Here is a 57,671-nt window from a genome sequence, read left to right on the forward strand (position 1 = left end):
CCGTCAGGATCCCACCACGCAGGGTCACGGCTCCCGGGGCAGTCGACGACGCCGAACTACCGTCGATCTGTGTCTGCGCGATGGTGCGGATGGTGCCGAGCTTGGAGTAGCCGACGTTCCCGGGGCAGGTGGTGTAGCCGACATCCCGGTGCCCCAGGATCCGGGGCATCGAGATGGTGGATCCGGCCTGGTAGCGCTCAGTGGTCCACACGTGCAGGCCCGCACGGCCGTTGGCGTCCGCGATGCCGGCACGCTTGAGGAACCATCCGGCCATCCTTCCCACCGAGCTCAGCTGGGCATCCGAGGGGCTGACGCTGCTGTAGTCACCCATCATGGACAGGCCCATGGTGCCGGTGTTGACGCCACGGGCGTGCGCCCCGACGCTCATCTCACCGGCGGGAGCAGCCACAGAGCCGGAGCGTCCTTCGAAGACGGTGCCGTACTTGTCGATGAGGAAGTTGTAGCCGATGTCGCCCCAGTCGAGGGTGACCGCGTGGTAGTAGTAGATGCCCCGCACGATGGAGGCGGACTGCCCGGCGGAGTAGTTGTTGGTACCGGCAGTGTGGTGGACGACGACGTGGCCGGCGCTCTCGTAGTCGGGGTCCCAGCTCATGTAGGAGGCGTTGGCGCCCCACTCGGCGCGGGTGGTGACCGGCACCGGCAGCCCGTTGGCAGTCGTCCCAGCCGGCACAGCAGCCGGAACTGAGACCGGCACAGTGCTCGGGGACAGACCCGTCGTGGTCGACACCGCAGACGTGGTGAGCGGCGTCGTCAGCTCCGGAGCCGACGGAACAGCCGACCCACCGATACTCCCCGACGTCCCGGCCCGACCGGTTCCGGGCTGCCAGGCGGCTGCCTCCTCGACGACCGGTGTCGGCGCGGCCTCGGTGGTCGAGACGTCACCCGAGTCCAGGACCTCCTCGCCCTGGGGCTGGGAGGGGACGAGGACGAGCTTGAGCCCAGCGGGCAGGGAGCTCCCGACGACGGAGGCCTGGACGGCGTCAGCCCCACCGGTGACGAACTCACCGGTGCCGGCGGTCTCACGGTCGTCGCGACCGGAGTCAGCCGCCTCATTGAGGTACCAGGGAGACCAGGTGCCGTTCTCACGAACGCGCAGGTAGATGCGCACGCCCTCGGGAAGGTCCGCGCCGCCGGCCCAGGTGAAGCCCGCAACGAGGAAGCGGTCGACCTGAAGCGGATCAGTCAGGAGGACGGCGTCGGCCTGCGGGTCGGTCGCAGCGGGCAGGACGGAGGGGACCCGGCCGCCGATCGCCAGTGCCGGGAGCGCCGAGACGCCGTTGCCGCCACCCGAAACACTAGCTCCCTTGGCCGACGGCGTCGACGCCCCCGAACCGTGCGGGGCGTCGTCAGTGGTACCCGCCCCAGCGTCAGGGCGGACGTCATTACTGGCACCCTTCCCAGCATCAGGCCGGGCGTCATCGAGACCCGACTGGGCGATATCGGTGGCCTGACCGCCGGAGGTAGTCAGGTCGAGGATCTGCACCGGGGCGGGACTGTCGGCCTGGCCGGCGGAGCCGGCACCATGACCGGAGCTGCTGCCCGAGCCACCAGGATCACCGACCTCAGGTGCGGCAACGGCCACGGGGACCAGGCCGGACAGAAGGAGCGGGGCCAGAGCGGCCAGCCCGACAGCACGGTAAACGGTGCGGACACGAGGACGAGGGACTTTCATGGGGTTCCTTTGGAGGTGACTGCCAGCCGGCGCCGATCGAGCCTCACCACCGCAGCCGCCGACGCCGATCCCTCGGGTGGCGATATTTAATTTCTGAATAGTTTCCGAGAGATTAATGATAGTTTACTGATAAAAACGGAGACGTCTGACATCAGGTCTTGCTCGCAGCCAGCCGGACCGCGACACGGACCTCATCTTTTCTTGATAGATCAAGGTTCTTCCGAGGCGTTGATGCAACCGTTGCAATCTGATTTCGCCACCGCGGACGAATTGTGCGGCGGGATGCCAACAAAGGACCGATGGGACCGACCCGGGCTCTCGTGGGCTCGAGCGAGCTCCTGTGGCATGATGGCGTCGGCCATGACGGGCGCTCAGCGCCCGCAGTTCCCACATATCGGAGCGAGTTCTATGCACGTCCTCATCACCGGAGGCGCCGGCTTCATCGGCGCCAACTTCGTCCACCAGACCCTGGTGCGTCACCCGGACGCCACCGTCACCGTCCTGGACAAGCTCACCTACGCCGGGAACAAGGGCTCGCTGGCCGACCTGGATGACCGTGTCACGCTGGTCGTCGGGGACATCGCCGACGCCGACGTCGTCGACCCGCTCGTGGCCGAGGCCGACGTCGTCGTCCACTTCGCGGCCGAGTCCCACAACGACAACTCGCTGCGAGACCCCTCCCCCTTCATCCAGACCAACCTCGTAGGCACCTTCACCCTCCTGGAGGCGGCGCGGCGCCACAAGACGCGCTTCCACCACATCTCCACCGACGAGGTCTACGGAGACCTGGAGCTGGACGACCCGGCCAAGTTCGAGCCGATGACTCCCTACAACCCCTCCTCCCCCTACTCCTCGTCCAAGGCCGGCTCCGACCTGCTCGTGCGCGCCTGGGTGCGCTCCTTCGATGTGGAGGCCACGATCTCCAACTGCTCGAACAACTACGGGCCTTACCAGCACATCGAGAAGTTCATCCCGCGCCAGATCACCAACCTCATCGATGGCGTGCGCCCCAAGCTCTACGGCGCCGGCGAGAACGTACGCGACTGGATCCACGTCCTGGACCACAACGACGCCGTGTGGGACATCATCGAGAAGGGCCGCATCGGCGAGACCTACCTCATCGGCGCCGACGGCGAGAAGAACAACAAGGAGGTCGTCGAGCTGATCCTGGAGCTCATGGGCTACGCGCCCGACGACTACGAGCACGTCGCCGACCGTCCCGGCCACGACATGCGCTACGCCATCGACAACTCCAAGCTGGTCGAGGAGCTCGGCTGGGCACCGAAGTTCACCGACTTCCGCTCCGGCCTGCAGGCCACCATCGACTGGTACCGGGACAACGAGGCCTGGTGGCGCCCGCTCAAGGCCGAGGTCGAGGCCAAGTACGCCGCCCAGGGGCAGTAACCGGGCAGCCTCGTCGCCCGACGGCTCATGATGTGTGGGGTCCCTTGCAGGGACCCCGCACTCGTCTCCGACGCCAGCCCCGGAGCGCGGCCCGGATCGTCAGGCAGGCCTCTACGGACGCGAGACGGCCGGGTAGGCGAGGTAGGACAGGCGGGCGGCGTTGGCCCGCGAGTGCCGCAGCCCCGCCTGGATGACCCCTAGCATCATCCACAGGAAACCCAGCGTCACCAGTCCAACGCTCAGGAAGAAGGTGGGGAAGCGGGGAACGTTGCCGAACTCCAGGAAGTGCCCGACGACCGGGACGCCCAGGACGAAGGCGACGACCCAGGTGAGGAACCCCAGGGTGCCGTAGAAGAGGATAGGGCGCTCATCGCGCACAAGACGAGCAATGAGCCCCAGGATCTTGAATCCATCGGAGAAGGTGTTGAGCTTGGACTCCGTGCCGGCGGCGCGCTCCTTGAAGCCGACCGGCACCTCGACCTGGGGCACGCGAAGGGTGGCGGCATGAACCGTCAGCTCGGTCTCGATCTCGAACTCCCGGCTCATGGCGGGGAAGGACTTGACGAACCGGCGCGAGAAGACGCGGTAGCCGGAGAGCATATCGGTGACGTGGGTCCCGAAGACCCGGGACGTCAGGCGGTTGAAGGCCTTGTTACCGGCCTCGTGGCCGGGGCGGTAGGAGCTCTTCTCCTGCACGTCACGGCGAACGCCCAGGACATGGTCGTAGGGCCCCTCCAGGAGGGCCGCGATCATGTCGGGCAGGGCGGCGGCGTCATAGGTGTCATCGCCGTCGATCATGACGTAGATATCGGCCTCGACATCGGCGAAGGCCCGACGGACCACGTTGCCCTTGCCCTTGCGCTCCTCACGGCGAACGATGGCACCGGCGGCGGCCGCGACCTCGGCGGTGCGGTCGGTTGAGCAGTTGTCATAGACGAAGACGCGCATCGTGGGAACGGCCGCCAGGAGGTCGGCGACGACCTTTGCGATCGCGCCCTCCTCGTTGTGGCACGGGACGATCGCTGCGATATCGAGCTTGGAGAGATCCACCTGGTTCCAATCAGGACGAGTGCTGAGTAGGGGCTATTCTAGCGGCACCCGCTGCGAGCCCGGCGATCGTGTGAATGATGCCGGCGCTGAGGCGCTTTCCCATGTGCCCCCGGACTGGAGATCAACGCCCGTGCCACTGTGCCTACCGCCCCTGTTTCGCTCCGCCTCCCGATCCGACCGGTCCGAGGACCTGAAGGAGGGGGGAAACCGTCGTCTGCGGCGTCGGGCAGCGGCCTCGGCTCTCTTCGCGACGGCCTTCACAGCGGTGGACGCCGCCTCACAAGTGGTGGGGCGGGTACAACGGGCCACCGGCCTGCTCCAGGAGGGCTCCCTCAACCCGGTGCGTCTCCTGGTGGCGCTGGTTCTCAGCGGCGCCGCGTGCTGGGGGCTCCTGGCGCTGGTGGATCTGGCCGCGCGGCGCAGGGGCCGCGATTCGCAGGAGGCCGGCGCGCAGCCCGGGGCGGGGTGGAGGGACCGTCGTCGGCTGGCACTGCTGGCGTTCCTGATTCCGCTGATCTGTTGGTCCCTCCTGTACGCACACCTGTGGCCGATGGCCTCGATGAACGACACGGCCTGGATCCTGAGGGATCCGATCGGGGCGGGGGCCCAGCACCCGATCACCTACGGGCTTTCGATCGGGGTCCTGTTCCGTCTGGGACGCCTGGTCGGGGGCGACCTGACCGGTGTCGTGCTGCTGTCGGTGGGGCAGATGCTGCTGTGGGCGGCCTGCGTGAGTGGCGTCGCGGTCTTCCTGGATCGCAAGGGAGCCTCGCACCGAGTGACCGGGCTTCTCATCGCCTACTGCGCGCTCATGCCGCTGGTGGCCGACTACTCCTTCGCCGTGGTCAAGGACGCGGCCTTCTCCCTGTTCACCACCCTGCTCATCCCGGTGCTGCTGGTGGTGCGCGCCAGCGCCGGGCAGGTGCTGCTGAGCAGGCGCGGCATCGCGGTGGTGGTGGCGGCACCGGCGGGGTTCGCACTCATGCGCAACAACGCCCTGCCGGTGGTTCTGGTGATCCTGGCGCTGATAGTGTGGTGGTCGCGAGCGCACCTGCGCCGAGCGCTGGTGGTCAGCGCCGTCACCCTGGTCATCATCGTCGTTCCCACGGCTGCGACGGCACAGTCCCAGCACGCCAAGGAGGCCCTGGGGATCCCACTGCAGATGATCGGCTACACACTGGTCCACGATGCCGACTGCCTGCCACCGGCAAGCCGGCAGGTCTTCGACAACGTCCTGGAGCCCGAGGTCTGGAAGCAGGTCTACCGACCCGCCAGCGTCGACCCGACCAAGGACTCTCCGACCTTCAACAACACCTACCTCGACACGCACCGCGGCCAGTTCCTCTCCGCGTGGGGGCGGGCCCTGGTGGCGTGCCCCCGTCCCTTCGTCACAGGATTCCTCGTGCATACCGCCAACCTGTGGCGCTTCGACGCCGACCCGATCAGCACCGATGGTCAGTCCCGCTTCATCTCGGCGGTCTCGAACTACCCGGCCGGCCGGGACCAGCTGATTCGGGACTACGCCAACGCCGGCGTCGTCAACCACTCGCTCCTGCCGCAGCCGGTGCAGCCGGTGGCAGGCACCGCCGTGCGGGTCATGGAGGCCACGCCGGGTCCAGGAACCTGGATGTGGGTGATGGCACTGAGCGTGGTCGGGTTCATCTACGCCGGGCGGCGAGAGTGGGTGGCGATTTACGCACCCGTGATCCTGCTGTGGGCGACGCTCCTGATCGCGGCGCCCACCGTCACACCGTTCCGCTACATGGTGCCCGTCATCATGGTGGTGCCGATCGGCCTCGCCGTCCTGCTGGGCACCGACCGAGCCACCTGGGAGCCGGCACGGTTGAACAGTGCGCGTTCCCGCAAGAGTCCCAGTCCTGAATCCGTGTGAGGAGAACCCCGTGATCCGTATCATCGCCACGTTCCGTGTCCGTTCCGACGCCGTCAAGGAGTTCCGCGCACTTGCCGGCGAGCTCGTGGAGGGCTCACGGGCCGAGGACGGCAATCTCGCCTACGACCTGTGCGTGGCCAGGGACGACGCCGCCTCTTTCGTCGTGCTCGAGACCTGGCGCGACGACGCCGCGATCGAGGCCCACAACGCCTCAGCGCACTTCACCACCCTCGTGCCTCGGATGGTCGACCTCTGCGCCGAGCCGGCGTCAGTGGTCCAGTACACCGAGGCCTGAACGCAGAACGCCTGGGCCCGTCAGTCGCAGGCGGTGATGCGCCACAAGGAGGCGCTGCCCTCGGAGTCGACGAGCTCGAGCCCCTCGCTGGGAACCTGGGTCAGACGCGAGTCCCAACGCAGGGGGGCGGCACCTGTCACGGAGCCGGAGGCCGTGGCGCCCGAGCTGCTGTAGAAGTAGCGCACGCCCAGCCGGTTGAGGAGTGTGCAGGTCTGGGAGCCCTTCTGCCCCAGGGTGGGCCAGGCAGAGGCGAGGGCGGCCCCCGGGGTTCCCGGTGCAGTCTTGTCACGCGTCGGGTAGACGACGTGGAGACCGCCCAGGGACCACAGGTGGGCGGCCCCTCTCGATGGCGCTCCGAGGACGACCGCGTCGTCGGGCAGCTCGCTCCGCGAGCGCCGAATGAGCGCGATGGAGTCCTTGGTCAGCAGGGTCCCGTACTGGATGCGCTGCGGGTCGTAGACGGAGGCGGCGAGGTTGCGCTCCAGGGGGGTCCTCGCCGCCACCGGCAGGAGCACGAGCGCTACCAGCATGGCGGCCACCGCCCGCTCCGGCCGCACCACGCCGACCCGTGAGGCCGCCCGGTGCAGCACCTCCCACAGTCGTCGTCCGGGCTTCCCGGCACCTGCCTGCACCAGGAGGACGAACGCAGGCAGGATGGCGAGCGGGAGGATCCGGGCCTTCTGGAGGTACCAGGGAGCTCCGAGCTGACGGCCGGCCCACTGGGGTCCTCCCACCAGGACCAGGAGGAGCAGCGCCAGCAGCCACATGATGAGCCAAGGGCGCTGATCTCGCCGCGAGCGTGCCGACCATGCGGCTGCCAGGGTGAGCAGGCCGATCACGATGCCGATGGGCACGGTGGCCCCCGGGACCGCCCCGTACATCGGCAGGTCGATGATCGCCTGCCCCAGGGTTGCCACGGCACCGGCCACTCCCCCGGCAGGACGCCGGTAGCCCAGGACGGAGGCCAGGGAGCCGCGCATGAACCAGGTCCCCGCAGCCAGGACCAGCATGGCGGCGACCGCCACCGCTGCAAGGAGGGCTCGACCGCCCCGTCTGGTGGCGCTGCGACGCCACAGGGAGACGACGGCATCGGCCAGGAAGGGCGGGGTCAGGACGGCGAGGTTGAACAGGCCGGTGCCGTGCGCGGCCACCACGCCGCCGGCCGCGGCCAGGGCGAGGAGGACCAGCACCAGGCGGAGGCGCCGTGAGGCGGTTCCCCGACGCAGCAGGTCGTAGAGCACGAGGACGCCGGGAAGCCCCAGAACGCTCAGGGCGTAGGGCCACACTGCCAGGGACGTCATAGGAAGCAGCGGAAACCCCACCACTGCAGCACTGAGCGCGAGCACCGCAGCGACCGCGCAGGTCTGCTGTCGCCGGCGGGCTCCTTCCGCCTCCGGCTCCCAGGGGGTGTCAAGCCCGGCCGCTCGGGCGAGCAGCCCCAGCAGGCTCAGCGGCCAGGCCACCGCGGTCAGGGCCAGGACCCCCGCGGTGCTGACCGGGACCGGACCGCCCGGCGCCAGAGCCAGAGCCCCGTGCCAGACGGTGGGGTAGTAGACGGCGCGACCGGAGTAGAGGGCGGAGAGTCCCCCCAGCATTGAGGCGTTGCCCCCCTCGCGGATGGCCGCCACCGCGTTGAGGTGGAAGGTGGCGTCGAAGGCCTGGGCGGGGTAGGCGGGTCCGGGAAGGACGGACAGAATCGCCCCTGCCGGCACGACGACGGCCACGATCAGACCACCGGCCAGGATCGTCCGCTCGGCCCAGCCCTGCGGCGCCGTTCGTCGCGCACGCTCCGGCGGTGAGCCGGCGATCAGGCGCGCCATCAGTGCCGAGACGGCCGTCAGGGCAGCGATGACCGCCCACCCCCAGGGGCGCCAGGGCAGCGCAAGGGCGTGGGCGAGAATCTCCGCCGCCCCGATGTTCGCCGAGCCGAGCGCGGGTGCCACAGCCAGCGACGGCAGCGCTCCCAGGTGCGCCGAGCGCCCCACGATCCAGCCGGGCACCAGCAGCAGACCGGCCACGACGAGCGTGGCAGCCGCCAGGGTCCAGCCGGAGTCGCCGACCATCCCCGCTGCCGCGCTCGCGCTCATCCCTGCTGCCGACCTCGGGGCGCCCCTGGGCTACTCGCCTCCGCCGATGGTCAGGCGGGGCACACCGGTCCACTTGGCGGCGTCGGTGGCGCGGCGTCCGTCCAGGAGGAGGCGCAGCCCGGGCAGGTCGGCAGCGGTGAGCTCGCGGTACTCGGGGTGGTCGGCCTGGACGATGGCGACGTCGACCTGCTCCCCCAGGTGGTAGGGGTCCCAGCCGAAGCCGGCCAGCTCGTCGTCGGTGTACATGGGGTCGTGGACGAGGACCTCGGCACCGGCCTCGCGCAGGGCCTCAACCGTGGGGAAGACGCCGGAGAAGGCGGTCTCCTTGACCTTGCCACGGTAGGAGGCGCCCAGCACGACGACGCGCAGGCCCTTCAGCGAGCCGAGGACCTCAGTGGCCCGCCCCACCACGTAGGCGGGCATGGTGGCGTTGAAGGTACGGGCGGTGCGCACCACCGAGGCGTCGGGGTCGGTGGACAGGTACAGGCGCGGGTAGACCGGGATGCAGTGACCGCCCACCGCGATGCCGGGGCGGTGGATGTGGGAGTAGGGCTGGGAGTTGCAGGCCTCGATGACGCGCTCGATGTCGAAGCCGGCCTTGTCCGCGTAGACGGCGAACTGGTTGGCCAGGCCGATATTGACATCGCGATAGGTGGTCTCGGCGAGCTTGGCCATCTCTGCCGCCTCGGCGGTGCCCATGTCCCACACGCCGTTGGGGCGGGGCAGGTCGTCGCGCTCGTCGAAGTCGAGGACGGACTCGTAGAAGGCGATGCCGGCCTGGGTACCGGCCTCGTCCAGGCCGCCCACGAGCTTGGGGTAGCGGCGCAGGTCGGCGAAGACGCGACCGGTGAGGACCCGCTCGGGGCTGAAGACGAGGTGGAAGTCGGTGCCCTCCTTCAAGCCGCTGATCTCCTCGATCATGGGCTTGAAGCGGCCCCGCAGGGTACCCACGGGCAGGGTGGTCTCGTAGGAGATGAGGGTGTTCGGGGTCAGGTGGGCGGCCAGGGAGCGGGTGGCGTCATCCATCCAGGCGAAGTCCGGCTCCCAGGTGGCGTCGTCGACGAACAGCGGCACGACCAGCACGATCGCGTCGGCGTCGGGGATCGCCTCGGCGTAGTCGGTGGTGGCTCGTAGGGCGCCGTTACCGGTGGCGGGACTCAGCGCGGCGAGCTTCTCGGCCAGGTGGGCCTCGCCGGGGAAGGGCTCGGTCCCGGCGTTGACGGCCTCGACGACGGCGGGGTTGACGTCGACCCCAATGACCTCATGGCCCTTGTCTGCGTACTGGACGGCCAGAGGCAGTCCGATCTTGCCCAGGGCGACGACGGCGATGCGCATGCGGGTTGGTCCTTCCGACGGGTCAGGCTGAGACTCAGGTTGATGCTCAGATGGCGGCTCGGTGAGCAGCCCTCCGTATGATACGGCGCTTACCATGACCACATGCACGACTTGGACCACACGGACCACACAGACCGCACGGACACGTCCGTTTCCGAATACCGGCTTCACCTGACGTCTCCGACGTGGACCCACGGGTCCACGAGCACCCGGTCGCCCAATCAGCCGTCAGCGGAGCAGTGCCATCTGTGGCGGCCGTTGGCGCCGAAGGCCGACGATGTTGAGGCCGTACGCCAGCAGCAGCCCGAGCGGCGAGCAGGCGCCTGGACACTCGTTGAGGAGAGCGACGGCGTTCTGCGCCTGACCACGGACCGCACCCGCTCCCACCACCTCGTCTTCACCCGTGCGGGCGGCACCTGGGTCGTCAGCGACGACCCTCAGGAGCTGCGTCGACACGTTCCCACCTGGGTTCGCGACGAGCAGGCCGCCGAGGTCTTCCTGCACGCGGGCTTCACGCCGGGGGCGCGGACGCTGGCCCGTGAGGTGTACGCCACTGCCCCGGGGACCGTCGTGGAGCTGAGGCCCGACGGCACCTGGAGCAGCCGGCCGTGGGAGACTTATCACTACGACCCCGAGCCGGTCACCTCACCGCAGGAGTTCTCCGACGTCCTTCGCACCGCCCTCGACGTCGTCGTCGAGCGTCTTCTTCAGGACACCGGCGATCGTCAACTCCTCGTCCCCCTCTCCGGCGGGCTGGACTCGCGGCTGCTGGCCGTCTGGCTGAAGCGCCACGGCGCCCGCAACGTCGTGGCCTTCACCTACGGGGTGCCGGGCAGCGCCGAGGTCGCCATCTCCCGGGGCGTCGCCGAGGCGCTCAAGATGGACTGGTTCACGGTCGACCTGGACCCCACCGAGGTGGCTCGTACCTGGGCCGGGCCCGACGGCGTCGAGTTCCAGGAACGCACCTGGGGCCTGACCTCTCTTCCGCACGTTCAGGACTGGTACGCCCTGCTCCAGATGCGCCGTCACGCCCTGGTGGATACGGACGCGGTCTTCCTGCCCGGCCACACGATCGTCGGGAACATGCATGACGAGCACCTGCTCGAGAGCCGGCCGTCACGCGAGGACGTGCTCACTGCGATAGCCCGGCACCACTCGCTGCTCCAGGGGGATCACAAGGCATGGCGCCACCTGCCCCTGCTGCGTCGCGCAGTCCTCCAAGGCGCCGAGGAGCTCTCCTTCCCGACCGGCCAGGACGAGATGAACGGAAGCGGGCGCGCCATCCAGGAGCTCCTGGAGTGGGTGAACCTCCAGGAGCGTCAGAGCAAGTACATCAACGGATCGTTCAAGGCATACGAGGCCTTCGGCTACGGCTGGGCGCTACCCATGCTCGACACCGAGATGTGGGGCGCCTGGCTGCGGGGCTCCGAGGAGCTGACCGCGACTCGCGACTGGTACGCGCAGTTCACGGCGGAGGCCTTCGCCGAGGCCACGGGCACCGCCTCGCGGCTCTTCGAGGCGCCGGCCGAGCGGATCCCCGCCGGAGCGCGGCGACTGCTCATGACGGCACTGACCGTCACCGGCACCCGCACGGCCATGTCACGAGCTGTCTCCATGCGCACCAAGCTGCACCATCCCATGGCATTCGAGGCGTTCAACGCCCCCATGCCCCGTTCCGAGCAGATCCTGCGCATGGCTCGTGGGGCCACCTCGACGGGACTGTGGGCACAGCTGTTCCTGGACGGGACCTGGGGCGCTCACCCCGTCGCTCCCATGGGCTAAGAGCTCGTATCGGTCGCTACCCGGACAGCGGGTGGGGCACGGTCCTGATCTGGTCCTGATCGGGAACGCACCTATCGATCGAGAACTGCGCCCTCCCGCAGACAGCTGTGGCCCGGCCGCGGTCGTCTGCGGGAGAGGTACGTTCTCGAGGGAGATCGCAGTCCCCGATGCAGACACCGGGCCGCCCTGTTCGCAGGGATGCCGTTCATAAGCAGCACCCGTCGCCGTCGGCCTCCATAGGTGGTGGCCGACGGCGCCGTCAAAGCGTCAGCAGACCGTCAGCCGTTGCAGACGTCGATGCGCCACAGTGAGGCCGACCCGCCGGAGTCGATGAGGGTGAAACCGTAAGAGGTGTCGACCTTGTAGAGGCCGGGGCGGATCTTGCTGAGCTGGGAGTTGTTGAAGCGGATGTCCTTGTCAGCGTAGAAGTACTTGATCCCGTGATGCTGGAGGATCTCGCACACGTGGGGGTCGGTGTGGATCTGGTTGAAGTACTCGCGCAGATAGATTCCGTCCTCGTCGTCTGCCGCCTGACCGGGGAAGACCCACACGCTGCGCATACCGGTGAGGATGGGGATGTAGCCCGCTCCGGCCACCGGGTCACCGATCACGACGGCGTCATCCGGCAGCTCGTCGGGCAGGCGACGGATCATCGCGAGCTCGGCCTCGTCGGCGATGAAGCGGGTGTCTCCGAGTACCGGCTGGTAGCCCTCGCGCACGTCGGAGGCGATGGCCTGGCTTCCGACCACCATAGCGGGCGTGCACAGGATGACAACGACGACGGCGGCCGCCACCCGGGTCACCATCGAGATCACCGAGTCCGCAAGGCCGGTACGGGCCAAGGCGCCGCGCAGGCCTGAACAGATCCGCGCGGCCACCGGGGCGAGCCACGTGCGCAGGGTGTCCAGGGCGATGACGACGAGGAGCACGGCCAGGACGGCGGTCATCGCCTTGAGCCGGTGAGGGTTGCGGTAGAACAGGCCGGTGATCGATGAGAGCACCGGGATGGGGGCGATGGCGGCCAGGATGAGGGACATGCTGAAGACCCATGCCACCACGAGCTCCCAGGCCCGCCGCCGCCACAGGCAGACCGCGGCACCCAAGAGGCTCAGGATCGTCAAAGGTATCTCAACCCACTCGATGGCCCAGCCGCCGAAGTAGTTCAGAGCGACGGGGATGAGGAGCTTGGTCGCCAGGTTGCTCCAGTCCAGCTCGGTGTACCTGCCGAAGTGGTGCTGCTGGGGACCGGGGAGGTAGACGAAGACGACCACGGCGACCACGGCGAGCAGAGCGCCGATCCACCGGGCCGCAGCCTGACCGCGTCGCTCGGAGCGCCAGCTCCTCACCCCTGAACGCACCGCGTAGCACAGGATGATGCCGAACAGCGGCCACAGGAGCATTGCCGCCGCCGAGGTGTGAATGAGGCAGGATCCGACGAAGAACGGGATGATGGCGCACAAAGCCATGGCTGCACGGCCCAGGGCGCCCCGATGGGATGCGCTCTGGTCGCGGGCGGCCACCACCAGGAGGGTGCGGGCACGGCGCCAGCACTCGATCGACATGGCGATGACCGCGGGGCAGGTAGCCACTGCCATGCAGTAGGGCCACAGCGCGGCACCGTAGGTGAGCCGCCAGGGGAACACCGGAGCCAGAAGCGAGGCGGCCAGCGCCAGGTAGGGGGCCTGACGGACCTTCGGCAGCGCAGTGCGGGCCAGATAGACCAGTCCGAGGTACCACACGAGCGCCACCGCCAGCAGCAGGACATTGTTGGCGATGAGCGTCTCTCGCCAGCTCCACGCTCCCAGGCTGGCGACCTGGTGCCACACGATCGGGTAGAAGCCCGCGTGACTCGTCAGCCCGAACATGCCGGCGTTCGGGTTGAACATCGAGGCGTAGTCCTCACGCTCGATGATGGCGACCTGCATGTAGTGGTAGAGGGCGTCACCACTCTGGGAGACGGCATTCGGCGGGATCGTGAGGATGACGGGCAGGGCAGTGAAGGCCCAGAACCCCAGCACCGTCAGGAAGAGCCGGCGCTCGGCGCGTCCGCCGTCGGTGCGCATGGTCATGCCCTCTCGCTGATCCTCGGGCATGAGGAGGATCCCCGGGTCCCAGCGGTCGATGAGACGCTTCATCGTGTGCGCGGCAAGAGCCAGGATCGCGGTCGTCACCATCACGGGGATCCAGCCCCAGGGCTTGCCGACGGCCGCCTGGAAGAGCCCGTCGACAGTCAGGATGAGAGCGCTGACGGTCGGAGCCAGGGCGACGGGCCGGATCCCTCTCATCCCGGCGGCACGCAGCACGACCCACCCGACTCCGAAGAGCGCCGACAGAAGCAGGACAGCGGTCGGCAGGGTGTTGAACCAGTCGACCAGGCTGTTGGTCACCAACGTTGTTCCTCACTCACTCGACGTACGTCGTCGACCTCGTCGACCTCGTTGTGCTCGCCGCCCTCGGCAACGACCTCCTGCACGATACTTGCTGCGGACTCACCCGTTGCGCGCAGCGAGCGGTGGTCCTCGACCCAGTCGTGGAAGCGCTGTGCTGTCGCGGCGCGGGCGCCGGAGGCGGTTTCGGCCTCGTAGACATCCAGCGCCGCACGCATGGCCTCGGCGACCGCAGCAGCATCGTGCTCGGCCGCCCATCCCAGGTCGAAGTCGCGCACATCCGAGGCCACCGGCCCGTTACCGGCGAAGAGCACCGGCGTTCCGCATCCCAGGGCGGAGAGAACCTTGGTGGGGTAGGCGAAGTCGTAGCCCTGCCCCGGTTTGATCGACACCAGGGCCGCCACGGCGCCCCGCTGCCACACGGCGGCCTCGGCCGCCGGGACCGCCGGGTGCATGATGACGGCGGGAGCGCCGTCGACCCCCGCGGGCAGCTGGGAGGCCGCCTGGGTGATCTCCTGCCAGGCCGACCCCCGTCCCAGGAAGAGAAGCTGGGCGCTGGGGTGGGTGCGGCGCACCTGGGCCAGGGCATGGACGAAGACGTCGGCGCCCTGCCACTCCGAAGCCGTTCCGGCGTAGACGAAGTACGGTCCGCTCAGCCCGATCTCCGCGCGAGCCTGCTCTGAGGCGGACGGGCCGTGGGCATCGAAGACGGCGGTGTCGATCCCATTGGGCACGACTCGTATCCGCTGCGCCCAGGCGTCGTCGTCCTCCGCGGCGTTCACGAGCTCGGCCACGGACCGGGCGACGCCGTCGTTCACGGCGATGACGCGGGCGGCCCCGCCGACGGCGAAGGCCTCAAGCCTTCTGACGGCCTTGACCACGATGTCCGCGGCACCGGTGGAGGCAGCCGCCGCCGACCACACGTCCGCCGCGTACCACACGTAGGGGATCCGACGCACGGCCGTCACCACCCGGACAACGGCTCCGGTTGTCGGGGGCGGCTCAACGAGGACCGCCTCCGGCCGAGGCGCCGTCAGCAGCCTCAGAGCCAGGGGCAGATCGAAGGAGAGATAGGGCACGTAACCGCGCAGGTAGCCCGAGGAGTCCCGCAGAACCGGCCAGCGGGAGACCTGGACCCCGGCGGGATCGGGGTCGCCCTGCGGCGCGTCGGCCGGGGCGCGGCTGGTGAGGACCCGCACGGGCACCCCGTCGGCCACGAGCGCCTGCTCCACGCTGTCGAGCCGGAAGGACGCAGCAGCCGCCTCCGGCAGGTGGATGCGGGTTGCCACCAGGACCCCGCCTCGCCGGCTCGAACGGGCGCGCCGTCGTGATGCCACCGCTCCCGCCAGCGCAGCCGCCGCGCCACCGACGGCCAGAGCACCAAGAGACGCCCGGAAGATGCCTCGTGCACTCATCGGGTTCCTCCTGCTCGCAGCGTACGGGCCCGGGGGAGCTCACCGGCCCGAACCGCCTGCATGTCGTCGGCGACCACGCGAGCCCGGCTGAGCCACGTGTGCTCCTCGCGTGCTCCTTGGGCCCGGTGAGCGGCCTGGGCGATCTCATGGGGCTGTTCAAGAAGCCGACGCAGCAACTCGGCGAGCTCGCTCGCGTCGTAGGGGAGGGTCCAGCCGGCGTCGGCGGCGCCCACGACCTCGGCGGCAAGGGTCCCCTGAGAGGCGATGACCGGCTTCCCACGTCCGAGGTACTCATAGAGCTTGACCGGGGAGGCGAACTCCCGATACGGGTCCGGCTCGACGAACAGGACACAGGCGTCCGCGCGCTCGTAGAGGGCAGTCAGCTCCTCCCCGGAACGGTGAACGACGTCGATCCGGCCGCCGGCCGCCTCCACCATGGCGGCGTACTGGTCGCCGGCCGACTCCCACTGGTCAGGACGGGTGCAGATGGTCAGGCTGGCACCGGGGACGTCAACGACGGCACGAAGGCACTCCTGGAGCCGGTAGTGACCGCCCAGCCCGCCGATGTAGAGCAGGTGGAGTCCGCCGTCGGCCCGGGATGAGGGGGCCTCGTCGACGATCTCGCAGCCCGGAGGCAACGGGGCCATCCGGTCCTCGGGGAACCCGGGGACGTAGGCGCCCATACGCGCCGACGGCAGGTAGAGGCGGTCGATGTAACGGGCGTACCAGGCCAGGTCGTAGCGGTAGACGCATCCCATGGCCGCCGCCATCGCGGTCCCGACTCGTTCGCGGTAGTCGGGGAAGGCCCAGTAGATGTCCCGGTAGAACAGGGACGTGGGCACGCCATGGCGGTGCATCAGGCGCATGAGCGCCGGATCCACGAAGGGGTGGGGCGGCAGGTGACGCGGCTCGGTCAGCATGGTGGGGATGGTCGCGCACTCGGAGTAGAGGAACTCAATACGCTCCCCGCCCTGGAGGCGGTCCCTCAGGGCGCGCAGGCGACGGGAGCGCTCTCGCGCCGAGCCGGTGACGTCCAGAACGGTGTAACCGAGCTCCCGGAAGGCATCAAGCATACGTACGGGGCGAATACCGGAAGCCGACGACGCCTCCCGATCCAGGGGAAAGGGGGCGTGGTAGACGATCGCAGCCATACGGTGCCTCGCCTCCTTTTGGGGGTATCTCAGGGACCAGGCGCGACCGCACCAGGCAGGCAGATTCAAGTGCGCATGATAGTACCATCGGCTGATCACAGTTATGACACGACGTCGGTGGGTAGGAACCATCCAATCGGCTCATGCGGGCCGGACCCGGCGCCTGCGACTCAACGTCATTTAAGTGCCATTTTAGTGTCGTTTCAGTTTCATTTCAGTGTCAGCCAAGACCCGGAGGAGAGGTCTCCGCGCTCTGGGCGCGCTGGAGAACGGTGGTGGCCCGGAGGCGCCCGAGCCATCGCAGTCACGGTAGAGTCTCGGGTATGCGTGTCATGTCAGTAGTGGGCGCCCGGCCCCAGTTCGTCAAGCTAGCCCCGATCGATGCCGCCTTCCGTGAGACCGGGATCGAGCATGTGATTGTTCACACCGGGCAGCACTATGACCCGATGCTCTCCGATGTCTTCTTCAGCGACCTGGGAATCTCGGCCCCGGACGTCCACCTCGGGGTCGGCTCGGGATCGCACGGCGTGCAGACCGGAACGATGCTCGCGGCCATGGACGAGACCATCGAGACCCACTCTCCCGACTGGGTCCTGGTCTACGGGGACACGAACTCCACGCTGGCCGGGGCCCTGTCGGCAGTCAAGCTCCATGTGCCCATCGCGCACCTGGAGGCGGGCCTGCGGTCCTTCAACCGGGCCATGCCCGAGGAGATCAACCGGATCCTGACCGACCACGCCGCCGACCTGCTGCTGGCACCGACCGAGGTGGGCGCCGCCCATCTGGCCGACGAGGGGCTGGCCGATCGGACCGTCGTCGTGGGCGACGTGATGACCGACATCCTGTTCTCGGTGCGAGACTCCGTCGTCGACACCCCCTCCCCCGTCATGACCGAGCTGGATCTGCCCGAGGGCGGATACTCGCTGGCCACCATCCACCGGGCGGAGAACACCGACGATCCCGAGCGTCTGCGCTCCATCCTGGAGTCGCTGGCAGCGGTCGACCACCCCGTGGTCCTCCTGGCCCACCCGCGCCTGGTGGCCAAGTGCGCCGAGCACGGCATCGCTCTGGGTGACTCGGGCAACCTGCGGATGCACCCGCCCCTGGCCTATCCCGAGCTCGTCGCCTCGACCCTGCACGCCCGTGGTGTGGTCACCGATTCCGGCGGCCTGCAGAAGGAGGCCTTCCTCCTGCGGGCGCCGTGCACCACGGTGCGTCCTCAGACCGAGTGGGTCGAGACCGTCAACCTGGGTTGGAACGTCCTGGTCGAGCCCGGCCAGGCCCTGGTGCGCGCCGCCTCACGCCCACGGCCGACCGAGCCCGCCGAGGCCGAGGCCCACCCCTACGGAGACGGCAACGCCGCTCACCGGGTGGTTCAGGCCCTCACCGACCACCTGCCCGGCTGATCGCCCCGCACCGGCTCGGGCAGCGACATCATGCGCGTCACCATCGTCACCACCTGGTTCCCCACGGGCCGCTCACCGGGTCTCGGGGTCTTCGTGGCACGCCACGCCGCCTCCATGGCGGCCGCCGGCCACGACATTCGCGTCGTCCACCTCGCCTCGGCCTCCGTCGATGACGGCGTACGGCACGATCGAGTCATGGGTCTGCCCATCGTGCGTCTGCCCATGACGCTGTCCCGGCCGCACGAGCTGCTCACGGCCAGGCGGAAGCTGACAGCCCTTACTGAGGGCAGCGACGTCGTCCACACCCACGCGGTCTCCACCCTCCTGCCCTACGCCCTGGGCCGGCCCCGCCAACCGTGGCTCCACACGGAGCACTGGTCGGGGATCACCCAGCGCGGCGCCGAGCTCGGCTCCCTGGCGCGGGCGGGCGCTCAGGTGGTCCTGCGCCTGGAGCGCCGGCCCGACGTCGTCACCACCGTCTCCGACCAGCTCGCCGCCGACCTGCGGGCCTACCGCCCCCGCGGAGAGATCCTGACGGTTCCCAACGAGGTCACCATGCCTGAGGAGCCGGCACCGCGCCGGGACGTCGAGCTGGGACGTGACACGCTGCGCATTGTCGGCGTCGGGGGGCTCATCGAGCGCAAGCGCCCGGACCTTGCCGTCCGGGTGGTCGCGGCGCTGGCGGAGCGGGGCGTGCCGGCCCGGCTGACCTGGGTGGGTGGCGGACCGTTGGCCGATCACTGCACCGACCTCGCTGAGAGCCTGGGCGTCGACCTGGAGCTGACCGGTCAGCTCCCGGGCGATCGGGTCCAGCAGATCCTGGCCGACAGCGACCTCTTCCTCGTTCCCACGCTCGCCGAGACCTTCTTCCTGGGCGCTGCCGAGGCGGTCGCCGCCGGCCGGCCGGTGGTCACCAGTGACCGGGGGGCGCACACCAGCTTCCTGGATCCCTCGGTGACCGCGATCGTCAGTCAGGACGACCCGGCGACGTGGGCCGGGGCGGTGGTCGACGTCATGCAGCGCTGCGAGGGCCTGACGGCTCGCGACATCCAGGACACGCTGCCCCGGGCCTTCTCCCCCGCGGAGGTGGCACGCGCCTACAGCCACGCCTACGAGACCGCCATCACTGAGTGCTCTCGGCGCTCCCGGTGATCGCGTTGCACGCCTGCTCGTAGAGCTCTCGGCAGGCCGTGACGAAGGTCGCCTCCCCGAAACGCTGCCGGGCCCGCGACCGGATCGCCTCGGGGAGGTAGCCCCCGGCCCGGATGGAGTCAGTCACCTGGGCAAGCGCCTCGGTCAGGGAGGCGACCAGGGCGTCATCATCTCGCTGGGCCGCCGTGGGCAGGACGACGCCGGTCTCGGGCTCGACCATGAAGCGTCCCGCCCAGGTGGGCGTGGCGACGCAGGCCAGCCCCAGCGCCTGGGCCTCGGCCAGGACGGTGCCCCCGGCCTCGACCTCGCTGGCCAGGACGAAGACGTCGCTGGCGGCCATGAGTCCGGCGACCTCATCATGAGGCACCCGACCGGTGAAGGTGGAGGTCTGCTCGATGCCTTCGGCCCGGGCCAGCTCTCTTAAGGGCTCGATCTCGTGGGACTCCCCTCCGACGAGGAGCAGCCGGGTGGGCTCCCGCCCAGCGGCGAGATCAGCTCGCGCCAATCGGGCGACGGCGCGGATGGTCTCCTCAGGGCGCTTGTTGCGACCCAGGTGGGAGACATGGCAGACGGTCAGCGGCCTCTCGGTCTCGCCTCGACGATCCTGGTCCGCGGGCCTGGGGACGTCGAAGACCTCGTCGTTGACCGGCAGGGCGATGCTCGTCCACGCACCGAGCCGCCAGTAGTCGCGCAGGGCCTCGGCGAAGGGGGTGGAAACGACGGCGCGACCACCGGCCCGTTTCAGGTCTCGCCGCAGTGCCCGATACCTCCATCCGTACACGCTGCGGTCCGTCGAGCTGGGGCGGTGCTCGGTGATGGCCAGGCCGGCCCCCCAGTGCTCGGCGGCGTAGCGGCCGACGTGGATGCCGGTGAACACCGAGTGCGCGTGGACGACGTCGGGAGCCGCCTGTCCCCCGCCGTTACCGGAAGACCCGGGCAGGCTGCGGATCGTCTCCTCGTAGAGCCGCACCGCACGGGCCGCCACGGCGCGAGCCGATATCCGGTCCCCGGGCAGGGCCCCCTTGGGGACTGTGGGCACCGTGCCCCGCACGACGACGATCCCGTCCTCGACATCCGCCGTCAGCTCACGGCGCGCCTGCCACAAGGAGACCGGTTCCAGGGCGATGACACCCACTCGCATCCCGCCGCGCTGAAGCATGCGCGCCTGGTCGCGGAAGAAGGACCCGTTGTGGGGGCGGTGCCGGTCCGGGTACCACGAGGGAGTCAGGACGACGTGCACCTCACTCCTCCTCATCGTGAGGAGCGGTCATGCGGGTGGAGGGCTCGGACTCGCCGGCGGCCTCGTAGTGCCCCTCATTGGCCTCCGACGCCGGTGGGCGGGCGTCGAAGCCCCGTGCAGCGGCGTCGGCCATGAGGATCTGTCCCACGAGGATGACGCACATGATGGCGCCCAGGACGTAGGTGGTCGTCAGCAGCGAGTACGGACTGAGCCAGAGCCAGGCCAGGGGGACGGCGGCGTAGACCACCGAGAAGATCAGCATCCAGTCCTGGTTCTCGGTGACCACGAAGAGATTCGACAGGGGCGAGGTGACCAGCAGGATGAACAGCCAGGGGGTCAGGGCCCGGGCGAAGTCGCCCGACTCGCCCCAGTGGCTGCCGAAGAGCAGGGGGAAGAGCCACGGCGACAGGATGAAGAGCAGGGCGAAAGGGCCGGTCCCGAATATCAGGACCCGCTTGATGACCTGACGGACCAGTGGGCGCATCTGTCCGGGCTGCAGCGTGGCGAGCTTGTGGAAGAAGACCTGGCCGACCGCGGCGTTGATGAGGGCCATCGGGACCTCCAGGCAGCGCCAGGCCAGATTGAACTGGCCCAGGCTGGCCACCGAGTAGGAACCCACGAGCAGGTTGATGCCGTTGAGCCGCACGGCGTCGACGAAGGCGTTGAGACCGTTGAGCAGGGGCATGCGCCGGTAACGGCGGGCGACCTGCCACAGACTGGGTGCCTCGGGCGGCAACGGCCGGCGCAGCGGCTTGGCCTTGCGCCCCAGGTTGACGAAGGCCCACACCTGCCCGATCGTCTGACCGAGCAGCAGGCCTCCGACACTGACCATTCCCGCCATTCCCAGGACGAGCTGGCCCAGGGACTGGCCGACCTGCTGCTCGACCCGGTTGACCGAGATCGTCCGATAGTCCGACTGGCGGTTGTACCAGAACTGGAGGAGCTGGACCGTCGACAGCAGCAGCGTGGTCACGCCCAGCAGCGGCAGCCAGACGGCGATATCGGCCCCCCACTGCCGGGCGATCAGCGGCTTGAGGAGGAAGGCCACGACACTCGTGACGACCGAGACCACGACGATGCACACCATTCCCAGCCGGGCGCAGGCCAGGGCCCAGGCGTCCTTCTTGGGCAGCATGATCGTCATGTCGTAGCGCAGGGCCGCCACGGCCGTGATGATCGAGACCACCGAGGTGTAACGCGCCAGCTGACCGAGGTCCTCGTCGGAGAAGATGCGGGTGAGGACCATCGTCATGCCGAAGACGATGGCCTGGGCGGTGGCCGTCCCGCTGACCAGCGTCAGGACGTGGCGCAGGAACGGGGAGGACTCCATGACCGAGCGGACCCGGGCGAGTACCCCCGCCACGGGTCCACTCGATGCGGCTGACCGGTTCAGAGCTCGACCGTCCGGTTCTCGCTCGCCGAGGTCAGCACCGCCTCGACGACGTCGAGCGTGGCCACGCCCTCCGCCATGGTGACGTGGCGCTGGGCCACCCCGCGCACGGCGTCACGGAAGTTCTCCTGCTCCAGGGCCAGCGGCTCGCGCTTGGGGATCGCGTAGCGGATGACGTCGCCCTCGCTGACTCCCCGGAAGGCGGCGACCTGGTCCCAGGTGGAGGCCACGGTGCCGTTGGCGTGGAAGGTGAGGTCCCCTGTGAGGGTGTCCGCCACGAAGGAGCCCTTCTCGCCGGTGACGATCGTGACGCGCTCCTTGAAGGGCGTGAGCCAGTTGACCTGGTGGCCGACGATGATGCCGCCCTCCAGCAGGCCGGTGGCCACCATCATGTCCTCGGTCTGGCGGCCGGAGCGGTGCGTGACCTGCGCGGCCACGGAGGTGTAGCGAGCACCTGCCACCCAGGCGGTCAGGTCGATGTCGTGGGTGGCCAGGTCCTTGACGACGCCGACGTCGCTGATGCGTGCCGGGAAGGGACCCTGTCGGCGAGTGAGGACCTGGTAGACCTCGCCGAGCTCACCGGCGTCGAGACGCTCACGCAGGGCCCGCAGCGCCGGGTTGCAGCGCTCCACGTAGCCGACGGCGCCCACGAGGCCCCGGTCGGCGAAGGCGGCGGCCACGCGGCGACCCGCGGCGGCGTCATGAGCGATGGGCTTCTCCACCATGGTGTGCACACCAGCCTCGGCAAGGGCCAGGGCGACATCCTCGTGGTAGACGGTCGGGACGGCCACCATGGCGGTGTCGAGCCCGGCGTCGATGAGGGCGTGGACGTCGGGAAGGACCGGCAGCTCGCCGGCCACACCGAAGCGGTCACCACCGGGGTCCGCCACGGCCACGAGCTCCATGCCCTCGGTGGCGCGGATGACCCGGGCGTGGTGGCGTCCCATGGAGCCCAGGCCGATGAGGCCCACGCGCAGGGGGTTGTCCGCCGTGCCCTTGTCAGGCAGGTGATGGGCACCGGACGGATCGGTGGTCGTGGCCAGGCCGTCGAGGGCGACGTTCTCGCACATGTCAGGCACCTGCCTTGACGGTGGCGGCCACGGCCTGGCCGATGCGCTCCAGGTCGGCCTCACTCAGGGAGGGGTGGACCGGCAGGGAAAGGCACTCACGGGCGGCCTTCTCGGTTCCGGGCAGCTCGAGCCCCTCGGCGTAGTGGGCCAGGGAGGCCAGGCGGTGGTTGGGAATCGGGTAGTAGACACCGCTGCCCACCTGCCACTCCTCGCGCAGGGCGGCCTGAACGGCATCGCGCTCGGTGCCCGTGGCCCCCTCGAGGCGGATCGTGTACTGGTGGTAGACGTGCGTGTAGCCCTCGGGGACGTAGGGGGTGACGACGCCGTCGACGCCCGCCAGCAGTTCGTTGAGGCGGGCGGCGTTGGCCTGGCGGACGGCGGTCCAGCCGGCCAGCTTGCCCAGCTGGACGCGGCCGACTGCGGCGGCCACGTCCGTCATGCGGTTGTTGAGCCCCACCAGCTCGTTGGCATACTGCTGCTCCATTCCCTGGTTGCGGATGAGGCGGCAGCGGCGGGCCAGCTCGGCGTCGGCCGTCGTGATCATGCCGCCTTCGAGGCTGGTCATGTTCTTGGTGGGGTAGAAGGAGAAGGAGCCCCAGGCACCGAAGGCGCCCACGGGCTTGCCCTCGATGGCGGCGCCGTGGGCCTGGGCGCAGTCCTCGAAGACGGCCAGACCATGGCGCTCGGCTATGGCGAGGATCTCAGGCATGTTGGCCGGCAGACCGTAGAGATGGACCACCTCGATGGCCACCGTGCGCTCGGTGATGGAGGCCTCGACGCTGGCGGGGTCCAAGGTGAAGGTCACCGGGTCGATATCGGCGAAGACCGGGACGGCTCCGCTGATGGCCACCGAGTTGCCGGTGGCGGCGAAGGTGAAGGAGGGGACGATCACCTCCGGGGCGCCCCCTTCGCGCTCCCGGAGCTCACTGGCCAGGGTGGCCACGTGCTGGGCCGAGGTGCCGGAGTTGACGGCCACGCAGTGGACGCCATCAACGACCTGGGCGGAGAACTCCTCCTCGAAGGCCTTGACCTGGGGGCCCTGGACGACCATGCCGGAGGCGAGGACGGCGTCGACGGCGTCGCGCTCCTCCTGCCCGATGATCGGCTTCGCTGCTGGGATGAACTCGCGTGACATCAGTGGGTGACCTCTCGGATGGTGATGGAATCGGGATATGACTGCGCATCGGCCCCGGCACCGGATTCAGTGCCGAGCTCCTGGTACAGGGTCCCGGTGACGGGACAGCGCCAGCGCGCCGAGCCGTCAGAACCGGGATCGGCGGGGACGAGGGGCTCGCCGGCCCGCCCGACCCAGCCGATGCGGCGGGCGGGGACCCCGGCGACCAGGGCGTGGGCCGGCACGTCCTTGGTGACGACGGCGCCGGCGGCCACCGTGGCCCAGGCCCCCACGTGCACCGGAGCGACGCACACGGCCCGAGCCCCGATCGAGGCTCCCTCGTCGATGGTGACCCCCACGGGCTCCCAGTCGGCGGCGGCCTTGAGCGAACCATCGGGGTTGACGGCCCGGGGGAAGTGATCGTTGGTCAGCGTGACCGCCGGGCCGATGAAGACGCCGTCGGCCAGGCGGGCCGGTTCGTACACAAGGGCGTAGTTCTGCACCTTGCAGCTGTTCCCCATGACGACGCCCTCGCCGATGTAGGCGCCTCGGCCCACGATGCAGTCCCGTCCGAGGACGGCGTGCTCACGGACCTGGGCAAGGTGCCAGATGCTGGTGCCGTCTCCGAGGACGGCGTCCTCGGAGACATCAGCGGACGGGGCGATTCGGTTAGCCACGGCGACTCCTGTGCGGGCGGCCTCAGGCCGCCCTGACGTTCGAGTAAGACCGGTCAACCTGGCGGCTGCCGGGGCCGTGCCGCTCCAGTCACCGAGGCGGCGGGCTCTGCACGACCTGCACCATCCTAGGGGACTCATCCGCGCTAGACGACGCCTGGACACGACCCGAACGAGACCTACCCCACCAGGGACCACCGACTCGGCGCCCGCAAGAGGCCGGACACTGCGTCATCGCGTGCGAGAATGCGGAGGTGACTACCTCCAACGTGACGCAAGCCGGAGCGCCTGATTCGGTGCCTCAGGTCACTGATGCCTGGCTCGTCATCCCCCTGTACAACGAGGCCACCGTCGTGCGCGAGGTCATCTCCCAGGCCCGCGAGACCTTCCCCTACATCGTCGTCGTCGACGACGGCTCCAAGGACGACTCGGCCCGCCAAGCCGCTGCCGCAGGCGCCATCGTCGTACGCCATCCGGTCAACCTCGGCCAGGGCGCGGCGCTGCAGACGGGCTTCTCCTACATCCTGGAGAAGACGAACGCCAACTATGTCGTCACCTTCGACGCCGACGGCCAGCACTCCACCACGGATGCCGCCGCCATGGTCGCCGCGGCGCGCGAGGAGGAGCTCGCCGTCATCCTCGGGTCGCGTTTTCTTCAGGGGCCCTCGCCGGTAGGCCGGCTCAAGCGGCTCGTCCTACGCACGGCCGCGGCCGTCAGCTCACGCACCTCCGGCATGCATCTGACCGACGCCCACAACGGCCTGCGGGTGATCCGCCGCGACGTGCTGGTGCAGCTCAACCTCAAGCAGAACCGGATGGCGCACGCCAGCGAGATCATCCGCAAGATCGGCGCGACCGGCCTGCCCTGGCGCGAGTTCCCGGTGCACATCGTCTACACCGACTACTCCCGCTCCAAGGGCCAGTCGCTGTGGAACTCGGTCAACATCCTGGTCGACCTGCTCTTCTCCGAGTGACGGAACGGAAGACACACAGCCCATGATTCATCAGATCACCACCCAGATCGCTCCGATCACGAACCACCAGTTCTACATCCAGGCCGCCCTGATCCTGGCAGTGATAGCTGCCGGCTGGATGATGCTGCGCACCCCCGGCGGAGCCCGCCATCAGGCCGCCCGGCGGCTGGCGACCCTGGCCTTCGTGGTCTTCGCCATTGTCGCGATCGCCTTCCCCTCGGTGATGACGGCCATCGCGCACCGACTAGGGGTCGGACGAGGCACGGACCTGCTGCTGTACGCCATGGTCGTCGCCTTCCTGGCTCAGATCCTGTCCTCCTTCCGCCGCAACGGCGCACGCGAGCGGCAGATCACGCAGCTGGCACGGCGCATCGCCCTGGACAACGCGCCCGAGCCGCCCGCTGCGACAAGGCTCACCAGCACGACTCACGACTGAGCGATGAGGGCCCCGGCGAGCACCCGGCAAGCCACCCGACCGACGCTGAGTCCTCATCCCTCATCTATCCCTCAGCTATCCCTCAGCGTCGGGAGGCGCGGACCTCGAGCTCCTCGCGCAGGCGCAGCCCACTGGAGAGCAGCCAGCGCACCGGCGCCTGCCACGGGGCGTCGTAGACCCCGGAGAGATAACGCCGGGCCGAGGCGTGGTGGGCGCGGATCATCTTCTCCGGACGCGCCTTCCAGCTGGCCCCCTGCTCATGGATGACGACTGAGTCGTAGACCTGCACGTTGAGCCAGCCGGCCCGCCCGACCCGTTCCCCCAGATCCACGTCCTCGAAGAACATGAAGTAGTCGTCATCGAATCCCCCCAGGCGCCTCCAGGCGGCCGCGGGCAGCAGCAGGCAGGCCCCGGAGAGCCAGCCCACCGTCCGCGACCCGTCCGAGCCGCCCCGGTCAGCGGTGTGGTAGGCCGCGGAGAAGGGATTGCTCGGCCAGACCCTGCCCAGGACGGCATGTCCGGCGCCCTTGACCAGGGAGGGCAAGGCCCGCCCAGAGGGGTAGACGGTGCCGTCGGGGTTGAGCAGCAGCGGCCCCAGGCAGCCGGCAGCCGGGTCGGCCAGGCCCGCGTCGATGAGCGCATCAAGACTGCCCGGCTCCCAGACGAGGTCGGGGTTGGCCACCACGACCCAGTCCTCCTCCAGGCCCGCGGCCGCCAGGTTGGCTCCGGCCCCGTAGCCGAGGTTGGTCCCGTCACCGACGACACGGGCCCCGTGGCGCCGGGCGGCGGCAGTGACGACGTCGTGCTCAGTGCCGTTGTCCGCGATGACGACCGCGAGGCGGCGCGCCGTCGCCGTCTCGAGCGAAACCAGGAAGCGCTCCAGCTCCTCACCCGGGTTGAAGGCCACCGTCACCACACGCACGCTCTGCTCGTCGGGGGGGTTGAGGGGGGCGGGCAAGGCACTGGTTGGCGTCGGTTCCACAACATTGGTCACGGAAAGAGCCTAGCGCCGTGACCCACGTGAGCGGGTTCACCCCCACCAGGGCGAATTTCATGCGTCAGGTGTAGGAAGACCCATATGGATCTCATCGATGATTCCCTATCATCGCTTCCGTGCCTCAGTTCAGTAAGCCGCGTGCGCGGCACTCCTCCAAAGAACTCGGACGCCGCCTGGCCCGTCGAGCGGGGTTCAGCCTGCTCGCAGTGACGGTCTTCGTCGTCTCCGCCGCGGGCTTCGCATGGCACAACATCCAGTCACGCATCACGTGGTTCGACATCGACAGCATCCTGTCCGAGAACGACCGCCCCGGCACCAAGCCGCCGGACAGCTATAACGGCCGGGCCGTCAACCTGCTCGTGCTGGGCACCGACTCCCGTGCGGGGGACAACAACGTTGACGGATCACAGGGTGACGACGAGGTATCCGTGGCCCGCTCCGACACGGCGCTGGTCGTGCACATCTCCGCAGACCGCAAGCGCATTGACGCAGTATCCATCCCCCGCGACACCCTGGTGGACATCCCCTCGTGCAAGACTCTCGACGGCGACAGCACCGGTGCCGAGGAGGACGGCCAGTTCAACTCCGCCTTCGCCAACGGAGCCGGCAGCGGCAGCGACAAGAAGGCCGTTGCCTCGGGAGCCGCCTGCACCCTCAAGACCGTGGAGAAGATGACGAACATCCGTATCGATGACTTCATCGTCATCGACTTCAACGGCCTGTCCAAGGTGGTCGACTCCCTCGGAGGAGTCCACGTGCAGGTGGACGAGGCCATCGATGACCCCGACTACACGGGCTTCAAGCTTGACGAGGGCTGCCAGAAACTGGACGGGCAGGCCGCCCTGCAGTACGCCCGCGTCCGTCACGGCGTCGGCGACGGCTCGGACATCTCCCGCATCTCCCGCCAGCAGAAGCTCATGAGTGCCATGGCCTCCAAGGCCCTGTCCAGCAACGTCCTCACCCAGTCCGGCTTCCTGACCAGCACCCTGGAGACACTCACCACCTCGGAGCGCATCGGTCAGATCGGCAACCTGTCAGGGCTGGCCTACTCCGTCCAGGGCGTCGGCATCGACAAGATCAACTTCATCACCATGCCCAATGAGGCTGCAGCCGACGAGAACCGGGTCATCCCCACCGAGGGCGCCAAGAAGGTCTGGAAGGCGCTCGAGCAGGACAAGCCCGTCTCCGCAGACGCCGCGGCGCCGGCGACGACAGACGCACCTGCGACGGCGGACGACTCCGCCACCTCGGAGGAGCAGAACGCTGAGAACGCCGGGGTGGAGCCGACCGCAACGCAGGCGCCTGCGACCCAGTCCCCGAAGGCGGGGGCCTCTCCCCAGCAACCCGCCACGAAGCCGACCGCCTCAGCGTGCCCCGCCTAAGGCAGAATCACTGGCGTGACTCCGACAGACGACTCGCTCCCGCCCTCGATCACCCCTGGCTCCGGGGGAGGTAGGTCTCCGCGTCGGCAGCGCCCTATCGACGCCGTCAACCAGCGCAGCCGCGAGCGCGCCGAGACGCCCGGCGGCGAGGTCAGCAGCAACCCCGCCGACCCCGCAGGCGGATCCCCGCGGCGCCCGGCCTCGCCGGCTCCCGGCCCATCATCAGCCTCCACCGGCCGGCCGCAGCGACACTCGGTCCTGGGCCGACAGGACACGGACGAGCCTCACCCCGCGCAAGAGGCCTCGCAGGCGGCCCAGTCACCTCCTTCAATTCAACCTCGTCGGGCCTCCGCTGCGTCTCAACGCGGCAGCCACGCCCGGGCCGGGTCGAGTGCGGTACCACTGGAGCCGAGCGGCGACGGTCGCGGAACCACGGCCGGGCCCGAACGCACTCAGGCGATGCCCGTACGACGCGGCACCTACCCTGTCGGCACCCAGGGTCACCAGTCCCCGGAGGAGCCGGCACCGGGCAGGCCGACGTTCGAGCCCGAGCAGTCACGCGAGCCGAAGCGCCCCCGGCCGAGCTGGCGCCGGATCCTGCGCTGGACGGTCATCGCCATTGTCGTCGTCCTGGCCCTCATCGCGGCCCGGGTCGCCTGGCTGTGGAACGACGTCTCCTCCCAGCTCCACCGCGTCGACGCCCTGTCCGGGGCGGCGGACACGCCGGGCGAGACCTGGCTCATCGTGGGGTCGGACGCGCGCGGAGGCGTCATCCAGGACGACACCGAGGGCGCCCGTGCCGACTCAGTCATGCTGCTGCACAAGGCGGAGAACGGGCAGACGAGCCTGACCTCCCTGCCGCGCGACACCTTCGTGGACATCCCCGAGTACGGGGGGAACAAGATCAACGCCGCCTACTCCTTCGAAGGCCCCAAGCTGCTGGTGCAGACCGTGGAGAAGCTCTCCGGTCTGACGGTGGACCACTATGTGGAGGTCGGCATGACCGGCGTCTCGCAGATGGTCGACGCCGTCGGCGGGGTCGACGTCTGCCTGGACTACGACGTCGCCGATGAGGACTCGGGGCTGGTCTGGGACACCTCCCACGGCAAGTGTCAGACAGTGGACGGAACGAAGGCCCTGGCCTACTCCCGGATGCGCAAGTCGGACCCGACTGGCGACGTCGGGCGTGGTCAGCGGCAGCGCGCGGTCATCTCCGCAGTGGTGTCCAAGGCGGCCTCACCGACCACGATCATCTCCTTCTCCCGCCAGGACGCCCTGGTCGACGCCGGGACGAACGCACTCACGGTGGATAAGAGCGCCGGCACCATGAGCATCGCACGGATGGTGCTGGCCTTCCGCTCGGCCTCCGGCGGTGGCCTGACCGGCGCTCCCCCCATCGAGGACACGGCTTACAGCCCCGAGGACGCCGATATCGGTGAGGCGGTGCTGCTGCGGGACATGACTGCGCCGGACTTCTTCTCCAAGCTGCGCAACGGGACGCTGACGACAGCCGACTTCAACCAGTCCTGACGCACGGGATCCGTGTCGTACGCGGGCGGGCCGGCACCTCGATCGTGAGGTGCCGGCCCGCCCGTGTGGGTCCACTCCGGTCAGAGAGCCGCTCAGCCGAAGTGGGGACGGTTGGGGTCCGCCTGCCAGGAGGTGTAGGAGGAGGTGACGATGTCATCCAGGTCGTGCTCGGCCTTCCAGCCCAGGACCTCTCCGATGCGGGTGGCATTGCCGATGAGCTGGGGCGGGTCTCCCGCGCGGCGGGCGAGCTCCTCGGGCTCCAGGTCCAGTCCCGTGGAGGCGATGACCTTGGAGACCACCTCGCGTACCGAAGCCCCTTGGCCGGTGCCCACGTTGAAGATGTGCTCGGCCATGTCCTGACCACCGGCCAGGTAGTCCAGGGCGGCGATATGAGCACCGGCGAGGTCCTTGACGTGGATGTAGTCACGCACGCAGGTGCCGTCCGGAGTCGGGTAGTCGGTGCCGAAGATCTTGGGGGTCTCACCCTTGGAGAGCCGGTCGAGCACCATGGGGATGAGGTTGAGGGTGGCCATGTCCCCCAGGTCGTCCCAGCCGGCGCCGGCGACGTTGAAGTAGCGTAGGCCGGCCCAGCGCAGCCCCCAGGCCTTCTCGGCGTCGGCCATCATCCACTCCCCGATGAGCTTGGTCTCGCCGTAGGGGTTGATGGGGCGGCATTCGATGTCCTCGTCCACGATCTCCACCGGGGGCATGCCGTAGACGGCGGCCGAGGAGGAGAAGATCATCTGGTCGACACCGGCCGTCTCCATGGCCAGCAGCATGTTCGCCAGGCCGCCCACGTTCTGCTGGTAGTACCAGGCGGGACGCTCCACGGACTCGCCCACCTGCTTGCGGGCGGCGAAGTGGATGACGGCGGTGACGCCGCGCGAGCTCATGACCTCGGTGAGGGCCTCGGTGGCCTGGCCGCTGGCGACGTCGAGCTCGACCACATCAGCGCCCTTGACTCGCTCAGGAGTCCCGTAGGAGAGGTCATCGACGACGACGACCTCCTCCCCGCGCTCGAGGAGAAGTCGGACCACGTGCGCGCCGATGTAGCCGGCGCCTCCTGCAACGAGAATGCTCATGCCCCCAGTCTACACACACTCGCCCAGAAACGAACAGAAACGAACGTGAGATCAACGTGTCAGTGAGTTCCTCATCCAGGCTCCCGCATGCCCGTGTACACTGGCACCACAACACCCCCCAGGCCTCTTACTCACCAGAGCACGCCCAAATCGGGGGGTTTTACATGCCAACACCCTACAATTAGAGGATGATCCCTCCGGCCTAACATTACGATAAACCGGCGCTCAACGAGAACGATCTCATTGAGCGCTACATTGAACATTGAACGTGGCCTCACCATCACGGACCAGAACCGCACCGTCAGATACCTCCGACATATCGGATACTATCGGCTCTCCCCCTACACAATCCCCTTCCAGGTCGATCGAACCACCCAATCCTTCAGCCCGGGAACCACCTTCGATGGCATTCTCTATGTCTATGTATTTGATCGACAACTGCGTCTCCTGACAATCGACGCCCTTGAGCGCGTCGAGGTCGCTGTGCGCGCCGCACTGTCCAACACGATGTCAACACACGGCGAAGGCGGAGCCTTCTGGTACCAAAACGCCTCCAACTATCAAAGCCGCAAAGGATACTCCACAACGATTGAACGCATCGAAGCCCTGACAGGACGCGAACGGCAGCGCACTCCCTCAGATCGCAGTGAACAGGTGGATCGCCTCCACTACCCCGATGCTCTCTCGCACTACCTCGACACCTACTCATCTCCAGCGACACCGCCGTCCTGGCTAGTCATCGAGCTACTCACCGCTGGCGAGCTTCAGCATCTTTACGCCAGCCTGGCCCCCAAGTATCGCAAAACAATTGCGCGAGAGCTCAATCTCCCTGACCAGGTGCTGCAATCTTGGTTCAAGACCTACGTGAGGGTGCGCAACATCTGTGCCCATCACGGACGCCTCTGGAACAGATTCCTTGGCGTATATCCAGTAATCCCAAAAAGCAGAACAGTCCGCTGGCTCAACGAACGCAGCGTCTTCGATACCAGCAACCCAAGAGCCTTGGAACGAAAGAGGCTCTACCCTGTTCTCGTCTCTCTTCAGTCAATCTTGTTCACCATCAGCCCGCACTCAACGTGGGCTCTGAGACTGCACAGTCTTTTAGGGAAGTACCAGCGCATCCCACTGAATGCCCTGGGAATGAAAGCCAACTGGGACACCGACGAGTTCTGGCAAGAAGCTTTCGAGGCTGGCTCGTGACATGGTCAACGACCATCGCACACTTCGCGCGGTCGGTTGATCGTCAATTCTGCAGCCGCTCGCGCAGGGCAGCGCCCTTGGCGTGGGCGACCTCGCCGAGGTCCTTCTGGGACAACTTCGGCCGGCACCGAGCGCAGACTCCCGCCCGATCAGCACAGGTGGCAAGTAGGCTGGCTCAATGGCTGAACTCGTCCTGCTCTGTTTGCCGACCATCGTGTATCTCATCGCACAGTCACGTGGACAGGATCGCAGGTCAGGCTTCAGAGCCGCGTTGGCTCGCGCGGGAGTTTCCTGGGGCTCTCCTGCAGGCTACGGCTGGGCGCTGCTCGTACTGCTCCTGCTGATGCTGACAGCCTGGCTCCCTCTTGCCCTCATACCCGCCGACGTGCAGGACAAGCTCGGCCTATCCATTGCTCGACTCACCTCAGTAGGAACGGCCATCGGAATCACGCTTCGGGCCGTCGGTGAGGAGGTCTTCTTTCGTGGGCTGCTCGGCGGAGTGCTCATGAGGCGGCTCAGCTTCAGATGGGGCAACCTCCTCCAAGCCACCATCTTCCTCGTACCGCACGTGGCCCTGCTGCTGCTCGACGTACGACTGTGGCCGCTCCTCCCCGCGCAGTTCGCCGCAGGATGGCTGCTGGGATGGCTGCGCCACAAGACCGACACGTTCGTTCCCGGTGCAGTGTTGCATGTCATTATCAACATCACGGTCGGACTCCTCACCGCTTGACGGCGCCTCAGGGCGGAGGCGGACGCACGACTCCGTCCGGCCACGGACTGAGACGCTCCAGTTCCGCGATCGCAGGAACGACCTTGTATCAGCCCTGAACGCGCTCCCGCAGGGCAGCGCCCTTGGCGTGGGCGACCTCGCCGAGGTCCTTCTGAAAGGCTCGCATGGCGGCGGCCAGGCGGGTGGCCTCCTGGCTCTCACCGGAAGCGAGGATGCGCACCGCGAGCAACCCGGCGTTGCGGGCCCCGCCGATGGAGACCGTGGCCACCGGCACCCCGGCGGGCATCTGCACGATGGACAGCAGTGAGTCCATGCCGTCGAGGTACTTCAGCGGCACCGGCACCCCGATGACCGGCAGCTCGGTGACGGCCGCCAGCATCCCGGGCAGGTGGGCCGCTCCCCCGGCGCCGGCGATGATGACACGCAGTCCCCTCTCGGCCGCAACGCGCCCGTAGTCGATCATCTCGGTGGGCATCCGATGGGCGGAGACGACGTCGGCCTCATAGGCCACGCCGAACTCGTCGAGGACCTCGGCGGCGGCCCCCATGACCGGCCAGTCCGAGTCCGAGCCCATCACGATGCCAACCACTGGACGGGTCCTGTCCGTCGCCGTTCCGCTGACCCCACTCATGCTGTCTCCCTGTCTCTATGTCGTGCGTTCCGCGCTCTGATACGTCCGGCTCAGGCGTCCCCGCGCAGGATGGCGATGACCTCGCGTGCCTGCTCGACGACCTCGGCGACCTCCTGATCCGGGCCGACCGTCATATTGACGTGCCCGAGCTTGCGCCCGGGTCGCCACTGCTTGCCGTAGAGGTGGATCCGGGCCTCGGGCTGGGCGGCCATGGCCCTCGCCAACGCGTTGGCGGCGGGCTGTCTCTGACCGCCGATGAGGTTGACCATGACGGTGGTGGGCGCCGTCGCGTCAGTGGCACCCAGCGGCAGGTCGAGAACCGCCCGAAGGTGCTGGGCGAACTGACTGGTGACGGCGCCGTCCTGGGTCCAGTGGCCGGAGTTGTGGGGCCGCATCGCCAGCTCATTGACGTACAGCCGCGTGGGCTCCCCGAAGGTCTCGACGGCGAAGAGCTCGACGGCGAGCACCCCGGTCACCCCGGCACGCTCCGCCACCGCGCGTCCGATGAGCTCGGCCTCCTCAACCGCGGCCGAGTCGAGACCGGGCGCCGGCGCCAGGACCTCGGCACACATGCCGTCCTCCTGAACTGTCTGAGCCACCGGCCACACTGCGATCTGCCCGCTGGGGCTACGTGCCAGCAGGACGGCCAGCTCGCGGGTGAAGGGGATGGCCTGCTCCACCAGGAGGCTGGTCACCGCCGCCCCGCCGAGGCTGCCTCCCCCGCCGGCTCCACGGCCGTCGCCCTGACCGGCGCGGGCACGGGCCACCGAGGCGATCCACTCGGCGGCCTCACCCTCGCGCAGGGACTCGGCGCTGCGCACCAGCAGGACCCCGTGGCCGTCATAGCCGCCGCGCGGCGTCTTGAGCACCACGGGCCAGCCGTGCTCGTCGGCGAAGGCCTCGACGGCGTCGGTCATCTGCTCGGCTGTCTCCTGCTGCGAGCCGCCGATCTCGTCCCAGGCGGGCTGCGGGAGCCCTGCCCGACTCATCATCCGTCGCATGGCCAGCTTGTCACGTGCCAGCGTCAGGGCCTGCGGGGTGGGCTGGACGCTGACCCCCTCGGCCTGGAGCCGCTCCAGCAGGCCCGATTCCTGGTGCTCGTGCTCGAAGGTGAGGACCGCAGCCGGTTCCCCTCCGAGCCCTTGAGTACCATCTCCGGCGACGACGGCGCGCACGGCGGCCTCGTCGTCGGCGGCTCCAACGGGGGCGTCCGGGGTCACCTGGCCGGTGGACCCGTCAGCGGCCTCCACCAGGGCCCTCAGGCGAATGCCCAGGGCACTGGCCTCCTCCTGCATCATGCGGGCCAGCTGCCCGCCTCCGATCACGGCGACGATGGGTGCGCTCACACCCCAAGGCTACCCGCCCGCCGCTCGTCCTCACCGCATGCGGGGTCCCAGACCGTAGGGTGGAGGCCGTGACGCCACCCGCCGCAGAGTCCTCCACCACCCAGCAGACCCCGTCCTCGCGCACCGCCCCACCGTTGTCCTCACCGTCATCCTCTCCTCGGGCGCGCAGCGCGTTCTCAGGTCCGCCCCACTCGCTCCAGGTCCTGGCGGTCTGGGCCGCGGCGAGCGCCCTGACCTTCGTCATCCTGCGGCTGGGCGCCCAGGACACGCCCACTACCCCGTGGGCCGGCGCCGCACCGTCCTGGGAGGAGCACATGCGCTTCTGGGACGCCGGCTGGTACCACCGGATCGTTGAGGAGGGTTACCCGGATCGACTGCCCGTGGATGCCAACGGACGGGTCACCCAGAACGCCTGGGCCTTCATGCCGCTGCTGAGCGGCCTGGCCACCTTGCTCGGCTGGACCGGCTGGTCCTTCTACGCACGCGCCGCGATCGTGTCGATCCTGGCCTCGGCGGGAGCGGCGGTCGTCATGGACCGCTGGCTCTCACCGCTGACGGGGCGGCGCACCTCCCTGTGGGCGGTGGCCCTGGTCTGGTCCTCGCCGTGCGCGGCGGTTCTCCAGGTCCCCTACGCCGAGTCCCTGGGGCTGGCACTGGTGGGGCTGACGCTGTGGCTGGCGAGCCGCGGGCGGGCGCTGACAGCGATTCCCCTCGCGCTGGCCGCCTGCTTCGCCCGCCCTGTCGGGGTTCCCCTGGGGGCGGCACTGGGGCTGTGGTGGGCCTGGGAGGTGGCCTGCGCCCGAGGCTGGATCACGCCCTCCTGGTTCCCACGTCTTCTGCCCGGCCACGCCCCTCAGGCGCCGAGCGCACGATGGCGGCTGCTGGCGCTGACACTGGTCACCTGCTCGGCGGCTCTGACCTGGCCGGCCATCGCCTGGCTGGTCACAGGCCGGCAGGACGCCTACACAGCCACCGAGACCTCCTGGCGCGGCGCCGACCTGGCACCCTTCGTGCAGTGGGCGACCCGGTTGGGCGACTGGGTGGGCCCGCATCTGGGGCTGGTCCTGCTCGCTGTCGTGCTGGTCACGGTGACCCTGCTGCTGAGCGCCCCGGGCCTGCGCACCCTGGGACCCGCGGCCTGGTTCTGGTGCCTGGGCTACCTGCTCTACCTCCTGGCCTTCTTCGACCCGACGACGTCGGTACTGCGTCTCCTGCTTCCCCTGGCCCCAGTGGGCTGGGTGCTGGCCGCCGCGGCCTGCACCACCCGCAGGCGAATGGCACTACTGGCGGCCTGCGTCGCCGGTCAGCTGGTGTGGGTCTCGTGGGTCTGGGACTTCGGCAGCGTCAGTGTTCACTGGGTACCGTGACCGGCTTCAGCTTGCGTCATCCGGCGGCAACCGGCATAGGATGCCAATCATGACGCGTTCCTCCAACAATTCCTTGGCACAGCGGCTCATTGCCCTTATCAAGGAATTCATGCAGTTCGGCATGGTGGGCGCGCTTGCCTACGTGATCGACGTCGGCCTTTTCAACCTGTTCCAGCACGGGCCCGTAGGGTTCCTCTCCGGCCACCCGAACTCGGCCCAGCTTCTGGCCTCCTCGATCGCCACCGTCTTCTCCTGGCTGGCGAACCGCTACTGGACCTACCGGGGTCGAACCCAGAAGAACGTCGCTCGGGAGGCCGTCCTGTTCATCCTGGCCAATCTGGGCGGGATCGTCATCACGCAGCTCTGCCTGCTCTTCACCCACCACGTGCTGGGACTGACCTCACCGCTGGCGGACAACATCGCGGCCTACGTCGTCGGCTTCGGCCTGGGAACCGCGTTCCGGTTCGTCTTCTACCACTACATCGTCTTCACCGGGCACAAGGACCGCGGCGCCGGCGACGACGTCGAGCCCCAGCCCACTGCCATTCATCCCTGAGCCGGCCCCGGACCGCCACGCCCTGACCACCGGACAAGGGTGCCCGATTCCACAGTCCGGAGAGGACCACCCTCACGGCGTGGCAGCGAGGGAACCGCTTAGCCTTACCCGGTGACTGCTCTGACCGCCATGGCCCCAGCGCTCGATCTGCCCGCCACCCATCTTGCGTCCCTCCCCGCCGCCCACGCCCCGATGCTCGGCCCCAAGTGGCTCGATGCCGCCAACCTCATCACGACGATCGTCGAGTGGTTCGGCCCCTGGGCCATTGTCGGCGTCATGCTCGTCATCTTCGCCGAGACCGGCTTACTCATCGGCTTCTTCCTGCCGGGCGACTCCTTGCTCTTCACCCTGGGGATGTTCGTGGGCACCGGTCACGTCGGCGTACACATCTGGGCGGCGGCGCCCCTCGTGTGGCTTGCCGCCATCGCCGGCAACCAGACCGGCTACCTCATCGGTCGCAAGGCGGGACCTGCGATCTTCAACCGGCCGGACTCCCGTCTCTTCAAGCAGGAGCATGTCGATCGCACCTCGGACTTCTTCGAGCGCCACGGGGGCAAGGCCGTCACCCTGGCCCAGTTCGTGCCGATCGTGCGCACCTTCACCCCGGTCATCGCCGGCGTCGGCAAGATGCACTACCGCCACTTCATCACCTTCAACGTCCTGGGCGCCACCTTCTGGGCCTTCGGCATCACCTGGCTGGGATACTTCCTGGGCTCCTTCGAGTGGATCCGGGAGAACATCGACGCGATGATCCTCGTGATCGTCTTCATCTCGGTGGCGCCGATGCTCGCTTCCGCGATCTCGAAGTTCATCAGGTCCCGCCGTCAGAAGTCCTGACGCACCTCCCCTCCCGTCACCTCGCGTTGCGCGAGCAGCCGGCGGCGGTTCAGAAACGACGGCGTCGGCCCACGGAGACCAGCGCGCCTTGCGGCAGGACGTTATTGGGGTCCAGGGACTTGGGGACGGCGTTGAGCAGGATCGAGAAGACGGCCGGCTTGCGCTGGGACAGCTCGATCCGGCCGCCGTCGGCCTCGACGAGATCCTTGGCCAGCGCCAGTCCCACACCGGTGGAGCCGTATCCGGAGACATGCCGCTCGAAGACATGCGGGGCGATGTCCTCGGCCACGCCCTCGCCCTCGTCGGCGACGTCGATGAAGACCGCGTGTCCACCGTTGGCACTGCGCACACTCACCGTGGTTGTTCCCGCCCCGTAGCGCAGGGAGTTCTCAACGACGGTGGCCAGAACCTGGGCCAGCGACCCGGGTGTGGCCAGGACCGGGTGCCTGATCTCATCGCTGAAGGTGATGGTGCGCCCGGCCTGCTCGAAGGCCGGCTCCCACTCCTCTCTCTGCTGGGCGAAGATGTCCTTGAGATGGAGGGCCTCCGTGGTCCCGCCTCCGGTTCGGCGTGAGACCTTGAGCAGGTCCTGGACGACACCGGTGAGCCGCTCGACCTGCTCCAGGCAGGCATGGGCCTCGGCGCGCACCTCCTCCTCGCCGGCAAGCAGCTCAATCTCCTCAAGGCGCAGGGACAGGCTCGTCAGTGGGGTGCGCAGCTGGTGCGAGGCGTCGGAGGCGAACTGCCGCTCGGCGGCGATCCGCCCGGCCACTCGCTCCGCCGAACGCACGAGCTCGGCCTGGACCAGGTCGATCTCCTCGATCCCCGAGGATCGCAGACGCGGCCGAACCTGACCGCTGCCGAGCTGTTCGGCCTCGGCCGCCAGGTAGATGAGGGGCGCGGAGATGCGCCGGGCAACCCGGGAGGCCACGACGGAGGCCGCTGTGAGCGCAGTACCGGTGAGAACCAGGACCGTGAGGATGACCGTGCCGATAATGGTGACCCGGTCCCCGCCTCCGGAGGTACGCAACGCGCTGGCGATCCAGGCGCCCCCCAGTGGCAGTCCCAGCAGGAGGACAGCCACGGACACCGCCGACATCGTCATCGTCATGGCGTAGCGACGCATGGCTGCCCTCCTTCAGACGCGATCAGTTCTCCGAGGCGGCCCCAGGGCTCAACGGCGTCTGAGAACCGTCCCGGTCAGTGACTCAGCCGATGGCCAGGCGGTAGCCGTCCTCCTGAGCCAGCAGGAGGGCGGGCCGCTCCTCGTCGTCACCGAGCTTGCGGCGCAACCATGTCACGTGCATCTGCAGGGTCTGCGGGTTGCCGGTGGGATCCTCACCCCAGACCTCCTTGAGAATGTCCTCGCCCGAGGCGACCTCGCCTCCAGCACGCACCAGGACTCGCAACAGCTCGAACTCTCGCGTCGTCAGCTGCAGCTCCCGTGAGCCGACGAAGGCCCGGTGGGCAGCGACGTCGACCCGAATGTCTCCAACGATCAGCTCGTCCTCCGTGGCCTCCCCCGAGGCGCGGCGAACCTGAGCCCGCACCCGGGCCAGCAGCTCCGCCAGGCGGAAGGGCTTGGTGACGTAGTCGTCGGCCCCGGCGTCCAGGCCGACGACGAGGTCGGAGTCCTCGCTGCGCGCAGTGAGCATGAGGATCGGGATGGTCAGGCCCTGGGCGCGCACCTGACGGGCCACGTCCAGGCCGTCGATGTCTGGCAGTCCCAGGTCCAGAACGATGATGTCAGCGGCCGAGACCTCCTCGAGGGCGCCTTTGCCAGTGCCGTGAGTAAGGACCTCATAGCCCTCGCGTCCAAAGGCACGGGCGAGGGGCTCGGAGATAGCGGGGTCGTCTTCGACGAGCAGAACAGTTGTCACATCCGCGATGTTAGGCGACGACGCAACGACCCGCCATCATCCCAGGGGTGGAGAAGATGCCAATACGAGACCCGAAACGAGCGGACCGGGCGCCCCACGCCCGCGGGGCAGAACGGGTTTCTCATGAGATACGGCGACAAACCGCGATCCCGATGTGACATGTCAACGGCCGGAGGACCAATGAATAACGAGATGGTAACGGACGTTTCAGGCCCTGTGGGGCACCCTCAGAGCCGGACTGGAGAAGTCCTCTCCAACGACCAGGGCACGATCTGCCCCAGCCCCTTGGCCACGACCTCATGACACTGCCCCACCCGGTACCTGCTGGCCTCAGGCGAGTGGAGGATGGCCATAGCAGTCGCCTCATCGAGACGGATGCCGCCGGGCTCGGCCGCATCCACGAGGCGCGAGGCCAGGTTGACGGTCGGGCCGAAGACGTCTCCTGAGCGAGAGATGACCCGCCCCTCAACAAGACTTGCCCTCACCCGGATCGCGTCCGGCCCCTTCTGGAGCTCATCGACCAGGGCGGTGACGACATCGGCCGCGACCAGCAGGTCGTCGGAGATGTACATGACGGCGTCGCCGATCGTCTTGACCACCCGAGCCCCCCGCGAGGTGATGACGTCACGGGCCGTGTTCTCGAAGCCCTCGAGCATGTGGGTCAGGGCCGCCTTGCTCATGCCCTGAGCGCGCTGAGTGAAGGAGACGATGTCGACAAACCCCAGGGAACGGATGAGCGGATAGAGATCGGGGCCGGTGTCCTCGCGCCCACGGGCGGAGACTTCTGCATCGGTACGCCCCAGGATCGAGGCCATGTGACGGCGCCAGACATAGTTCAGCTGACGCGACAGGAGGTCCACGAGGCTGTCGATGCGGTCGAGGGCCACCAGCCTCGCCGAGGTGTCGTCCAGGCTGAGACGTTCGCTGAGGTCGGTTACGAAGGTCTCCAGCTCCCACAGGACCAGGCGGTCCATCGTGTAGGACTGGGCTCTCAGGAGCTCGAGCACGCTGGCCGAGGCCAGGGCTGATTCGCTGGTCTCATCGAGCAGCGTCGCAGTGTCTTGCAGCGCGGCGACATCCTGCTCAGTGAAGTGGACCGCATCGGGAGTGACGTCGGCGAAGCCCATGGCGCGCCAGAACTTCTGCGCCGTCTCCAGGCTGGTCCCCGCCCTGCGGGCCAACTCGGTCAGGGTAAGGCTGGGGGCCTCCCCCAGCAGCAGGTGCTCGTGCCCCGCCAGGGTGGTCCGCTCCGCAGGCCCCGCCCCGACGGTGGTCTCACCTTCCACACGTTGGGTATCCGCGTGAGCCTTCTGCCGGGCGCCTTCCTGGACCCCGAGTGAGTCCGCTGCGCGCCCATTGCTCGCTTGGCTGTCTAATATCACCGTGTCAGAGTAGCGCAGATCACACGCCAATGCCTCCCGAGAGATTCTCTGCCCAGGACGGCAGCCCGTCCGCGCCACTCATTCCTCCTTTCGCAGGCTCAGCCTGTGACACGCACCAGCGTGACGTCGCCCGCACGAACCTCGGTATCACCCGCCTGATTGCGCAGCACCAGGGCGGGGGTGACATCGACAGCCAACCCGCTGAGCTCACCGTCGGGAGCCTGAACACTGACGTGCTGTCCCAAGGTGGTCAGGGCCGCGCGCAGCTCGCGCCCAAGGGCCCCGTCCCCGGCGTCGACGTCGCCGCAGACCCCCTCCCACTGCTCCAGGCGCCGGGCCAGCTGGTGGCCGATCGCGTTGAGGGCGACCTCTGCGACAGCTGCGTGCGCAGAATCACCGTCCGCGTCGACTACGCCGAGAGTGCGCAATGAACCCGCCCATGCCACCGGCAGGTCGTCGACCTCCTGCCCGATATTGACGCCGATGCCGAGAATGACCATCGGGGCCTCATCGCGACCGGCGGGCCCCTCGTCGGCCACCGACAGCTGAGTGGTACGACCCTCGGAGGGCTCCGGAGTGACGAGCTCACTGAGCACGCCGGCGATCTTGCGGGTGCTGGCCCAGCCGGGCACCGGAGCGACCACCGTCGAGCTCTCGGGTACGGCAACGACGTCATTGGGCCACTTGGTACCCATCCTCCAGCCGCGCCCCCTCACGAAGGGCTCCAGCGCGTCGCGCACGGCCAGACCGGCCAGTAGCGGCACCCAGGTCAGCAGCCGTGCCGGAACGAGGGGCCGCAGGACCACCGAGACCAGGAGGGCGCCGTCATCGGGAGTGACCCACGCACGCCCGGATCGCCCCCTGCCCGCAGTCTGCCTCAGCGCACGAAGGGCTGACAGATGGGGCCAGGCCTCAGTCTCGGGGCCCCTCAGGGCGCTGCGCAGGTCGTCCTGGGTAGAGCCGGTGACGGGGACGGTGACAAGACGCGAGAAGGGACTGCCGCTTGTGCTCATGAACCGAGCCTAGCGGGCGGCGCCGTATAGGGTGACACCGTGATCCTCCTGGCATCCAAGTCATCCGGCCGCTTGGCCACCCTGCGAGCTGCCGGCGTCGAACCGCTGGTGCGAGCCTCCTCCGTCGACGAGGAGGCAGTACTTCACGAGCTGGCCCAGCGGCGTCGAACCACGGGTCTGGCAACCCCGAGCGCCGCCGAGCAGGTACAGGCCCTGGCTCGAGCCAAGGCGCTCGACGTCGCAACCTCCACCGACCCGCAGGATGCCGAGGTGATCGTGGGCTGCGACTCGATGCTGGAGATTGACGGCCACGTGGTCGGCAAGCCCATCAACGCCGCCGACGCCCGCGAGCGTTGGCGGACAATGAGCGGGAGCACCGGCACCCTGCACACGGGGCACTTCTTGGTGCGCACCGTCGACGGGGCCATCGCCGAGGGGGTCAGCTCGGCCACCATCCGCTTCGGCTCTCCTTCTCAGACCGAGATCAACGCCTACATCGCCAGCGGTGAACCGCTGGGATGCGCGGGAGCCTTCACCATTGACGGACTGGGTGGCGCCTTCATCGAGGGAATCGATGGCGATCCCCACGGGGTCGTCGGCATCTCTTTGCCGCTACTGCGCCGGCTGCTGGCAGATCTAGGGGTGCGCTGGACAGACCTGTGGGCGCCGCCGGTCGGCGGAGGAACCGACTGACGACGCCCACCGATCCGCGGACAGTCGATCGATGCGATGCGTCAGGATGCCGAGGACGCCGACACCGCCGACACCCCGGAGTCATCCGGAGCCTGAGCGACGACCTTCATGAGCTCAGCCAGAGCGACCTGCTGCTCCCGACTGAGACGGTCAATGACGTGTCGACGCACGCCGTCGAGGTGCACCGGCGCAGCCCTGCGCAGGAAGTCGAGGCCTGCCGGAGTCAGCGCGCAGTTGACGCCACGACGATCCGAGTCGCAGGAGCTGCGCTCGACGTAGCCCACATTCTCCAGACGTCGAACCGTGTGGGTCAGCCGGGAGCGGGAGTGAGAGACGTGCTCGGCCAGAGTGGACATGCGCAGCGTCTGCTCCGGCGCCTCCGACAGACGCACCAGGATCTCGTACTCGTGCATGGAGATGCCGCAGCCGGCTTCGAGCTCCCGGTTGAGGCGGGCGGTGACAGAGGTCGAAGCCGCCAGGAAGGCGCGCCAGGCATCCATCTCGATCTCATCGAGCCGACGGAAGCCCCCCTGCGTCGACTGCTCGGAGGAGTCGTTCTGTCCGCAGGCCTCGGTAAGCACCTGCCCACAGGTACCGGCCGGCTCCTGGCCGCACTCGGCCCGGCCGGCGACCTCAGCCGACTCCTGGCTGTAGGTGGCTTCGACGGCTTCCTGATCGCTCTGGGTCCACTTCATCTCGACGTCCTCAGTATAGGCCGTCGGCTCCACCATTGTCCGCTCTGCAGTAATCACCTTATTGACTCCTCTCAGCACCGACCCGTATAGGCCGCGAACCCTCAAGCACTCACTTGTTGTCTGCCTTTGGCTTTCATACAAGTGCAAGTCCGCTACTTTTTTATCACACTCGGTCAGAGCATCAGTATGTCGATACAGCCGCCCAGAAGATCGGACAACCTGTCCAGGACCATCAACGTCAGCGACTTTCGGTTGATATAGCGGGAAACTCGGAGAGGTCCAGCCGTCCCGGAAAGAAATTCTCGCCCCGCCTTCACGCCACCCTGACATCCATCAGATTGACAGTGTAATTACCCATCTTTGTCACGTTATCATCCCCACTGACCGATGATTGGAGGGGGTCTACAATTCATTTCAACCCTCTCATCTCGCGGGCACCTAGACAACACTGAATCGCCGTCAGAATTCTCTCCAGCGGGTAATCATTTTTTCCTCACGAAGTGATAGGTGCCCGATCAGCCCCCACCGCCGCCGTGCCTCCAGATCCGGCCGGCCGTCGTCACCGTCGCCGCAGGACAGGGCGGCCCGCCTGGACGATGGCACCGGTGTCGAGGTCGACGACGAGAGTCGCACCGGGTTCCCCATCTCCTCGAGGAGACGCCGGAACATCGGCTGAACCAATGAATTCCAAGCCAATGCGTCGATGAGACGAAGACTGGACGAGCGCGAGACTGAGCGCGCCGACGAGAAGCCCGTGAGCGACGACGTCATTCGTGCCGGCTCGCAGTCCGGCCTCGGCAGCCCTGCCGGGCAGGAGGTGGATGGGGTTGCGATCTCCGGTGACCTCCGCCCAGGAGGCAATATCACCGGAGGTGAGCCAGCAGGACCTGGCGCCGGAGGACGGATCAATTCCGGCCCCGCCGTCCGTGATTTCCCACCCCCGGGATGCCCTCGGACGGGCCTCGGCGCGACGGGCGACCTCATGGGTCACGTGCCAGTCCCCCGTTCCCACCTCCACTCGAGTCGTCGCTCGAAGGAGCTCCCAACCCGCTCGACGGATCTGTCGGACCACCAGTCCGCCAGGATCGGCGGAGCTCACTACGGCCTCGGTGCTCAGATGAGCCGGAGTCATGCGGCAACGACGGTGCAGCAGACCATCCCAGGAGGCGCTGCCTCGATGCCCTCGTATCCACTCCTGGAGCTGTCGCATGGCCAGAACGGCGGGGAGAATCGCCGTCGCACCGCGCAGAGCAAGGCGGCCAGCCGTGGGACTGGACGGCCCAGGCGGCGCGGAGGGCTCGGCGGGTCCCGTGGCGAGAATGCCGGCGAGGACCGCTGTAAGCCGCTCGACGACGTCGTCACAGGGACCAGCAGGGTTCACGTCACCGATGCTAGGCGGCAGCCGCCTCGGGCACGACGAAGCCCCGCCGACATCATGCCGACGGGGCTTGATCCAGACGTCGCAGGTGGCTGCGACAGGGGCCGGAACGCGCTTGCTCAGCGGGTCTCGCGGTGCTCGGTGTGCTTACCGCAGCGAGCGCAGAACTTGGCGATGCTGAGACGGTCGGGGGTGTTCCGACGGTTCTTCTTGGTGATGTAGTTCCGCTCCTTGCACTCCGAGCAGGCCAGAGTGATCTTGGGGCGAACGTCGGCGGACTTGCTGGCCACGTTTGTCTCCTCGTGTCGATCCTCGAGCATGCGACGGGTGCGCTGTACTCGAAAGCTTGCGTAGCGGGGGAGGGACTCGAACCCTCGACCTCACGATTATGAGTCGTGCGCTCTAACCAGCTGAGCTACCTCGCCATATGACCACAATGGGGGCCAGTGGCCCCCGCTGCGAGAGCCCCGAAAGGGAATCGAACCCTTGACCTTCTCCTTACCATGGAGACGCTCTGCCGACTGAGCTATCGGGGCAACGAGCGGAATCCTAAGCAGATCCGAGCCTCTCCGGCAATTCGGTCCGCCGTGGCTTCGCTCACTGCGGTTCTCACCGCGAGGGTGAGGTGTGATCAACGAGTGATCAGCGTGGCGGGTGAGGGATTCGAACCCCCGTAGCATTACGCGGCTGATTTACAGTCAGCTCCCATTGGCCGCTCGGGCAACCCGCCTTGACTCCATGCTCCGACCTCTCGGTCATCGCTTGGCGCCGTGGAAGAATAGCAAGGCGGCGGCGCGAAGCGCCAATCGCCCCTGTAGGACCCTCCTCACAGAACAACCCGCCTAGACTCGGGTCGACTGAAGTCCCGGCCCCGGAAAGGACTGCCGACATGGCCAACGACTCCTCCTTCGACGTCGTCTCCCGCCTCGACCGCCAGGAGGTGGACAACGCTGTCAACCAGTGCGCCAAGGAGATCTCCCAGCGCTACGACTTCCGCGGTGTCGACGCCTCCGTGAGCCTGTCCGGCGACACCATCACCCTGGAGGCCAACACGGCCGAACGGGTCCTGGCGATCCTGGACGTCCTGGAGTCCAAGCTCTTCCGCCGCGGCGTCTCCCTCAAGGCTCTGGACCTGGGAGACAAGGAGCCGCGCCCCTCAGGCAAGATCTACCGCCTGGTCTGCCCCCTGCGCGAGGGACTCACCCAGGAGGTGGCCAAGAGGATCACCAAGGCGATCCGCGACGAGGGGCCCAAGAGCGTCAAGGCCACGATCCAGGGCGATGAGGTGCGCGTGACCTCCAAGTCCCGCGACGACCTTCAGAGCGTCATCGCCCTGCTGAAGAACCTCGACGTCGACGCCGCTCTCCAGTTCGTCAACTACCGCTAGGACCTCCACCGGCTCCGCTCTAGGCCGACAGCAGCGCCAGGACGGCCTTGACGCGGCGGTGGACGGCGGCGTCGGGCAGGAGCCCGAGCTTGGCGAAGATCCGCTGGGTGTGCTTCTCCACCGCCCCCTCGGTGACCACCATGATCTCGGCGATGCCGGCGTTGGTGCGCCCCTCGGCCATGAGGGCCAGGACCTCCCGCTCGCGGGGCGTGAGCTCGGTGAGCGGGTCGTCGCGCCGGCCTCGCTGGAGGACCTGGGAGACGACGTCGGGGTCCAGGACGAGCTCACCGCGCGCCACCCGCTCGACCGCGCCGAGGAAGGCGTCAATGTCACCAACCCGGTCCTTGAGGAGGTAGCCCAGGGCGCCACCGCCATCGGCCAGGAGGTCGGGCAGGTAGCCGGCGACGACGTACTGGCTCAGCAGCAGGATGGGCGCACCCGGCCACTGGGCGCGGATACGGGTGGTGGCGCGCAGGCCCTCGTCGGTGTGGGAGGGCGGCATACGGATGTCGGCGACGACGACATCGGGCCGCAGCCGCAGGGCCTCGCTCACGAGGGTCTCACCGTCCCCCACTCCCCCGACGACCTCGTGGCCGCCGTCGGCCAGGATGAGGGCCAGTCCCTCGCGCAGAAGGACGGAGTCATCAGCGATCAGAACGCGCACGGGATCATCGCCTCCACTGTGGTCGGCCCGCCGGTCGGGGACGTGATCGTGAGCCTACCGTCGACACCGTTGAGGCGCTCCACCAGACCGGCCAGGCCGTGACCCTTGGCGGTCGAGGCCCCGCCGATGCCGTTGTCGCTGATCCTCACCTGCAGCGCGCCGTCGACGACGCGGGCCTCGACGCCGGCGGCCGTGGCCCCGGAGTGCTTGTTGAGGTTGGCCAGGGACTCGCTGACCACGAAGTAGGCTGCCTGGGAGACGTGATCGGGCAGCTCCGGCAGCTCAGTGCTCACGGTGACGGGTACGGAGGAGCGGGTGGCAGCCTCGGTGATGGCGGCCGCCAGGCCACGGTCGACGAGGACCGGTGGAGCGATACCGCGGGAGAGCTGGCGCAGCTCGTCGAGGGTCTGCTGGGTCTGGTCCATGGCGCCCTGGATGATCGCCGAGGCCGCCACCGGGTCCTTCTCGGCCTGGCGCTGGGCACGGGCCAGGTCCATGCGTAGGCGCACGAGGCGCTGCTGGGGGCCGTCGTGGATGTCGCGCTCCAGGCGGCGGCGAGTGTCGGCCTCGGCGCGCTGGACGGAGGCCCGGGAGGTCTGGAGGCGGCTGACCTCGCTGCGCCAGGAGAGCATGGCGCGGATGAGACCCGTCTGCATGGCGGCCAGGCCCCGCAGGACGGCAGGGGCGGTCAGGGAGAAGACAATGCCGCAGGTGAGGTTGAAACCGATGTCCCAGAGCAGCTCCGGCTGCAGGCCCAGAAGATGAGCCAGCCCCTGGCGCTGCTCTCCGATGGTCGGGTCGAGGACCAGGTCAAGGGTGATGTCGGCAATGGGGGCCAGAAGACCTGCCACGGCCAGGGCCAGCCACACGACACTGATGATCCAGGTGATGAAGGAGACCGGGAAGTAGATGACAGCCCACAGCAGGTCCATCCAGCGCTGAGGGTCGCGCAGGCGCCGGAAGAGCCGACGGCGCGCGGAGGTTCCCGGCTCGGGCACGAGGTAGCCACCCGGTACCGGCTCGCGCCCGTCCACACGCGCCACGGCGAGGCGGGCAATGTTGGCGAAGCCCCCGGCGATGCTCAGGTCGATAATGAGCAGCAGCAGCCCCACCCAGATAATGGTGGTGACCACACCGAGGGCGGTCAGTGGCACAACCAGGTAGAAGGCGAGCAGGCTCAGTGGCCCGCTGAGGAGGAGGAAGGCGGCGTCCCTGCCGAGCTGGCGGTAGCGCGCGGCCCATGCTGATCGGTTCATGCCTCATATCCTCCTCAGGGCCGGAATCATGCCCAATCCTGCCACCTGGCGGGGCCGTGGTGGGGCTAGCCCGACACGTCAGTCTGCGAGCCGATCGGTCAGATTGCGGGCGATTTCATCAGCCCACATCCCGTAGCGAGCCTCGCCGGGGCGGCTGAGGCAGTACAGGAGGTTGCCCATGCGGTCGAGGAGCTCGTAAGCGTCACGGCGGGCGAGCAGCTGCTGCGGGTCGATGGCACCGGCGTGGCGAGAGTACCGCGAGTACTCCGTGACGAAGGCGGCGACGTCGTCGGGCGTCATGGGCAGGTACCAGGGCCCGCCGATCACCCGGCCACCGATGAGGGCCAAGTCCTTGGCTCTGTCGCCGGGGCCCGACCACTCGAAGTCGATGAGTCGTGGAACGCCGTCGGGGCTGAGGATGACGTTGGTGACGACGACGTCACCGTGGATGAGCGGGTGGATAGGGACGGCCTCGAAAGCCGGGGCGAGTCGGGTGAGCTCGCGGCACCAGGCGGGTAGGAGTGCACTGACGCGTGGATCGGTGAGTGTCTCCGGGTGGTGCCTGCCCCACCAGGTCAGCAGCTCCTCCCCCTGCTCGCCGGCACTCGGCACAAACACGGCCGACGGTGCGGGACTGGTAGCAAGGGCCTCGTGCAGGCGGGCGATCTGGTGGGCGAGGGCGGTCGCGAGCCGCGGGTTCCAGTCGGTGGCGCGCAGGGCCCGACCGGAAACGTGGGTGGTCACCATGTAGGGGATGCCGAGCGGGTTATCGGTACCGGTCTCCAGGGCTATGGCACTGGTGCCGAGCTCGGGCGGGACGCGTCTGAGGGTCTCGAACTCGGCCGTCATCGAGCGGGGCATCTCATGGGGCGAGCGCCGGGGAACACGCAGGACCCGCGCCTGGTCACCGGAGCCGATTCGCCAGGCAACGTAGCTCTCTCCGGCGCCGAGCAACGTGATCTCAGATGTCCCCGGCTCGGCCGGCAACCCGCGCAGCCGACCGGTGCTGACGGCGATCCGGATGCGCCGCAAGGCTGAGTCCATGGGGATCGTTCCCTATCTCTGAGTCCATGCTTCACTGAGTACCCTCAAAGGGATCTGAGCGTGCCGATCAATCCTGCATACCGAGCTCTCGAGGCCACTTCATGCACCTACCTTTGAGCAACCCGCTTCGTCACGTCGATCCGGTCACGGCGTGCGCCCCCTACAGACCGCTTCAGCCGTCACCGGATGAACACTCGCGCGGGCACCGGACCATCATCACGACGATCGCCGTTATCGTTGCGATCCTGTCATTAGTTGCGTGGTTCTACGTCACCATATCGATCAGCGACTCCTCCGAGAAGGTACGAGTCACTGAGACCGGCTCAGGCATGACCGACCCCAGCCCCAGGTAACCTCGTTGACGATGGCCTGGGCCGCCTCGACGGCAGTGAGTCGGGCGGTGTCCAGGTGGAGGTCGGCCTCGGGCCAGGGGGCGTAGTCGCGGCGGGTGATCTCCTTCCAGTCCGGCAGCTTGAGGCCCTCGATATCGCCGACCCGCTGCCGGGCACGGCGGCGGTGCTCGGTCGTATCCGAGCAGACGAGCTCGACGGCGAGGAACCGGCATCCCTGGGCCGAGGCGGTTTCCTCCCACAGACGGCGGGTGATGGGCAGCGGGTTGACGCACTCGACCAGGACCTCACCGCCCGAGGCCAGGACATCTCGGGCGACGGCAGCAGCCACGTAGTAGCCAGCGCCTCCGGGCATGCCGGGAAGCATCTCGCCACTGTCCCGCAGAGCCTGCTCAATAGTGTCAATGCGCAGCCAGGTCGGCGGCCGGCTCTGCGGCTGCGCCTCGGCCCGCAGGCGCAGGATCTCCCGGCAGACGGCGGTCTTGCCGACTGCCGGTAGTCCGCCGACGACGCACAGGGTTGCCATCAGTACCTGGCCATCTGCTCGAGGCGGCTGACCTCGCTGCGCCAGGAGAGCATGCCGTGGATGAGCCCCGCCTGCATGGCGGCCAGTCCCCGCAGGACGAAGGGGGCGGTCAGGGAGAAGACGACGCCGGCGCTCAGGTGGATACCGATCTCCCAGAGCAGGGGCGGATACAGGCCCAGAAACTCGGCCAGACTCTGGCTCTGGTCTCCCACGGTCGCGTTAAGAATCAATTCAAGAATGACGTCGATAATGGGCGAGAGCAAGCCGCCCACGGCCAGGGCCAGCCACCCGACGCTGATGATCCAGGTGAAGAGGGACACCGGGAAGTAGACGATGACCCACAGCAGGTCCATCCAGCGCTGAGGGTCACGCAGACGCCGGAAGAGCCGACGACGCGCGGAGGCCCCCGGAACAGGAGACAGGTAAGCGCCAGGTCTGGGTTCACGTCCGTCCAGACGCGCCACACGCAGACGGGCCAGGTTGGCGAAGCCCCCGGAGATGCTCAACGCCAGGGTCAGGAGGAGGAAGCCGATCCCGACGATGACGGTTCCGGCACCGGCTGCGGTCAGCGGCAGGACGAGGCAGAAGGCGAGCAGGCTCAGTGGCCAGCTGAGGAAGAGGAAGGCGGCATCCCGGCCGAGTCGGCGGTAGCGCGCGGCCCATACTGATCGGTTCATACCCCCCATTTTTCTCAGGCCCGGAATCGCACCCAATCCTGCCACCTGGCGAGGCCATGGTGGGGCTAGCCCGACATGGCAGCGGGAAAGACGCGGCAGCCCGACGACGACGGTCGGGGTCATCGTCAGTACCCGGCCATCTGCTCAAGGCGGGCGATGCGCTCGTCCATGGGCGGGTGAGTGGAGAAGAGGTTGCGCAGGCTCCCGAAGGGATTGGCGATCATCATGGAGGAGACCGGTTCAAGGCGCGGGTCCTGCCCCATGGGCACGCGCGAGATGCCAAGCTCGAGCTTGCTGAGCGCGCTGGCCAGGGCGAGCGGGTCCTGAGTGAGCTCGGCGCCGTCGTGGTCGGCGTCGTACTCGCGAGTCCGGGAGATGGCGAACTGGGTGATGGCAGCGGCCAGGGGCGCCAGGAGGGAGAGCAGCAGGACGGCGATGATGTTGCCGCCGTCCCGGTCACGCCGGTTACCGCCGCCGAACCACAGGGCCATGGTGGCCACCGAGGAGATGACACCGGCGATGCCCGCGGCCACCGAGGAGGTGAGGATGTCGCGGTTGTAGACGTGGGAGAGCTCGTGGCCCAGGACCCCGCGCAGCTCGCGCTCGTTGAGGAGCTGGAGGATGCCCTGGGTGCAGCACACGGCGGCGTGCGAGGGGCTGCGCCCGGTGGCGAAGGCGTTGGGACTCATCGTGGGGGCCACGTAGAGGCGCGGCATGGGCTGATCGGCGGCGGCGGAGAGCTCGCGCACGATGGCGTACATCTGGGGCTGCTGGTCCTCGGTGACCTCAATGGCACCCATGGAGCGCACCGCGATCTTGTCGGAGTTCCAGAAGCCGTAGGCGGTCTGTACCAGGCCGAAGACCGGCGCGATGATCAGCCAGACGGCGGAGCCCGTGCCCCGGGCCAGGGCGTAGCCGAGAAGGAGAAGCAGGCTCCACATGCCGCCCAGGAGGACGGCGGTCTTGAGACCGTTGAAGTGGTGGGTCCTTGTCATGGTGAGAGACTATGGGACGAACCTGTGTCTGACCTATGTCCATCGGCGCGTGCGACCATTGGCGGATCGAGGAATAACGGCAAGGCTCCGCGCGGCTCAGACGGGAGCGGGCTCAGCCGCGCGGGACCACTCGCGCGGTGATGAGGCCGCACTCCAGGCAGCGCAGGGCATCGCGGAAGTCGTCGGGGTCGAAGGTGGTTCCCGGCGCCTCTCGCACGAGGGTCCAGTACTCCCCCGTCGAGTCCAGGACCGCGTACCCGGTGTCGCGGAAGCCGGAGCGCTCGTAGAAGGAGAGCCGACGGCGTCGCTGCTCGGCGTTGTCGGCCTCGGCGATGACGGGCTCGATGTCCAGGACGATGGCGCAGCCGGGGTGACGGCGCTCGAGCTCGGCCAGGAGGCGGGTGCCCACGCCGCGGCCGCGGGCAGCGTCGTCGACGGCGAGGTAGAAGAGGCAGAGCAGACGGGAGCCGGGGCGGCGCACGGTCCAGGTCAGGGCGACGGGGTCCGGCGAGGCCGCACGGGTCGGTCCGGCGGGCTGGTCCCACCAGGCGACGAGGTCGATGCCGCGCCGCAGGCTGAGCAGGTGGATGAGTGCCCAGGGAAGGCGCTCATCCTCGGGGAAGGCACGCAGGTAGAGGTCATGCGCCCAGCGGTTGGTTCCGCTGGCGAAGCGGACGCGGCGGGTTCTCATCGGGCTTCTTCCTCTCCGTGTCGGTGACGACGCCCGTCCGGCACCGGCCGCGGGGACCGGTGCCGGACAGGTGATGCGATGTCGGCTGGGCCTGAGCCGTAGACCGTGCTCGGCTCAGTCGGCCAGGCGGTGGGCGACGCGCTCTGGAACGCGGTCCGCCTCGGGCTGGCCGATGAGGTCCTCGGGAACCTCGGTGGAGCGCGAGATCGCGGTCATGGCGTCGCGGGATACGACCTTGACGCGCTCGCGCTGCTTGGCGTCGCCTCCGGTCACGACGACCTCGCCGTAGTCCTCGCCGAGCTCACGCTCGTAGGCGTCCAGCAGCTCCCAGCCCTCCCAGTTGGTGAAGGGGATGCCACGGGACTCCAGCAGGGCGATGAGGGCGTCGTGGCCGACCTGGCTCTCGTCGTCGGTCTCGGCGTGCAGGAGGCCGGCGTTCGCGTCGGCAACGAGATTTGTGATCGTCTCCTGCGCGTCGGACTTGGTGGAGCCGATGAGGCCCACGGGGCCGCGGCGGATCCAGCCGGTGGCGTACAGGCCGGTCAGCGGTTTGCCGTCCTCGCCGAGCACGCGGCCGCCCTCGTTGGGGACGACGTGCCGCTCGGCGTCGAAGGGGAGGCCCTCGATGGCGCTGGAGGCGTATCCGACGGCGCGGTAGACGGCCTGGACGGGCCAGTCGCGGTACTCGCCGGTGCCGGTGACGTTGCCGTCTCCGGTCAAGCGGGTGCGCTCGGTACGCAGGCCGACGACGTGGCCGTCGTCGTCGGTGAGGACCTCGTGGGGGGCCGAGAAGAGATGGATGTGGATGCGGTGGGAGGCGGTGAGGTCCTCCGGCTCCTGCATCGCGTAGCCCTCGAGGGCCTTGACGACCTGGCGCTGCTGGTTGGAGGCGGCCAGGGCCGCCTGGGAGCCCTCGTCGTACTCGAAGTCCTCCTCGTCGACGATGACGTCGACGTCGGCCTGCTTGCCGAGCTCGCGCAGCTCCAGCGGGGTGAACTTCACCTGGGCGGGGCCGCGGCGGCCGAAGACGTGCACGTCGGTGACCGGGGACTGCCGGAGGGTGGCGGCGACGTTCGCGGGGATCTCGGTGGTCATGAGGTCGTCAGCGTGCTTGGCCAGGACACGGGCGATGTCCAGGGCCACGTTGCCGACGCCGATGACGGCGACCTCCTTGGCGCTCAGGTCCCAGGTGCGCGGGTGGTCGGGGTGACCGTCGTACCAGGAGACGAAGTCGGCACCGCCGTAGCACTCGGGGGCGTCGACGCCGGGGATGTCCAGAGGGGCGTCGGTGTCGGCGCCGGTGGAGAAGACGATGGCGTCGTAGTGCTCGTGGAGCTCGGCCACCGAGATGTCACGGCCGACCTCAACGTTGCCGATGAGGCGGATGTCCCCGCGCTGGAGGATCTTGTAGAGGGCCACGATGATCTGCTTGATGCGCGGGTGGTCGGGGGCAACGCCGTAGCGCACCAGCCCGTAGGGCGCAGGAAGCCGCTCGAACAGGTCGATACAGACCTCCATGCCCGACTTCGAGAGGATGTCCGAGGCGTAGATGCCTGCGGGGCCTGCTCCGATGACGGCGACATTGAGAGGACGTGCGTTCACTGTTCTTCGTTCCTGATTCAGGGGACGTGGACGTGGTGCCTCGCGCCCGCAGCCATGACGGCCGGCTGGCCCGGACGTGGGACGAGAGCAACGACGGCGGGGCACCGCGGCACAGTCTATGGAGGAAGGGCGGCCCTCCCCCAGGGCGCGGGCAACATCGCCGCTTTGAGCCGCGTCACGTCGGAGAGGCATCGGCGGGACCGGGCGGTGAGTCCTCCACCGGGGAGCCGATCAGTACGGCACGGCCATGTCCGTCAGAGCAGACGGGACGCTAGGCATTGACGACCGGGATATCGGTGAGGCGAGCAACAACTCGCTCTCTCGTATAAAGGTACTCACCTGCAGGCATATCAATCGTGATGCTGTCCTCGCCGACGTCGGGCCACACAACCGGGAGGGACTGGGAAGCCTCAGGATCAAGATCGTACACAAAACTATTCGCTAAAGGATATCTACTTCCATCGGAATACGCATAGTCGGCCTCCAGATGTCTCACCCCTCCGCTGAGGATGGTTATGCCACTCACGCCAAACACCCCAGACAGGCCACGCATCTCCATCATTCTTCCCGGCAAGGAGAAGGGAGCAACCGGCATGCTGACCTTATCGCTAGAGGTGACCACTACCGTTCCAACCAAGTAGTTACCGGCTCGAACCACATGGTCGATCACCATGTGCACGGTCTTACCGTCGATCTTCACATCAACACCCTCAGCTCCCTTGCCCACAGGGCCGGTGGCCTTTGGCATCGCGGTCGACGACGGCGCCGCACTCGCACTCGGCGGCGCACTGGCCTCGGAGGGCTTCGAGGGCGTCAGCGTGATCTCCACACGGCGATTGATCTGCCTGCGCTCGTCAGTGTCATTCGGCACCCGCGGCGAGGACTCCCCCTTGCCCGAGACCGACTCCTTCCACTTGGACAGGTCCGTCAGCTTCTTGAGCCGATCCGACACCGCCCTGGCCCGCCGTTCCGACAGATCCTGGTTGTGCGCATCATCAGCCACATCATCAGTGTGCCCTGTGATCGTCAGATCCCCACCAGAGGGATACTTCTTGATCTGCTCCACCACACTCGCCAGCACACTGTCAGCCTGAGCCGACAGCTGATCGGAGTCGGTCGCGAACGTGACATCCCCAGCCACCGTTACCGTCGTCGACTTCTCATCCTGCTTCGTATCCGACGAATCATCAGCAGCCAGCGACATGGTCTCGATCTTGAATGGCCCCGCCTCCGACTCGTCGAGCTTCGCCTTCGACACCACATCCTTTACTGAGAAATCAGTCTCAGTGTCCTTCAGGACCGGAACTCCTGTAGCAATGCCCACATAAGGGAGGAGCAGATCCACGACGCCGACATCCTCGGGCGGCGCATGAAACACTGGGAATACTTCCAAAGGCTTATCTTTTTCAACACCATCATATAGATGACGTACTTCTTCGTCCAGTTCACGATACACCAAGCCCTTATCCAAAGATAGCATTCTGATCGCAACCATCGTCCCCGGGTGATACGCGGAGCCGAATGGCTGAGACAGGCCCACATTCTTTTTCGAGGTCGTCGATAACACCAAGCGCACAACGGCATGCTTGCCGTTGACTGCGGCGGGACCCACCTCGACCGAGAGCGGAGCTCCTTGCCACTCCGCCTCCAGCATCACCCCACCATGGGGGCCAGTCGCGGTCGCAGCAGCACGCGGGGACGCAGCGCCCGAGCTCTTCCCCGAGGAGGAGCCGCCCTTCGTGAGCACTCCGCAGCCTGCTAGGACAGCCCCTGCACCGGCCAGGGCGGGCAGGGCCAGAACGCCACGTCGGGTCAGTCGGGCACAGGAATCAGGAGACAGCAGCGTAGAGGACGGCATGTCGGGGACCTTTCGGCGCATCGGGAACACGTGCCTGGAACCCTATTCGCCGCTGTCCACGGCCCACGATGGGGAGGTACCCGTCCCTCCCCATCAGCTCCCCATCTCCCCATGGGGAGTCTATGGGTAGTTGCGAGGCCTCGTCAGTCCTCGGACCGGTCTGTCAGGCGGCCCGGTCCACGAGGATGCGGGCGAAGTCCTCCATGGCGGCGCGTACCTGCGCCACCCGCTCACCGGCGTCGGCCAGTGCGGCCACGGCGTCATCGCCCTCGATCCCGGCCTCGGCCAGACGCTGCCGGGTCCCGTCAAGAACGGCCTCCTCCAGGCCTTCCAGACCCTCGACCGCCTCGGCGGCCCAGGCCATGGCCATCTCGCGGGTACGGGCCAGGACCGGGTGCTCCCGCAGGCGGGCGACGACGTCGGCAAGGAAGGCGTCGTCGGACAGGTCACCGGTGGACAGGCGCGAGAGGATCGCCTGGCCCGCAGCGTCGAGCTCACCGGCCGCCAGGGCCTTGCGCAGAAGGAGGACCGGCATGGTGTCCACGCCCTCGCGCAGGTCGGTGCCGGGGGTCTTGCCGGTGGTGGCCGAGTCGCTCATGAGGTCGATGACGTCGTCGGCCAGCTGGAAGGCCACGCCGATCTTCTCGCCGAACTCCTCGACGATCCGCTCGGTGCGTGCCCCGGCACCGGTGAGCATCGCCCCGTAACGGGCGGACACCGCGATGAGGGAGCCGGTCTTGTCCGCCAGGACCTGGATGTAGTGGTCCACCGGGTCCATGCGCGATGGGCGCGGCAGGGTCTCGTGAAGCTGGCCCATACACAGGCGCTCGAAGGTCTTGGCGTGGGCCATGACGGCCTCCGGGCCGAGCGCCGCCACCAGCTGGGAGGCGCGGGCCACGAGGACGTCGCCGGTGAGGATGGCGGCGGAGTTGCCCCAGACGATCTGAGCGCTCGGGGCGCCGCGGCGCAGCGGAGCCTCATCCATGACGTCGTCGTGGTAGAGCGTGGCGATATGAGTCAGCTCCACGGCCACGCCCGCGTCGCGGATCTGCTCGCCGGTGGCCAGGGCGGGGTCACCGAGCTGGGCGGTCAGCAGGGCCAGGACCGGGCGCAGGCGCTTTCCCCCGGCCTCGGCCAGGTGCGAGGTCGGCGGGTTGATGGTCTCGTCGGCGCTGGTGACCACCTCCATGAGGCGGTCCTCGATGGCCTGGAGGGCGGGGACGATGCGCGACTCCAGCTGGGGCGCGCTCAGCGGCAGTGATCCGATCACGGAAGGAGCATAGCCGTCCGGTCGAACAGGTCGAAGGCGGCCTGCGGCAGAATCCCCAGGCCGATTGTGGCTATGACCGCAACGCCGACCGCCAGGGCGATCGGGCCGTTGCTGGCCACGACCACGGAGCGCTCGCCGTCGGGCTCATGGAAGAACATGAGGACGATGAGCCGCATGTAGAAGAAGGCGGTCACGGCCGAGCACACGACGGCGAGGACGACGAAGGGCACCCCGTTGCCGCTCAGGCCGGTGGCGAAGAGCCGGAACTTCGCCATGAAGCCGGCCGTCAGGGGCACGCCGGCGAAGGACAGCAGGAAGACGGTCATGGCGCCGGCCGCCCAGGGGCTGCGACGTCCCAGGCCCTTGAAGGCCTCCAGATCGCCGTCCTCGCCGCCCACCGAGCCGCCCCGGTTAGAGCGCACCAGGGTGATGATGGCGAAGGCTCCCACGGTGGCGATCCCGTAGGTCAGGGCGTAGAAGCTGAGCGCGGAGATCGCCGCCTTGGAGTAGGCCAGGATCCCGATGAGCATGAATCCGGCGTGGGCGATGGCGGAGTAGGCGAGCATGCGCTTGACGTCGCGCTGGACCACGCCGACGACGGTGCCCACGAGCATGGTCAGCGCCACCACGGCCCACAGGGCGGGAGCCAGGTCCCAGCCCATGGCACCGGCGATGACATAGTAGAAGCGCACGAGGGCCAGGAAGG

Annotated in this window: 51 protein-coding genes and 3 tRNA genes (1 of these 54 running past the window's edge); 17 read left to right on the forward strand and 37 right to left on the reverse strand. The window is 68.3% G+C overall.

Features of this window, described 5'->3' with window-relative positions; translation table 11 throughout:
• Positions 1–1,693: N-acetylmuramoyl-L-alanine amidase (locus BKH33_RS02145; protein WP_076142491.1), on the reverse strand; the 1,693-nt coding region annotated here is incomplete at its 3' end.
• Positions 1,694–2,101: 408 nt separating this feature from the next.
• Between BKH33_RS02145 and rfbB the strand changes: the two genes are divergently transcribed.
• Entirely contained in the window at positions 2,102–3,097 is a 996-nt protein-coding gene (rfbB, locus tag BKH33_RS02150; protein WP_003781643.1) for a dTDP-glucose 4,6-dehydratase, read from the forward strand.
• 111 nt (positions 3,098–3,208) lie between these two features.
• Here rfbB and BKH33_RS02155 read toward each other — a convergent pair whose 3' ends face one another.
• Entirely contained in the window at positions 3,209–4,147 is a 939-nt protein-coding gene (locus BKH33_RS02155) for a glycosyltransferase (RefSeq protein ID WP_003781655.1), read from the reverse strand.
• 130 nt (positions 4,148–4,277) lie between these two features.
• Here BKH33_RS02155 and BKH33_RS02160 point away from each other — a divergent pair, with 130 nt between their 5' ends.
• Both BKH33_RS02160 and BKH33_RS02165 read left to right on the forward strand, forming a co-directional pair.
• The gene (locus BKH33_RS02160; RefSeq protein ID WP_003781649.1) at positions 4,278–6,038 is read left to right on the forward strand and encodes a DUF6020 family protein; all 1,761 of its coding nucleotides are present in this window, start codon (positions 4,278–4,280) and stop codon (positions 6,036–6,038) included.
• Between the two features lie 10 nt (positions 6,039–6,048).
• Positions 6,049–6,333: a putative quinol monooxygenase gene (locus BKH33_RS02165; RefSeq protein WP_003781645.1), complete on the forward strand. Its 285-nt coding sequence runs from the start codon at positions 6,049–6,051 to the stop codon at positions 6,331–6,333.
• Positions 6,334–6,353: 20 nt separating this feature from the next.
• Here the strand turns inward: BKH33_RS02165 and BKH33_RS02170 are convergent, their stop codons facing one another.
• Together BKH33_RS02170 and BKH33_RS02175 are read right to left on the reverse strand one after the other, a co-directional pair.
• Positions 6,354–8,420 (reverse strand): DUF6541 family protein, encoded by a 2,067-nt coding sequence (locus BKH33_RS02170; protein WP_003781661.1) that lies wholly within the window; start codon positions 8,418–8,420, stop codon positions 6,354–6,356.
• A gap of 30 nt (positions 8,421–8,450) precedes the next feature.
• A complete protein-coding gene (locus tag BKH33_RS02175; RefSeq protein WP_003781632.1) occupies positions 8,451–9,755 on the reverse strand; it encodes a nucleotide sugar dehydrogenase in 1,305 nt (434 codons plus the stop codon).
• Positions 9,756–10,013: 258 nt separating this feature from the next.
• Here BKH33_RS02175 and BKH33_RS02180 point away from each other — a divergent pair, with 258 nt between their 5' ends.
• Positions 10,014–11,537, forward strand: a complete 1,524-nt coding sequence (locus BKH33_RS02180; protein WP_003781638.1) for an asparagine synthase-related protein — start codon at positions 10,014–10,016, stop codon at positions 11,535–11,537.
• A 278-nt stretch (positions 11,538–11,815) separates the two neighbouring features.
• On the opposite strand, the gene BKH33_RS02185 is transcribed toward BKH33_RS02180, so the two are convergent.
• Genes BKH33_RS02185 through BKH33_RS02195 form a run of 3 tightly spaced genes read right to left on the reverse strand, consistent with a single transcriptional unit; the run spans position 11,816 to position 16,490 of the window.
• A complete protein-coding gene (locus BKH33_RS02185) occupies positions 11,816–13,924 on the reverse strand; it encodes a DUF6541 family protein (protein WP_003782936.1) in 2,109 nt (702 codons plus the stop codon).
• On the reverse strand, positions 13,921–15,339 hold the full coding sequence (locus tag BKH33_RS02190) for a glycosyltransferase (protein WP_003782942.1): 1,419 nt from the start codon (positions 15,337–15,339) through the stop codon (positions 13,921–13,923). Before BKH33_RS02190 ends, BKH33_RS02185 begins: the two co-directional genes overlap by 4 nt.
• Positions 15,336–16,490 carry a glycosyltransferase gene (locus BKH33_RS02195; protein WP_003782931.1) on the reverse strand — a complete coding sequence of 385 codons (1,155 nt, stop codon included), beginning with the start codon at positions 16,488–16,490 and terminating at the stop codon, positions 15,336–15,338. Before BKH33_RS02195 ends, BKH33_RS02190 begins: the two co-directional genes overlap by 4 nt.
• Before the next feature lie 323 nt (positions 16,491–16,813).
• Between BKH33_RS02195 and wecB the strand changes: the two genes are divergently transcribed.
• Positions 16,814–17,896: a non-hydrolyzing UDP-N-acetylglucosamine 2-epimerase gene (wecB, locus tag BKH33_RS02200; protein ID WP_076142493.1), complete on the forward strand. Its 1,083-nt coding sequence runs from the start codon at positions 16,814–16,816 to the stop codon at positions 17,894–17,896.
• A gap of 30 nt (positions 17,897–17,926) precedes the next feature.
• Complete coding sequence (locus BKH33_RS02205) at positions 17,927–19,048, forward strand: glycosyltransferase family 4 protein (protein WP_003782940.1); 1,122 nt, start codon at positions 17,927–17,929, stop codon at positions 19,046–19,048.
• Here BKH33_RS02205 and BKH33_RS02210 read toward each other — a convergent pair.
• From BKH33_RS02210 to BKH33_RS02230, 5 genes are read right to left on the reverse strand one after another with little or no spacing between them, the layout of a single operon-like run.
• Positions 19,020–20,288, reverse strand: coding sequence for a glycosyltransferase (locus BKH33_RS02210; protein ID WP_232621511.1), 1,269 nt, complete (start codon positions 20,286–20,288; stop codon positions 19,020–19,022). The two genes, BKH33_RS02205 and BKH33_RS02210, sit on opposite strands and share 29 nt — an antisense overlap.
• Before the next feature lies 1 nt (position 20,289).
• Positions 20,290–21,651 carry a lipopolysaccharide biosynthesis protein gene (locus tag BKH33_RS02215; RefSeq protein ID WP_003785026.1) on the reverse strand — a complete coding sequence of 454 codons (1,362 nt, stop codon included), beginning with the start codon at positions 21,649–21,651 and terminating at the stop codon, positions 20,290–20,292.
• Between the two features lie 26 nt (positions 21,652–21,677).
• On the reverse strand, positions 21,678–22,748 hold the full coding sequence (locus BKH33_RS02220) for a Gfo/Idh/MocA family protein (RefSeq protein ID WP_003785032.1): 1,071 nt from the start codon (positions 22,746–22,748) through the stop codon (positions 21,678–21,680).
• 1 nt (position 22,749) lies between these two features.
• Positions 22,750–23,883 carry a DegT/DnrJ/EryC1/StrS family aminotransferase gene (locus tag BKH33_RS02225; RefSeq protein ID WP_003785054.1) on the reverse strand — a complete coding sequence of 378 codons (1,134 nt, stop codon included), beginning with the start codon at positions 23,881–23,883 and terminating at the stop codon, positions 22,750–22,752.
• Complete coding sequence (locus tag BKH33_RS02230; protein WP_003785052.1) at positions 23,883–24,539, reverse strand: acyltransferase; 657 nt, start codon at positions 24,537–24,539, stop codon at positions 23,883–23,885. Before BKH33_RS02230 ends, BKH33_RS02225 begins: the two co-directional genes overlap by 1 nt.
• Positions 24,540–24,790: 251 nt before the next feature.
• Here BKH33_RS02230 and BKH33_RS02235 point away from each other — a divergent pair, with 251 nt between their 5' ends.
• Both BKH33_RS02235 and BKH33_RS02240 read left to right on the forward strand, forming a co-directional pair.
• A complete protein-coding gene (locus BKH33_RS02235; RefSeq protein ID WP_003785046.1) occupies positions 24,791–25,510 on the forward strand; it encodes a glycosyltransferase family 2 protein in 720 nt (239 codons plus the stop codon).
• Between the two features lie 22 nt (positions 25,511–25,532).
• Complete coding sequence (locus tag BKH33_RS02240; protein ID WP_003785022.1) at positions 25,533–25,946, forward strand: DUF2304 domain-containing protein; 414 nt, start codon at positions 25,533–25,535, stop codon at positions 25,944–25,946.
• An 82-nt stretch (positions 25,947–26,028) separates the two neighbouring features.
• Here the strand turns inward: BKH33_RS02240 and BKH33_RS02245 are convergent, their stop codons facing one another.
• Entirely contained in the window at positions 26,029–26,940 is a 912-nt protein-coding gene (locus BKH33_RS02245) for a glycosyltransferase (protein WP_003785030.1), read from the reverse strand.
• Between the two features lie 119 nt (positions 26,941–27,059).
• Here BKH33_RS02245 and BKH33_RS02250 point away from each other — a divergent pair, with 119 nt between their 5' ends.
• Together BKH33_RS02250 and BKH33_RS02255 are read left to right on the forward strand one after the other, a co-directional pair.
• On the forward strand, positions 27,060–28,325 hold the full coding sequence (locus tag BKH33_RS02250; protein ID WP_043539818.1) for an LCP family protein: 1,266 nt from the start codon (positions 27,060–27,062) through the stop codon (positions 28,323–28,325).
• A gap of 15 nt (positions 28,326–28,340) precedes the next feature.
• Positions 28,341–29,855, forward strand: a complete 1,515-nt coding sequence (locus BKH33_RS02255) for an LCP family protein (protein ID WP_003785040.1) — start codon at positions 28,341–28,343, stop codon at positions 29,853–29,855.
• A 92-nt stretch (positions 29,856–29,947) separates the two neighbouring features.
• Here the strand turns inward: BKH33_RS02255 and galE are convergent, their stop codons facing one another.
• Positions 29,948–30,937 carry a UDP-glucose 4-epimerase GalE gene (gene galE, locus BKH33_RS02260; RefSeq protein ID WP_003785050.1) on the reverse strand — a complete coding sequence of 330 codons (990 nt, stop codon included), beginning with the start codon at positions 30,935–30,937 and terminating at the stop codon, positions 29,948–29,950.
• 255 nt (positions 30,938–31,192) lie between these two features.
• Here galE and BKH33_RS02265 point away from each other — a divergent pair, with 255 nt between their 5' ends.
• Both BKH33_RS02265 and BKH33_RS02270 read left to right on the forward strand, forming a co-directional pair.
• On the forward strand, positions 31,193–32,137 hold the full coding sequence (locus BKH33_RS02265) for an Abi family protein (RefSeq protein WP_232621512.1): 945 nt from the start codon (positions 31,193–31,195) through the stop codon (positions 32,135–32,137).
• A 178-nt stretch (positions 32,138–32,315) separates the two neighbouring features.
• On the forward strand, positions 32,316–32,867 hold the full coding sequence (locus tag BKH33_RS02270) for a CPBP family intramembrane glutamic endopeptidase (RefSeq protein WP_003785034.1): 552 nt from the start codon (positions 32,316–32,318) through the stop codon (positions 32,865–32,867).
• An 88-nt stretch (positions 32,868–32,955) separates the two neighbouring features.
• Here the strand turns inward: BKH33_RS02270 and purE are convergent, their stop codons facing one another.
• Positions 32,956–33,498: a 5-(carboxyamino)imidazole ribonucleotide mutase gene (purE, locus tag BKH33_RS02275; protein ID WP_076071457.1), complete on the reverse strand. Its 543-nt coding sequence runs from the start codon at positions 33,496–33,498 to the stop codon at positions 32,956–32,958.
• A 50-nt stretch (positions 33,499–33,548) separates the two neighbouring features.
• Positions 33,549–34,844 carry a 5-(carboxyamino)imidazole ribonucleotide synthase gene (locus tag BKH33_RS02280; RefSeq protein WP_003782762.1) on the reverse strand — a complete coding sequence of 432 codons (1,296 nt, stop codon included), beginning with the start codon at positions 34,842–34,844 and terminating at the stop codon, positions 33,549–33,551.
• A 68-nt stretch (positions 34,845–34,912) separates the two neighbouring features.
• Here BKH33_RS02280 and BKH33_RS02285 point away from each other — a divergent pair, with 68 nt between their 5' ends.
• The 3 genes from BKH33_RS02285 to BKH33_RS02295 all read left to right on the forward strand — a co-directional run bounded on the left by BKH33_RS02285 (position 34,913) and on the right by BKH33_RS02295 (position 37,604).
• A complete protein-coding gene (locus BKH33_RS02285) occupies positions 34,913–36,211 on the forward strand; it encodes a hypothetical protein (protein WP_003782766.1) in 1,299 nt (432 codons plus the stop codon).
• A gap of 40 nt (positions 36,212–36,251) precedes the next feature.
• Positions 36,252–36,767 carry a GtrA family protein gene (locus BKH33_RS02290; protein WP_050998508.1) on the forward strand — a complete coding sequence of 172 codons (516 nt, stop codon included), beginning with the start codon at positions 36,252–36,254 and terminating at the stop codon, positions 36,765–36,767.
• Between the two features lie 111 nt (positions 36,768–36,878).
• Positions 36,879–37,604 carry a VTT domain-containing protein gene (locus BKH33_RS02295; protein WP_003782771.1) on the forward strand — a complete coding sequence of 242 codons (726 nt, stop codon included), beginning with the start codon at positions 36,879–36,881 and terminating at the stop codon, positions 37,602–37,604.
• A gap of 49 nt (positions 37,605–37,653) precedes the next feature.
• On the opposite strand, the gene BKH33_RS02300 is transcribed toward BKH33_RS02295, so the two are convergent.
• The 4 genes from BKH33_RS02300 to BKH33_RS02315 form a co-directional block, all read right to left on the reverse strand.
• A complete protein-coding gene (locus tag BKH33_RS02300; protein WP_003782763.1) occupies positions 37,654–38,730 on the reverse strand; it encodes a sensor histidine kinase in 1,077 nt (358 codons plus the stop codon).
• Between the two features lie 82 nt (positions 38,731–38,812).
• Positions 38,813–39,484, reverse strand: a complete 672-nt coding sequence (locus tag BKH33_RS02305; protein ID WP_003782756.1) for a response regulator transcription factor — start codon at positions 39,482–39,484, stop codon at positions 38,813–38,815.
• Between the two features lie 227 nt (positions 39,485–39,711).
• Positions 39,712–40,770 carry an adenylate/guanylate cyclase domain-containing protein gene (locus BKH33_RS02310; protein ID WP_003782759.1) on the reverse strand — a complete coding sequence of 353 codons (1,059 nt, stop codon included), beginning with the start codon at positions 40,768–40,770 and terminating at the stop codon, positions 39,712–39,714.
• Between the two features lie 194 nt (positions 40,771–40,964).
• Complete coding sequence (locus tag BKH33_RS02315) at positions 40,965–41,879, reverse strand: biotin--[acetyl-CoA-carboxylase] ligase (RefSeq protein ID WP_076077796.1); 915 nt, start codon at positions 41,877–41,879, stop codon at positions 40,965–40,967.
• A 39-nt stretch (positions 41,880–41,918) separates the two neighbouring features.
• Here BKH33_RS02315 and BKH33_RS02320 point away from each other — a divergent pair, with 39 nt between their 5' ends.
• Positions 41,919–42,572, forward strand: a complete 654-nt coding sequence (locus tag BKH33_RS02320; protein WP_076077799.1) for a Maf family protein — start codon at positions 41,919–41,921, stop codon at positions 42,570–42,572.
• A gap of 41 nt (positions 42,573–42,613) precedes the next feature.
• Here BKH33_RS02320 and BKH33_RS02325 read toward each other — a convergent pair whose 3' ends face one another.
• From BKH33_RS02325 to BKH33_RS02350, 6 genes are all read right to left on the reverse strand, one after another.
• Positions 42,614–43,324 carry a MarR family winged helix-turn-helix transcriptional regulator gene (locus BKH33_RS02325; protein WP_003779913.1) on the reverse strand — a complete coding sequence of 237 codons (711 nt, stop codon included), beginning with the start codon at positions 43,322–43,324 and terminating at the stop codon, positions 42,614–42,616.
• 502 nt (positions 43,325–43,826) lie between these two features.
• Positions 43,827–44,648, reverse strand: a complete 822-nt coding sequence (locus tag BKH33_RS02330) for a MaoC/PaaZ C-terminal domain-containing protein (RefSeq protein ID WP_003779892.1) — start codon at positions 44,646–44,648, stop codon at positions 43,827–43,829.
• Positions 44,649–44,764: 116 nt separating this feature from the next.
• A complete protein-coding gene (rpmG, locus tag BKH33_RS02335) occupies positions 44,765–44,935 on the reverse strand; it encodes a 50S ribosomal protein L33 (RefSeq protein WP_003779904.1) in 171 nt (56 codons plus the stop codon).
• A gap of 61 nt (positions 44,936–44,996) precedes the next feature.
• Positions 44,997–45,070 (reverse strand) — tRNA-Met (locus BKH33_RS02340).
• Positions 45,071–45,108: 38 nt separating this feature from the next.
• Positions 45,109–45,181 (reverse strand) — tRNA-Thr (locus BKH33_RS02345).
• A 112-nt stretch (positions 45,182–45,293) separates the two neighbouring features.
• Positions 45,294–45,375: transfer RNA gene (locus BKH33_RS02350), tRNA-Tyr, on the reverse strand.
• A 159-nt stretch (positions 45,376–45,534) separates the two neighbouring features.
• Between BKH33_RS02350 and BKH33_RS02355 the strand changes: the two genes are divergently transcribed.
• Entirely contained in the window at positions 45,535–46,032 is a 498-nt protein-coding gene (locus tag BKH33_RS02355; RefSeq protein WP_003779912.1) for a YajQ family cyclic di-GMP-binding protein, read from the forward strand.
• Positions 46,033–46,051: 19 nt separating this feature from the next.
• On the opposite strand, the gene BKH33_RS02360 is transcribed toward BKH33_RS02355, so the two are convergent.
• From BKH33_RS02360 to nuoN, 11 genes are all read right to left on the reverse strand, one after another.
• Entirely contained in the window at positions 46,052–46,696 is a 645-nt protein-coding gene (locus BKH33_RS02360) for a response regulator (RefSeq protein WP_003779908.1), read from the reverse strand.
• The gene (locus tag BKH33_RS02365; protein WP_003779907.1) at positions 46,684–47,952 is read right to left on the reverse strand and encodes a sensor histidine kinase; all 1,269 of its coding nucleotides are present in this window, start codon (positions 47,950–47,952) and stop codon (positions 46,684–46,686) included. The genes BKH33_RS02360 and BKH33_RS02365 overlap by 13 nt, the downstream gene beginning before the upstream one ends.
• Before the next feature lie 78 nt (positions 47,953–48,030).
• Positions 48,031–48,996 carry a phosphotransferase family protein gene (locus tag BKH33_RS02370; RefSeq protein ID WP_003779895.1) on the reverse strand — a complete coding sequence of 322 codons (966 nt, stop codon included), beginning with the start codon at positions 48,994–48,996 and terminating at the stop codon, positions 48,031–48,033.
• Positions 48,997–49,305: 309 nt separating this feature from the next.
• Positions 49,306–49,872: a P-loop nucleotide/nucleoside kinase family protein gene (locus BKH33_RS02375; RefSeq protein WP_003779914.1), complete on the reverse strand. Its 567-nt coding sequence runs from the start codon at positions 49,870–49,872 to the stop codon at positions 49,306–49,308.
• Positions 49,872–50,549: a sensor domain-containing protein gene (locus tag BKH33_RS02380; protein WP_003779900.1), complete on the reverse strand. Its 678-nt coding sequence runs from the start codon at positions 50,547–50,549 to the stop codon at positions 49,872–49,874. Before BKH33_RS02380 ends, BKH33_RS02375 begins: the two co-directional genes overlap by 1 nt.
• Positions 50,550–50,674: 125 nt before the next feature.
• The gene (gene htpX, locus BKH33_RS02385) at positions 50,675–51,544 is read right to left on the reverse strand and encodes a zinc metalloprotease HtpX (RefSeq protein WP_003779909.1); all 870 of its coding nucleotides are present in this window, start codon (positions 51,542–51,544) and stop codon (positions 50,675–50,677) included.
• A 112-nt stretch (positions 51,545–51,656) separates the two neighbouring features.
• Positions 51,657–52,235, reverse strand: coding sequence for a GNAT family N-acetyltransferase (locus BKH33_RS02390; RefSeq protein WP_003779916.1), 579 nt, complete (start codon positions 52,233–52,235; stop codon positions 51,657–51,659).
• A 114-nt stretch (positions 52,236–52,349) separates the two neighbouring features.
• Positions 52,350–53,837: an FAD-dependent oxidoreductase gene (locus BKH33_RS02395; RefSeq protein WP_003779898.1), complete on the reverse strand. Its 1,488-nt coding sequence runs from the start codon at positions 53,835–53,837 to the stop codon at positions 52,350–52,352.
• A gap of 271 nt (positions 53,838–54,108) precedes the next feature.
• Positions 54,109–55,491, reverse strand: coding sequence for an OmpA family protein (locus tag BKH33_RS13845; protein ID WP_232621513.1), 1,383 nt, complete (start codon positions 55,489–55,491; stop codon positions 54,109–54,111).
• Positions 55,492–55,858: 367 nt separating this feature from the next.
• Entirely contained in the window at positions 55,859–56,965 is a 1,107-nt protein-coding gene (locus BKH33_RS02405) for a polyprenyl synthetase family protein (RefSeq protein WP_003779910.1), read from the reverse strand.
• A protein-coding gene (gene nuoN / locus BKH33_RS02410; protein ID WP_003779906.1) for an NADH-quinone oxidoreductase subunit NuoN crosses the window boundary here: on the reverse strand, positions 56,962–57,671 show its 3' portion. The gene runs 904 nt beyond the window's last position; 710 of the gene's 1,614 nt are visible here — the last part of the coding sequence; its start codon lies beyond the right edge, outside the window — the gene reads right to left on this strand; the stop codon is at positions 56,962–56,964. Before nuoN ends, BKH33_RS02405 begins: the two co-directional genes overlap by 4 nt.

It is taken from the genome of Actinomyces naeslundii (assembly GCF_001956585.1).
GTDB lineage: Bacteria > Actinomycetota > Actinomycetes > Actinomycetales > Actinomycetaceae > Actinomyces > Actinomyces naeslundii.

Excerpts from the sequence above, each read along its gene's own strand:
- rfbB (WP_003781643.1), top strand. The coding sequence starts at position 2,102 with ATGCACGTCCTCATCACCGGAGGCGCCGGCTTCATCGGCGCCAACTTC.
- BKH33_RS02170 (WP_003781661.1), bottom strand. The coding sequence starts at position 8,420 with ATGAGCGCGAGCGCGGCAGCGGGGATGGTCGGCGACTCCGGCTGGACC.
- BKH33_RS02175 (WP_003781632.1), bottom strand. The coding sequence starts at position 9,755 with ATGCGCATCGCCGTCGTCGCCCTGGGCAAGATCGGACTGCCTCTGGCC.
- BKH33_RS02190 (WP_003782942.1), bottom strand. The coding sequence starts at position 15,339 with ATGAGTGCACGAGGCATCTTCCGGGCGTCTCTTGGTGCTCTGGCCGTC.
- BKH33_RS02195 (WP_003782931.1), bottom strand. The coding sequence starts at position 16,490 with ATGGCTGCGATCGTCTACCACGCCCCCTTTCCCCTGGATCGGGAGGCG.
- wecB (WP_076142493.1), top strand. The coding sequence starts at position 16,814 with ATGCGTGTCATGTCAGTAGTGGGCGCCCGGCCCCAGTTCGTCAAGCTA.
- BKH33_RS02205 (WP_003782940.1), top strand. The coding sequence starts at position 17,927 with ATGCGCGTCACCATCGTCACCACCTGGTTCCCCACGGGCCGCTCACCG.
- BKH33_RS02220 (WP_003785032.1), bottom strand. The coding sequence starts at position 22,748 with ATGTGCGAGAACGTCGCCCTCGACGGCCTGGCCACGACCACCGATCCG.
- BKH33_RS02225 (WP_003785054.1), bottom strand. The coding sequence starts at position 23,883 with ATGTCACGCGAGTTCATCCCAGCAGCGAAGCCGATCATCGGGCAGGAG.
- BKH33_RS02240 (WP_003785022.1), top strand. The coding sequence starts at position 25,533 with ATGATTCATCAGATCACCACCCAGATCGCTCCGATCACGAACCACCAG.
- galE (WP_003785050.1), bottom strand. The coding sequence starts at position 30,937 with ATGAGCATTCTCGTTGCAGGAGGCGCCGGCTACATCGGCGCGCACGTG.
- BKH33_RS02270 (WP_003785034.1), top strand. The coding sequence starts at position 32,316 with ATGGCTGAACTCGTCCTGCTCTGTTTGCCGACCATCGTGTATCTCATC.
- purE (WP_076071457.1), bottom strand. The coding sequence starts at position 33,498 with ATGAGTGGGGTCAGCGGAACGGCGACGGACAGGACCCGTCCAGTGGTT.
- BKH33_RS02290 (WP_050998508.1), top strand. The coding sequence starts at position 36,252 with ATGCCAATCATGACGCGTTCCTCCAACAATTCCTTGGCACAGCGGCTC.
- BKH33_RS02300 (WP_003782763.1), bottom strand. The coding sequence starts at position 38,730 with ATGCGTCGCTACGCCATGACGATGACGATGTCGGCGGTGTCCGTGGCT.
- BKH33_RS02315 (WP_076077796.1), bottom strand. The coding sequence starts at position 41,879 with ATGAGCACAAGCGGCAGTCCCTTCTCGCGTCTTGTCACCGTCCCCGTC.
- BKH33_RS02355 (WP_003779912.1), top strand. The coding sequence starts at position 45,535 with ATGGCCAACGACTCCTCCTTCGACGTCGTCTCCCGCCTCGACCGCCAG.
- BKH33_RS02365 (WP_003779907.1), bottom strand. The coding sequence starts at position 47,952 with ATGAACCGATCAGCATGGGCCGCGCGCTACCGCCAGCTCGGCAGGGAC.
- BKH33_RS02370 (WP_003779895.1), bottom strand. The coding sequence starts at position 48,996 with ATGGACTCAGCCTTGCGGCGCATCCGGATCGCCGTCAGCACCGGTCGG.
- BKH33_RS02375 (WP_003779914.1), bottom strand. The coding sequence starts at position 49,872 with ATGGCAACCCTGTGCGTCGTCGGCGGACTACCGGCAGTCGGCAAGACC.
- BKH33_RS02380 (WP_003779900.1), bottom strand. The coding sequence starts at position 50,549 with ATGAACCGATCAGTATGGGCCGCGCGCTACCGCCGACTCGGCCGGGAT.
- htpX (WP_003779909.1), bottom strand. The coding sequence starts at position 51,544 with ATGACAAGGACCCACCACTTCAACGGTCTCAAGACCGCCGTCCTCCTG.
- BKH33_RS02390 (WP_003779916.1), bottom strand. The coding sequence starts at position 52,235 with ATGAGAACCCGCCGCGTCCGCTTCGCCAGCGGAACCAACCGCTGGGCG.
- BKH33_RS13845 (WP_232621513.1), bottom strand. The coding sequence starts at position 55,491 with ATGCTGGAGGCGGAGTGGCAAGGAGCTCCGCTCTCGGTCGAGGTGGGT.